General features: G+C 69.4%; 45 protein-coding genes and 1 other annotated feature. Of the genes, 28 read left to right on the plus strand and 17 right to left on the minus strand.

Annotation, left to right across the window (positions count from 1 at the left end):
* The first annotated feature begins 261 nt into the window (after positions 1–261).
* Together fmt and truA are read left to right on the plus strand one after the other, a co-directional pair.
* Positions 262–1179 (plus strand): methionyl-tRNA formyltransferase, encoded by a 918-nt coding sequence (fmt, locus tag ACK4I0_RS10545; protein WP_409610712.1) that lies wholly within the window; start codon positions 262–264, stop codon positions 1177–1179.
* A complete protein-coding gene (truA, locus tag ACK4I0_RS10550; RefSeq protein ID WP_409610714.1) occupies positions 1179–1916 on the plus strand; it encodes a tRNA pseudouridine(38-40) synthase TruA in 738 nt (245 codons plus the stop codon). The genes fmt and truA overlap by 1 nt, the downstream gene beginning before the upstream one ends.
* Here truA and ACK4I0_RS10555 read toward each other — a convergent pair.
* Positions 1913–2050 (minus strand): entericidin A/B family lipoprotein, encoded by a 138-nt coding sequence (locus ACK4I0_RS10555; protein WP_135066388.1) that lies wholly within the window; start codon positions 2048–2050, stop codon positions 1913–1915. The two genes, truA and ACK4I0_RS10555, sit on opposite strands and share 4 nt — an antisense overlap.
* A 71-nt stretch (positions 2051–2121) precedes the next feature.
* On the opposite strand from ACK4I0_RS10555, the gene ACK4I0_RS10560 reads away from it, so the two are divergent.
* Entirely contained in the window at positions 2122–3777 is a 1656-nt protein-coding gene (locus ACK4I0_RS10560) for a thiamine pyrophosphate-binding protein (protein WP_409610716.1), read from the plus strand.
* A gap of 2 nt (positions 3778–3779) precedes the next feature.
* Here the strand turns inward: ACK4I0_RS10560 and ccmB are convergent, their stop codons facing one another.
* Positions 3780–4442 (minus strand): heme exporter protein CcmB, encoded by a 663-nt coding sequence (ccmB, locus tag ACK4I0_RS10565; protein ID WP_409610718.1) that lies wholly within the window; start codon positions 4440–4442, stop codon positions 3780–3782.
* The gene (gene ccmA, locus ACK4I0_RS10570) at positions 4439–5044 is read right to left on the minus strand and encodes a heme ABC exporter ATP-binding protein CcmA (protein ID WP_409610720.1); all 606 of its coding nucleotides are present in this window, start codon (positions 5042–5044) and stop codon (positions 4439–4441) included. The genes ccmB and ccmA overlap by 4 nt, the downstream gene beginning before the upstream one ends.
* 197 nt (positions 5045–5241) lie before the next feature.
* Between ccmA and acnA the strand changes: the two genes are divergently transcribed.
* Both acnA and ACK4I0_RS10580 read left to right on the plus strand, forming a co-directional pair.
* Entirely contained in the window at positions 5242–7959 is a 2718-nt protein-coding gene (gene acnA / locus ACK4I0_RS10575) for an aconitate hydratase AcnA (RefSeq protein ID WP_409610722.1), read from the plus strand.
* A 143-nt stretch (positions 7960–8102) separates the two neighbouring features.
* Positions 8103–8165, plus strand: a sequence feature (sul1 is cis-regulatory element that is thought to sense ions involved in sulfur or methionine metabolism; They are found in Alphaproteobacteria).
* 73 nt (positions 8166–8238) lie between these two features.
* Positions 8239–9717: a SulP family inorganic anion transporter gene (locus ACK4I0_RS10580; RefSeq protein WP_409610790.1), complete on the plus strand. Its 1479-nt coding sequence runs from the start codon at positions 8239–8241 to the stop codon at positions 9715–9717.
* 12 nt (positions 9718–9729) lie between these two features.
* Here the strand turns inward: ACK4I0_RS10580 and ACK4I0_RS10585 are convergent, their stop codons facing one another.
* On the minus strand, positions 9730–10617 hold the full coding sequence (locus ACK4I0_RS10585; RefSeq protein WP_409610724.1) for a hydrogen peroxide-inducible genes activator: 888 nt from the start codon (positions 10615–10617) through the stop codon (positions 9730–9732).
* A 159-nt stretch (positions 10618–10776) separates the two neighbouring features.
* Here ACK4I0_RS10585 and ACK4I0_RS10590 point away from each other — a divergent pair, with 159 nt between their 5' ends.
* On the plus strand, positions 10777–11331 hold the full coding sequence (locus ACK4I0_RS10590) for a peroxiredoxin (protein ID WP_409610792.1): 555 nt from the start codon (positions 10777–10779) through the stop codon (positions 11329–11331).
* 201 nt (positions 11332–11532) lie between these two features.
* The gene (locus ACK4I0_RS10595; RefSeq protein ID WP_409610726.1) at positions 11533–12075 is read left to right on the plus strand and encodes a carboxymuconolactone decarboxylase family protein; all 543 of its coding nucleotides are present in this window, start codon (positions 11533–11535) and stop codon (positions 12073–12075) included.
* On the opposite strand, the gene ACK4I0_RS10600 is transcribed toward ACK4I0_RS10595, so the two are convergent.
* From ACK4I0_RS10600 to ACK4I0_RS10610, 3 genes are read right to left on the minus strand one after another with little or no spacing between them, the layout of a single operon-like run.
* Positions 12062–12601 (minus strand): Smr/MutS family protein, encoded by a 540-nt coding sequence (locus tag ACK4I0_RS10600; protein WP_409610728.1) that lies wholly within the window; start codon positions 12599–12601, stop codon positions 12062–12064. The genes ACK4I0_RS10595 and ACK4I0_RS10600 overlap by 14 nt on opposite strands.
* Positions 12598–12834, minus strand: coding sequence for a helix-turn-helix domain-containing protein (locus tag ACK4I0_RS10605; RefSeq protein WP_409610730.1), 237 nt, complete (start codon positions 12832–12834; stop codon positions 12598–12600). Before ACK4I0_RS10605 ends, ACK4I0_RS10600 begins: the two co-directional genes overlap by 4 nt.
* Before the next feature lie 18 nt (positions 12835–12852).
* A complete protein-coding gene (locus ACK4I0_RS10610) occupies positions 12853–13431 on the minus strand; it encodes a DUF2975 domain-containing protein (RefSeq protein ID WP_245158325.1) in 579 nt (192 codons plus the stop codon).
* 453 nt (positions 13432–13884) lie between these two features.
* Here ACK4I0_RS10610 and rdgB point away from each other — a divergent pair, with 453 nt between their 5' ends.
* Both rdgB and hemW read left to right on the plus strand, forming a co-directional pair.
* Positions 13885–14487 carry an RdgB/HAM1 family non-canonical purine NTP pyrophosphatase gene (gene rdgB / locus ACK4I0_RS10615; protein ID WP_409610732.1) on the plus strand — a complete coding sequence of 201 codons (603 nt, stop codon included), beginning with the start codon at positions 13885–13887 and terminating at the stop codon, positions 14485–14487.
* Complete coding sequence (hemW, locus tag ACK4I0_RS10620) at positions 14480–15640, plus strand: radical SAM family heme chaperone HemW (protein WP_409610734.1); 1161 nt, start codon at positions 14480–14482, stop codon at positions 15638–15640. The genes rdgB and hemW overlap by 8 nt, the downstream gene beginning before the upstream one ends.
* Here hemW and ACK4I0_RS10625 read toward each other — a convergent pair.
* Together ACK4I0_RS10625 and ftsY are read right to left on the minus strand one after the other, a co-directional pair.
* Positions 15637–16266 carry an inner membrane-spanning protein YciB gene (locus tag ACK4I0_RS10625; protein WP_409610736.1) on the minus strand — a complete coding sequence of 210 codons (630 nt, stop codon included), beginning with the start codon at positions 16264–16266 and terminating at the stop codon, positions 15637–15639. The genes hemW and ACK4I0_RS10625 overlap by 4 nt on opposite strands.
* A gap of 1 nt (position 16267) precedes the next feature.
* Positions 16268–17203: a signal recognition particle-docking protein FtsY gene (gene ftsY, locus ACK4I0_RS10630; RefSeq protein WP_409610738.1), complete on the minus strand. Its 936-nt coding sequence runs from the start codon at positions 17201–17203 to the stop codon at positions 16268–16270.
* Positions 17204–17365: 162 nt separating this feature from the next.
* On the opposite strand from ftsY, the gene ACK4I0_RS10635 reads away from it, so the two are divergent.
* The 4 genes from ACK4I0_RS10635 (at position 17366) to ACK4I0_RS10650 (ending at position 20425) form a co-directional block, all read left to right on the plus strand.
* A complete protein-coding gene (locus ACK4I0_RS10635) occupies positions 17366–17626 on the plus strand; it encodes a hypothetical protein (protein WP_409610740.1) in 261 nt (86 codons plus the stop codon).
* Between the two features lie 159 nt (positions 17627–17785).
* Entirely contained in the window at positions 17786–18070 is a 285-nt protein-coding gene (locus tag ACK4I0_RS10640; protein ID WP_409610742.1) for a hypothetical protein, read from the plus strand.
* A gap of 112 nt (positions 18071–18182) precedes the next feature.
* On the plus strand, positions 18183–19958 hold the full coding sequence (gene mnmD, locus ACK4I0_RS10645) for a tRNA (5-methylaminomethyl-2-thiouridine)(34)-methyltransferase MnmD (protein ID WP_409610744.1): 1776 nt from the start codon (positions 18183–18185) through the stop codon (positions 19956–19958).
* A gap of 65 nt (positions 19959–20023) precedes the next feature.
* Positions 20024–20425, plus strand: a complete 402-nt coding sequence (locus ACK4I0_RS10650) for a DUF6491 family protein (RefSeq protein WP_409610746.1) — start codon at positions 20024–20026, stop codon at positions 20423–20425.
* Between the two features lie 11 nt (positions 20426–20436).
* On the opposite strand, the gene ACK4I0_RS10655 is transcribed toward ACK4I0_RS10650, so the two are convergent.
* From ACK4I0_RS10655 to ACK4I0_RS10665, 3 genes are all read right to left on the minus strand, one after another.
* On the minus strand, positions 20437–21246 hold the full coding sequence (locus ACK4I0_RS10655) for a TIGR02186 family protein (RefSeq protein ID WP_409610748.1): 810 nt from the start codon (positions 21244–21246) through the stop codon (positions 20437–20439).
* Entirely contained in the window at positions 21246–22169 is a 924-nt protein-coding gene (locus tag ACK4I0_RS10660) for a sulfite exporter TauE/SafE family protein (protein WP_409610750.1), read from the minus strand. The genes ACK4I0_RS10655 and ACK4I0_RS10660 overlap by 1 nt, the downstream gene beginning before the upstream one ends.
* Positions 22170–22261: 92 nt before the next feature.
* On the minus strand, positions 22262–24952 hold the full coding sequence (locus ACK4I0_RS10665) for a hypothetical protein (RefSeq protein ID WP_409610752.1): 2691 nt from the start codon (positions 24950–24952) through the stop codon (positions 22262–22264).
* Positions 24953–25167: 215 nt separating this feature from the next.
* On the opposite strand from ACK4I0_RS10665, the gene ACK4I0_RS10670 reads away from it, so the two are divergent.
* Positions 25168–25362 (plus strand): hypothetical protein, encoded by a 195-nt coding sequence (locus tag ACK4I0_RS10670; RefSeq protein ID WP_409610754.1) that lies wholly within the window; start codon positions 25168–25170, stop codon positions 25360–25362.
* A 59-nt stretch (positions 25363–25421) separates the two neighbouring features.
* Entirely contained in the window at positions 25422–25925 is a 504-nt protein-coding gene (locus ACK4I0_RS10675; RefSeq protein WP_409610756.1) for a pyridoxamine 5'-phosphate oxidase family protein, read from the plus strand.
* A gap of 64 nt (positions 25926–25989) precedes the next feature.
* Here ACK4I0_RS10675 and argF read toward each other — a convergent pair whose 3' ends face one another.
* The 5 genes from argF to ACK4I0_RS10700 all read right to left on the minus strand — a co-directional run bounded on the left by argF (position 25990) and on the right by ACK4I0_RS10700 (position 31949).
* The gene (gene argF / locus ACK4I0_RS10680; protein WP_409610758.1) at positions 25990–26907 is read right to left on the minus strand and encodes an ornithine carbamoyltransferase; all 918 of its coding nucleotides are present in this window, start codon (positions 26905–26907) and stop codon (positions 25990–25992) included.
* Between the two features lie 11 nt (positions 26908–26918).
* Complete coding sequence (locus tag ACK4I0_RS10685) at positions 26919–28094, minus strand: aspartate aminotransferase family protein (RefSeq protein WP_409610794.1); 1176 nt, start codon at positions 28092–28094, stop codon at positions 26919–26921.
* 134 nt (positions 28095–28228) lie between these two features.
* Positions 28229–30190 carry a M1 family metallopeptidase gene (locus ACK4I0_RS10690; RefSeq protein WP_409610760.1) on the minus strand — a complete coding sequence of 654 codons (1962 nt, stop codon included), beginning with the start codon at positions 30188–30190 and terminating at the stop codon, positions 28229–28231.
* Positions 30191–30257: 67 nt separating this feature from the next.
* Positions 30258–31514 carry a multidrug effflux MFS transporter gene (locus tag ACK4I0_RS10695; RefSeq protein WP_409610762.1) on the minus strand — a complete coding sequence of 419 codons (1257 nt, stop codon included), beginning with the start codon at positions 31512–31514 and terminating at the stop codon, positions 30258–30260.
* 51 nt (positions 31515–31565) lie between these two features.
* The gene (locus tag ACK4I0_RS10700) at positions 31566–31949 is read right to left on the minus strand and encodes a hypothetical protein (protein ID WP_409610764.1); all 384 of its coding nucleotides are present in this window, start codon (positions 31947–31949) and stop codon (positions 31566–31568) included.
* 234 nt (positions 31950–32183) lie between these two features.
* Between ACK4I0_RS10700 and ACK4I0_RS10705 the strand changes: the two genes are divergently transcribed.
* The 13 genes from ACK4I0_RS10705 to ACK4I0_RS10765 form a co-directional block, all read left to right on the plus strand.
* Positions 32184–32543: a hypothetical protein gene (locus tag ACK4I0_RS10705; protein WP_409610766.1), complete on the plus strand. Its 360-nt coding sequence runs from the start codon at positions 32184–32186 to the stop codon at positions 32541–32543.
* On the plus strand, positions 32543–33223 hold the full coding sequence (locus ACK4I0_RS10710) for a response regulator transcription factor (protein WP_409610768.1): 681 nt from the start codon (positions 32543–32545) through the stop codon (positions 33221–33223). Before ACK4I0_RS10705 ends, ACK4I0_RS10710 begins: the two co-directional genes overlap by 1 nt.
* Positions 33220–34656: a sensor histidine kinase gene (locus ACK4I0_RS10715; protein WP_409610770.1), complete on the plus strand. Its 1437-nt coding sequence runs from the start codon at positions 33220–33222 to the stop codon at positions 34654–34656. Before ACK4I0_RS10710 ends, ACK4I0_RS10715 begins: the two co-directional genes overlap by 4 nt.
* A gap of 34 nt (positions 34657–34690) precedes the next feature.
* Positions 34691–36058: a hypothetical protein gene (locus ACK4I0_RS10720; protein ID WP_409610796.1), complete on the plus strand. Its 1368-nt coding sequence runs from the start codon at positions 34691–34693 to the stop codon at positions 36056–36058.
* Positions 36059–36094: 36 nt separating this feature from the next.
* Positions 36095–36907 (plus strand): c-type cytochrome biogenesis protein CcmI, encoded by an 813-nt coding sequence (gene ccmI / locus ACK4I0_RS10725; protein WP_409610772.1) that lies wholly within the window; start codon positions 36095–36097, stop codon positions 36905–36907.
* A 64-nt stretch (positions 36908–36971) separates the two neighbouring features.
* A complete protein-coding gene (gene ccmE, locus ACK4I0_RS10730) occupies positions 36972–37496 on the plus strand; it encodes a cytochrome c maturation protein CcmE (RefSeq protein ID WP_409610774.1) in 525 nt (174 codons plus the stop codon).
* A complete protein-coding gene (locus ACK4I0_RS10735) occupies positions 37493–39466 on the plus strand; it encodes a heme lyase CcmF/NrfE family subunit (protein WP_409610776.1) in 1974 nt (657 codons plus the stop codon). The genes ccmE and ACK4I0_RS10735 overlap by 4 nt, the downstream gene beginning before the upstream one ends.
* A complete protein-coding gene (locus tag ACK4I0_RS10740; RefSeq protein ID WP_409610778.1) occupies positions 39463–39957 on the plus strand; it encodes a cytochrome c-type biogenesis protein CcmH in 495 nt (164 codons plus the stop codon). Before ACK4I0_RS10735 ends, ACK4I0_RS10740 begins: the two co-directional genes overlap by 4 nt.
* Before the next feature lie 85 nt (positions 39958–40042).
* On the plus strand, positions 40043–41623 hold the full coding sequence (locus tag ACK4I0_RS10745) for a Do family serine endopeptidase (RefSeq protein WP_409610780.1): 1581 nt from the start codon (positions 40043–40045) through the stop codon (positions 41621–41623).
* A gap of 82 nt (positions 41624–41705) precedes the next feature.
* Complete coding sequence (locus ACK4I0_RS10750) at positions 41706–42377, plus strand: response regulator transcription factor (RefSeq protein ID WP_409610782.1); 672 nt, start codon at positions 41706–41708, stop codon at positions 42375–42377.
* 9 nt (positions 42378–42386) lie between these two features.
* Positions 42387–43805 carry a sensor histidine kinase gene (locus ACK4I0_RS10755; RefSeq protein ID WP_409610784.1) on the plus strand — a complete coding sequence of 473 codons (1419 nt, stop codon included), beginning with the start codon at positions 42387–42389 and terminating at the stop codon, positions 43803–43805.
* Complete coding sequence (locus ACK4I0_RS10760; protein WP_409610786.1) at positions 43802–46657, plus strand: bifunctional [glutamine synthetase] adenylyltransferase/[glutamine synthetase]-adenylyl-L-tyrosine phosphorylase; 2856 nt, start codon at positions 43802–43804, stop codon at positions 46655–46657. The genes ACK4I0_RS10755 and ACK4I0_RS10760 overlap by 4 nt, the downstream gene beginning before the upstream one ends.
* Before the next feature lie 71 nt (positions 46658–46728).
* Positions 46729–46941, plus strand: a 213-nt coding sequence (locus tag ACK4I0_RS10765) for a hypothetical protein (protein WP_409610788.1), incomplete at its 3' end; no start/stop codon positions are given.

Genomic DNA, 46941 nt, shown 5'->3' on the forward strand with positions numbered 1-46941 from the left:
CGGCGGAGGCGGGGGAGGCGGAGGCGGTGTGACCACGCCACCACCCGAACCTCCTCCGCCGCCGCCGCCGCCGCAGGCGCTGAGGCCAAATCCACCCAGGGCGAACAGCGCCGCCGCCAAGCTGACTGCACGAATTCTCGACGAGACCATGACGCGCTCCTACTCCCGAACGTCAGTCTTTGTATGGGCGTGAGGCCTTGGCAACCCCCTTAACGCCGTCACGCCTTGCTCCAGTCGGTTACGTGGGGCATGGGGGCGCGGATGCGCCTCGCCTTTATGGGAACCCCCGAATTCGCCGTGCCGTCGCTGGCCGAGCTCATCGCCTCTGGCCATGAGGTGGTCGCCGTCTGGTCCCAGCCGCCGCGCCCGAAGGGTCGAGGACAGACGCTGAAGCCCTCGCCGGTCCAGGCTTTCGCCGAGACCATGGGCCTGCCGGTGTTCACGCCCGAATCCATGAAGACGCCCGAGGCGATCGAGGCCTTTCGCGGTCTGGAAGTCGATGCGGCCTGCGTGGTCGCCTATGGCCAGATACTTAAGCGCGAGGTGCTGGAGGCGCCGCGCCTGGGCTGTTTCAATCTGCACGGCTCGCTCTTGCCGCGCTGGCGCGGCGCGGCCCCGATCCAGCGGGCCATCATAGCGGGCGACCGTCAGACAGGCGTGCAGATCATGCGCATGAGCGAGGGGATGGACGAAGGCCCGATCCTGCTCAGCGAAGTTCTAGACATTCGGCCCGACGACACCGCCGCCAGCCTGTCGGATCGCATGGCCGTCACCGGCGCCAGCCTGTGGCCTCGCGCCCTGGCCGCCATCGAACGCGGCGGGGCGACCGAGACCGAACAGGCCGGTGAGCCCACCTACGCCCGCAAGATCACGCCTGCCGAGGCCCGCATCGACTGGAGCCGTTCGGCAGCCCAGATCGACGCCCACGTGCGCGGCCTGTCGCCCTTTCCCGGCGCGTGGTTCGCCGGCCCCGACGGCGCGCGTATCAAGGCGCTTATGTCAGCGGTCGTCTCTGGCGCCGGCGCGCCCGGCCAGGTGCTGAACGGCGACGGCCTGGTCGTCGCCTGCGGCGAGGGCGCGGTCCGTCTGTCGCGCGTTCAGCGTGAAGGCAAGGCGGCCCAGGCCGACGTCGAAATGCTGCGCGGCTATCCGATCGCGCCGGGCGTGGTGATGGGCTGATGCCCCGCTATCGACTGACGATCGAATACGACGGCTCGGGCTACAACGGCTTTCAGGCCCAGGCCGGCCAGCCGACGGTGCAGGGCGCGATCGAGCAGGCGGTGCGGAAGTTCTCGGGCCAGGCGGTGCGGATCGCGGCGGCGGGCCGAACCGACACCGGCGTGCACGCCACCGGCCAGGTCGTCCATGTCGACCTTGAGCGTGACTGGCCGGCGCGCACGGTCATGAATGCGCTGAACGCCCATCTGATCGAAGACGAGGTGTCGGTGCTGGACGCCGCCTTGGTGGATGACGAGTGGCACGCGCGCTTCTCCGCGACCGGCCGGCGCTATCTGTATCGCATCCTGAACCGCCCCGGCCGCCCGGCCCTGGACCATGGCCGGGTCTGGCACGTGAAGAAGCCGCTGGACGCCGAGGCCATGCATCGCGCGGCCCAGGCCCTGGTCGGGCATCACGACTTCACCACCTTTCGCGACGTCAACTGCCAGTCCGCTTCCCCGGTTAAGTCGTTGGACGAGGTGGCGGTAGAGCGCATCGGCGAAGAGGTGCGGCTGCGTTTCGCCGCCCGCTCTTTCCTGCATCGCCAGGTGCGGTCGATGACCGGCTCCCTGGTCGAGGTCGGTCTGGGCCGGTGGGGCGAGGACGCGGTGGCCGAAGCGCTGGCGGCGCGCGACCGTGCGCGATGCGGCCCCGTCGCGCCCTCGACAGGCCTGTATCTGACCGGAGTGGTCTACTAGCGACGCGCGTCGTTGGAGGCACCGGTCACGGCCTGGCCGGCGGCCTGCATATCGCGGCCGACGCCGGCGACGGTGTTGCAGGCGGTCAGCGCCAGCGAGGCGGCGATCAGCGACAGGGCGGCGAGTTTACGCATGGCGGGCTCCGATCAAGCGTTGCAGTGCGCCTTGATAGCCAGCCTCGGCCATCTGGTCTATCTCCAGGTCCATGACCCAGCCCGCCGGAACCGCCGCCCGCCGCCTCGTCGAAACCCTGATCGTCAACGGCATCGACCGCGTTTTCTGCGTGCCGGGCGAGAGCTATCTGGCCGTGCTGGACGCCCTGGCCGACGTGACCTCCGACATCCAGGTCATCGCCTGCCGCCACGAGGCCGGAGCCGCCAACATGGCCGAGGCCTACGGCAAGCTGACCGGAAAGCCCGGCATCTGCATGGTCACGCGAGGACCCGGCGCGACCCACGCCTCGATCGGGGTGCACACGGCGCATCAGGATTCCACGCCGATGATCCTGTTTGTCGGCCAGATCGCCCTGACCGACCGGGGCCGCGGCGCCTTCCAGGAGATCGATTATCGCGAGGTCTTCGGCGGCCTGGCCAAATGGGCGACCGAGTTGGAAAGCCCCAACCGCACGGTCGAGGTCGTGGAACGCGCCATCGCCACCTCGCTGCAAGGCCGGATGGGGCCGGTGGTCATCGCCCTGCCCGAGGACGTGCTGCTGGAGGACGGCGGCCCCGCGCCCGTGCGCGCCGTCACGCCCGCCAAGGCAGCCCTGGACTCCGCCTTCGTCGAACAGCTGCAACAGCGCCTGGCCAAGGCCGAGCGCCCGCTGCTGGTGCTGGGCGGATCGGGCTGGAGCGAAGAGGCGGCGGGCGCGATCGGCGACTGGGCCGAGCGGCTGGGCCTGCCGGTCAGCCTCTCGTTCCGCCGCAAGGACATCCTGTCCAACGACCGCCCCAACTACGTCGGCGACCTGGGGCTGGGCTGCAATCCCAAGCTGATCCAGCGGGCGAAGGACGCGGATCTGATCATCGCCGTCGGCGCGCGCCTGGGGGAGAATCCGACACAGGGCTACACCCTGCTGGACCGGGCCCGCACCGCCGAGGTGCTGGTACATATCCACCCTGGGCCGGAAGAGCTGGGCCGCGTCTGGCCGACCACGATGAGCGCGGCGGCGGACAACAGCCTGGCGGCCCTCGCCCTGACCGCCATCGAGCCGGGCCGGACCTGGCATGACGAGGCCCGGCAGGGCCACGCCGACTGGCGCGCCTTCTCCACGCCCGGCGAGGTCACGGGCGCGGTCAATCTGGGCGTCTGCATGGCGCATCTGGCCGAGGGCCTGCCGGCCGACGCCATCGTCACCAATGGCGCAGGCAACTTCGCCGCCTGGCTGCACCGCTTCTATCGCCACCGCGCGTGCCGGACCCAGCTGGCGCCGACGTCGGGCGCCATGGGCTACGGCTATCCGGCGGCCCTGGCGGCCAAGTCGATCCATCCGGACCGAGACGTGGTCTGCATCGCCGGCGACGGCGACTATCTGATGACGGGCCAGGAAATCGCCACGGCGGTCCAGTACGGGATCAACGCCGTGGTGGTGGTGGTGGACAACGGCACCTACGGCACCATTCGCATGCACCAGGAAGGCCACTTCCCCGGCCGAGTGGTCGCCACCGACCTGAAGAACCCGGACTTCGTCAAATACGCCGAGGCCTTCGGCGCCTTCGGCGTGCGCTGCGACCGCAGCGAGGACTTCCCGGCGGCCCTGAAGGCGGCGCGCGAGGCGGGCCGGCCGGCCCTGGTGCACCTGGTCACATCGGCCGAAGACATCGCGCCGGGCCGCACCCTCACCCAGCTGCGCGGCGGCTGAGTTCAGCCTTGGGCCGAGCGCACGGCGGCGGCGCCCGCCAGCGGCGCCAGGGCGGCGGCGAACAGGGCGTAGGCGGTCAGAAAGGCCAGGGCAGGGGCCGGCGAGAGGCCCTGCGACGCCTGCTCGACCGCACCGGCGCCGAAGATCACCGGCGGAATGAACAGCGGCAGCACGACCACCGCGATCAGCACGCCGCCGCGCTTGGCGCCCAGCGCCAGGGCCGCGCCCAGCGCCCCGGTGAAGGCGAAGCCCAGGCCGCCGATCAGGGCGGCCAGCCCCGTCAGTCCCACCCGTTCGGGCGGCTGGCCCAGGGCCAGGGCGGCGACCGGCGCGGCCAGGGCCAGCGGCAGGCCCGTCGCGCACCATTGGGCCAGGGCCTTGAGCGCCACGACGGCCTCCATGGGCAGGGGGCCGGACGCGATCAGGTCCAGCGCCCCGTCCTCGAAGTCCCGCTCGAACATCCGCTCCAGCGACAAGAGGGACGCCAGCGCCAGGGCCAGCCAGGTCGCGCCCGAAGCCGCCGGGGCCAGCACCTTGGCGTTCGCGCCGGCCGCCAGCGGCAGAATGGCGGTCAGGCAGAGCAGGAAGCCGCACGCCAGCAACGGCCCGCCGCCGCCGCCCCATGCCAGGGAAAGCTCGCGCCGGAACAGGCGCGTCGCGCTCACGACGCCGCTCCCAGTTCGACGGGCCGCGCCGTCACCGGCAGCGGATCATGCACCGCCGCCAGAATGATCCCGCCGCCGGCCAGATGCTCGGCCATTATCTCGCCCACCCGCGTGCGCCAGGCGGCGTCCAGGGGCGCCAGCGGCTCGTCCAGCAGCCACAGGGTTCGCGGCGCGGCGACCAGTCGGCCCATGGCCAGGCGCCGCCTCTGGCCCGCAGACAGCTTGCGTGTCTCCAGATCGAGAAGGGGGCTCAGACCCAGACGTTCGACCGCGCGTTCGATCCCGGTGCCGTCTGCACCCAGATAGCCGGCCTGGAAGTCCAGTTCGTCGCGCGCGGCGCGGCCGCCCTTCAGCCCTTCGAGATGCCCCATCAGATGCAGCCGCCCGCGTCGGGCCTCGGTGGCGTCCATGCCGAAGTCGATCGTCCCGGCGTCGGGCCGGATCAACCCGGCCACGGCGCGCAGCAGACTGGTCTTGCCCGCTCCGTTCGCCCCCGTCAGCGCACCCGCTTCGCCAGGATTCAGCGCAAACGTCAGGCCGTTGAACAGCCGCCGCTCACCGCGCGATAATGCGAGATTCTGGACATTGAGACCTGTCAGCATGACCGATACGTCTTGAGAACCGCTCTCAATATCCATGACGCCGTCGTGGATACATGGACGGGTAAGACAAGCCGGACTATATCCGCCATCGCCGCAGCAGGCTTTCGCCGCGCGCGCCGGGGACCTGTGCGCCCCGTCGTCCAGCGCGCGAAGGCGCAACCGAATTGTCGGGCGGCGATGACCAGAGGAACCCTCCCATGCCGTCAGTCGACAGCCTGTCCACCCGTCGCGATCTCTCCGTCGGGCGCAAGAAATACGCCTATTACAGCCTTCCCGCCGCCGAGGAAGCCGGTCTGACCGGGATTTCCCGCCTGCCGCGCTCCATGAAGGTGCTGCTGGAGAACCTTCTGCGCAACGAGGACGGCGTCTCCGTCAGCGAGGGCGACCTCAAGGCCGTGGCCGCCTGGCTTGAGAACAAGGGCGCCGTCGAGCACGAGATCGCCTTCCGTCCGGCCCGCGTGCTGATGCAGGACTTCACCGGCGTGCCCGCCGTCGTCGACCTGGCCGCCATGCGCGACGCCATGGCCAAGCTGGGCGCCGATCCCAGCAAGATCAATCCGCTGAACCCCGTCGATCTGGTCATCGACCACTCGGTGATGGTCGACAACTTCGGCACGTCCAAGGCCTTTGGCCAGAACGTCGAGCGCGAATACGAGCGCAACATCGAGCGCTACAACTTCCTGCGCTGGGGCTCGTCGGCCTTCAACAACTTCCGCGTGGTGCCCCCCGGCACCGGCATCTGCCACCAGGTAAACCTGGAGAACCTGGCTCAGACCGTCTGGACCCTGACCGAGGGCAAGACCACGGTCGCCTATCCTGACACGGTGGTCGGCACCGACAGTCACACCACCATGATCAACGGCCTGGCCGTCCTGGGCTGGGGCGTCGGCGGCATCGAGGCCGAAGCCGCCATGCTGGGCCAGCCGATCCCGATGCTGATCCCCGAGGTCGTGGGCTTCCGCCTCACCGGCAAGCTGCCCGAGGGCGCGACGGCCACCGACCTGGTGCTGACCGTCACCCAGATGCTTCGCAAGAAGGGCGTGGTCGGCAAGTTCGTCGAATTCTTCGGCGACGCCATCGCCGGCATGACCATCGAGGACCAGGCGACCATCGCCAACATGGCCCCCGAATACGGCGCCACCTGCGGCTTCTTCCCGGTGTCGCGCGCCACGATCGACTATCTGACCGCCACGGGCCGCGACAAGGCGCGCGTCGCCCTGGTCGAAGCCTACGCCAAGGCCCAGGGCCTGTGGATCGACGAAACCTCGGAAGACCCGGTCTTCACCGATGTGCTGGAACTGGACATCTCGACCGTCGTGCCGTCGCTGGCCGGTCCCAAGCGTCCGCAGGACCGCGTCGAGCTGACCAACGCCGCCCCGGCCTTTGAAACGGCGCTGGCCGAAGTCTTCGCCCGCCCCGTCGACGGCGGGCGCGTGGCCGTGGAGGGCCAGAAGTTCGATCTGGGCGATGGCGATGTCGTGATCGCCGCCATCACCTCGTGCACCAACACCTCCAACCCGTCGGTGTTGATCGCCGCCGGTCTGGTGGCGCGCAAGGCTCATGCGCTGGGCATGAAGGCCAAGCCTTGGGTCAAGACCTCGCTGGCGCCCGGCTCGCAGGTCGTCACCGACTATCTGACCGACGCCGGCCTGCAGAAGGATCTGGACGCGCTGGGTTTCAACCTGGTCGGCTACGGCTGCACCACCTGCATCGGCAACTCGGGTCCGCTCGATCCGGCGATCTCCAAGGCGATCAACGACAACGCCCTGGTCGCCACCTCGGTCCTGTCGGGCAACCGCAACTTCGAAGGCCGCGTGAACCCCGACGTCCAGGCCAACTATTTGGCCTCGCCACCGCTGGTCGTGGCCTACGCCCTCGCCGGCTCGATGCGGATCGACATCACCAAGGACCCGATCGGCAAGGACAAGAAGGGCAACGACGTCTTCCTGAAGGACGTGTGGCCGACCAGCCAGGAAATCGCCGACATCCAGAAGAAGTCGGTCACTCCGGCCATGTTCGCCAAGCGCTACAAGGACGTCTTCAAGGGCGACAAGCACTGGCAGGCCATCAAGGTCACCGGCGGCCAGACTTATGAGTGGGACGACAACTCCACCTACGTCCAGAACCCGCCCTACTTCGAGGGCCTGTCGATGGAGCCGACCCCGGTCAGCGACATCGTCGAGGCGCGCATCCTGGGCATCTTCGGCGACTCGATCACCACCGACCACATCTCGCCGGCCGGTTCGATCAAGAAGGCCTCGCCCGCTGGTCAGTACCTGACCAATCATGGCGTCGATGCGCTGGACTTCAACAGCTACGGCGCGCGCCGCGGCAACCACGAAGTCATGATGCGCGGCACCTTCGCCAACATTCGCATCCGCAACAAGATCACGCCGGACATCGAAGGGGGCGTGACCAAGCACTTCCCGTCGCAGGACACGATGTCGATCTACGACGCGGCCATGCGCTACCAGGCCGAGGGGCGTCCGCTGGTCGTCTTCGCCGGCAAGGAATACGGCACCGGCTCGTCGCGCGACTGGGCGGCCAAGGGCACGCGCCTGCTGGGCGTCCGCGCCGTCATCGCCGAAAGCTATGAGCGCATCCACCGCTCCAACCTGGTCGGGATGGGCGTGGTGCCGCTGCAGTTCAAGGCCGACGGCTGGCTGAAGCTGGGCCTGACGGGCGAGGAGATCGTCACCATCCGCGGCCTGTCGGACGTCAACATCGGCAAGCTGAAGCCGCGTCAGGACCTGTGGGTCGAGATGTTCCGCCCCTCGGACGGCAAGATGGCCCGCTTCCCGGTCCGCTGCCGCATCGATAACCAGACCGAGCTGGAATACTTCAAGGCCGGCGGCGTCATGCCCTACGTCCTGCGCAACCTGGCCCGCGGCCCGGAAGCCGAAGCGGCGGAGTAGGCCTCAAGCCGCGCGCGACAGGCCAACTATCCGGCCTCAAGCAGCGCGAAGCGCGGTAGGCCAATCAAATGAAGGGCCGGTGGAGCGATCCGCCGGCCCTTTGTCTTGCCTGACCGCGCCCGCCGTGGCACAGGGCGCGCGAACAAGGATCCGCGCCGGCGACGGTCAGCGGATGGCTATCCCGGCCGCCGATCCGCCGGGAAACCGAACAGACCCATTGCTCGATAGCCGGCGCACCGTCGCCCGGGTCTGATCCGTCCTTTGCGTGACCCCATGTCCATCATCGCCTCCGCGCGCCAGCAATGGCTCGCCAACCCGCGCCGCGACCTGCTGGCCGGGACCGTCGTCGCCCTGGCCCTCATTCCCGAAGCCATCGCCTTTTCCATCATCGCTGGCGTCGATCCCGCCGTCGGCCTCTACGCCAGCTTCGTCATCGCCGTGACCATCGCCTTCGTCGGCGGCCGGCCCGCCATGATCTCGGCGGCGACGGGCGCAATGGCCCTGTTGATGGTCACCCTGGTTCGCGACCATGGCCTTGAGTACCTGTTCGCCGCCTCCATCCTGACCGGCGTATTTCAGATCATCGTCGGACTGTTGAGGCTGGGCCGATACATCAAGTTCGTCAGCCGCAGCGTCATGACGGGCTTCGTCAACTCGCTGGCCATCCTGATCTTCCTGGCCCAGATGCCCGAGCTGATCGGCGCCAACTGGCAGACTTTCGCCCTGGTCGCCGCCGGCCTGGCCATCATCTACGGCCTGCCGCGCCTGACCAGGGCCGTGCCCTCGGCGCTTGTCGCCATCGTGCTGATCAGCGGCTTCGTCATGTGGAGCGGGCTGGATGTGCGCACGGTCGGCGACATGGGCGCCATGCCCTCCACCCTGCCGATGTTCCACATCCCCATGGTGCCCCTGACCTGGGAGACGCTGGCGATCATCGCGCCGGTGGCCGCCACCCTGGCCTTCGTCGGCCTGCTTGAAAGCCTGCTGACCGCCAATCTGCTGGACGACATCACCGACACGCCCTCGGACAAGGATCGCGAGACGCGGGGACAGGGCATCGCCAACATCGCCGCCGGCTTCTTCGGGGGCATGGCGGGCTGCGCCATGATCGGCCAGTCGATCATCAATGTGACGTCCGGCGCGCGCGGGCGGCTGTCGACCTTGTGGGCCGGCCTGTTCCTGCTGTTCCTGATCCTTGTGCTTCAGGACTGGGTGGCGATGATCCCCATGGCCGCCCTGGTCGCCGTGATGATCATGGTCTCCATCGGTACCTTCGACTGGGGCTCGATGATCAAGCTGCGCTCCACGCCGTTCCAGTCGTCCATCGTCATGATCGCCACCACGGCCACGGTCGTCCTGACGCACGACCTGTCCAAGGGCGTGATGCTGGGCGTGGTCCTGTCGGCGATCTTCTTCATGCACAAGGTCGGCAAGACCATCGTCGTCGAAGAGGTCGAGACGCCAGAGGCGGGGCATCTGAGCTATCGGGTGACCGGCAACCTGTTCTTCGCCTCGGCCGATGTCTTCGCCGCCAGCTTCGAGCACCACGGCCATCCGACGCGGGTCGAGATCGACATGAGCAACGCCCACCTGTGGGACCTGACCGGCGTCGCCGCCGTGGACAAGGTGGTGTTCCGCTATCGCCGCCAGGGCGCCGAGGTGAGGGTCACCGGCATGAGCCAGGCCAGCCGCACCCTGGTCGAACGGGTCGGCAAGTTCGAGAAGATGCATCTGCCGGCCGGTTCCGGGGCGCACTAGGCCGGCTTTCGGTCAGTCCAGCGTCAGCGCCTCGGCCAGCAGCCGCGCCTCCTCGGCCCGGCTTGAGCCGGTGCGCCAGGCGACGACGATCTCGCGCTTGGGCGCATCGGCCGAGATGGGGCGCACCACGACGCCCGGATCGTCGGCCAACCCCGCCTTAACCGCCATGCGCGGCAGGAAGCTGACCCCCAGGCCGGAAGACACCATCTGCACCAGGGTGTGCAGGCTGGTCGCGGCGAACACGTCGTCGCCGCGCGGGGCCTCCAGGTCGATGGCGGCCAGGGCCTGATCGCGCAGGCAATGGCCGTCTTCCAGCAGGATCAGGTCGTCGGCCTTCAAGGCTCCCGCCGGCAGGGGGCCGACCCCGGCCAGAGCGTGGCCGCGCGGCGCCGCCGCCAGGATTTCGTCGTCGCCGATGCGCGCGTGCTGGATGCCGGAGGAAGAATAGGGCAGGGCGATCACCGCCGCGTCCAGCTGACCGCCCTTCAAGCCGGCGATGAGGCGCGGCGTCAGGTCCTCGCGGATGAACAGCCGCAGCGCAGGGTGCCTGTCCTTCAGCCCCGGCAGCTTGGCCGGCAGAAGGAAGGGGGCGACCGTCGGGATGATCCCCAGCCGGAACCGACCCGACAGCGGCCGCCCGGCGTTGCGCGCCGCAACCACCAGGTCCTCGGCCTGGGTCAGCACCTGTTCGGCGCGCCGGACCGCCTCGACCCCGACCGCCGTCAGCTGGACGTTGCCTCGTGTCCGCTCGACCACCGGGGCGCCCAGGATGCGCTCCAGCTCCTGCACGCCGGCGCTCAGGGCTGGCTGGCTGACATGGGCGGCCTCGGCGGCGCGGCTGAAGGAGCCATGCTCGGCCAGAAGCTTGAGATACTGGAGTTGGCGCAGGGTCGGCAGCATTCGCAAATCCTATCACCGACCGGTTTTTCGCATAAGCGAAATCTATGTGCGGATGCGAAAGGATCGATTTGACTTGCGCGCCTCCAGCCCCCATCTGACCCCTGTAGCGGCGTCCTCCCCGACGCCGCTGATTCAATTCAAACCATGATGGAGACCGCGATGCTCGGCGTCGGCCAAACCCTGCCTGACTTCAAGATCATCGGCGTGAAGCCCGGCTTCAACGCCCACGAGGAAAACGGCGTGTCGGCCTTCGAGCCGATCACCAAGGACAGCTTTGAAGGCAAGTGGAAGGTCATCTTCTTCTACCCGAAGGACTTCACCTTCGTATGCCCGACTGAAATCGCCGCCTTCGCCAAGCTGGGCAAGGATTTCGAGGACCGCGACACCGTGGTGCTCGGCGGTTCGACCGACAACGAGTTCACCAAGCTGGCCTGGCGTCGTGACCACGCCGACCTGAACAAGCTGCCGATCTGGCAGTTCGCCGACAACGGCGGCAAGCTGGCCCGCGCGCTCGGCGTGATGGACGAAGAAGAAGGCGTCGCCCTTCGCGCCACCTTCGTGGTCGATCCGCACAACGTCATCCAGCACGTCTACGTCACCAACCTGAACGTGGGCCGCGCGCCGGAAGACACCCTGCGCGTCGTCGACGCCCTGCAGACCGACGAGCTGTGCGCCTGCAACCGCCCCCTCGGCGGCGAAACGCTCGCGGCTTAACGATGGCGAGTTGAGACTGCGGAAGGCGGCGGCATTCGTGTCGCCGCCTTTTCGCTGCTCGCTTCATTCTTGTGGCGCTATGCGCGGCTCGCGGAGCCTCGCGGCTTGAGCGCAGGCGCCACGATGTGTTGAACCTCATGCGGCTCAAGCAGCAAGCGACCGCGTCGCGCGCGTAGCCGCTTCCCGAAGGGAACCAGAACCATGTCCATCGACGCCCTGCGCGACCTGATCCCGGCCTATGGCAAGGACATCTCGCTGAACCTGTCCTCGCTCGCCAACGAGACCGTGCTGAACGACCAGCAGAAGTGGGGCTGCTTCCTGGCCTCGGCCCACGCCATCGGCGTCGGTCCCGTGGTCAAGCTGATCGAGGCCCAGGCCGCCTCGGTCCTGTCGCCCGAAGCCCTGAACGCGGCCAAGGCGGCCGCCGCCATCATGGGCATGAACAACATCTACTACCGGTCGCTGCACCTGATGAAGAACCAGGAGTATACGACCCTGCCGGCCCGCCTGCGCATGAATGTGATCGCCAATCCGGGCGTGGAGAAGCTGGACTTCGAACTGTGGTCCACCGCCGTCTCGGCCATCAACGGCTGCGGCGCCTGCCTGGACGCCCACGAGGGCGAGCTGCGCAAGCACGGCGTGCCCAACACCCAGATCCAAGCCGCCCTGCGCATCGGCGCCGTGGTCCACGCCGCCAGCCGCATCGTGGCCTCCGAGCAGGCGATTTCGCTCACCGCTTCTTGAGCGTGACGTAAAGCGCGCCGTCGCCCCCGTGGCGGCGGTGCGCCGGGGCGTGGCCGGACACCACGCCCCTCAGGCTCGGGCCGGTCAGCCAGTCATGGATGGAGGCGCGGATGATCCCCCCGCCCCGCCGTCCCTGGCCGGTGACGACCAGCACGGCGCGCAGGCCCCGCGCCTGGGACGACACCAGAAACGCCTTCAGCTGGTCCTCGGCCTCGAACCGGCCGAAGCCGTGCAGGTCGATCGACGCCTCGATCGGATCGCGCTCGCGCGACAGCCGGCGCTGGCGCCGAGGTTCCAGGGTTTCGGGCGCCGCCGCAGGGCGCGTGGGCAGGACCTTGGCGGGTGTTCGAGCGACCGGCGCCTGCGGCATGGCCGCGGCCTTGGCCCCGGCGCGCGGGATCGGCGCCGGCTCGCCGGGCGTCGCGCCCTGGGTCATCAGCAGCGCCTTGCGCCGCGCGGGCGGGGTGACGGTGGAGGTCACGCGCTTCCACAGCCGCGCGCCGTCGTCTTCGCCCGACCTGCTCATGCCTCTTCGTCGATCATCTCCCCGGCCGGACCGGGGACATGGGCGATCAGGTCACCGGGCTGGCAGTCCAGCTCGCGGCACAGGGCGTCCAGGGTGGTGAAGCGCACGGCGCGCGCCTTGCCCGTCTTCAGGATCGACAGATTGGCCACGGTCACGCCCACGCGGTCGCTGAGCTCGGTCAGCGACATGCGCCGTTCGGCGAGCAGGCGGTCCAGCTGAATGATGATGGCCATATGGGTCGGGCTTTCGGCTCAGATGGTCAGTTCGGATTCGTGACGCAGGCGCGCGCCCTCGCGGAACACCTCGGCCAGCACAAGCACGACCAGGATGGAGAAGATCGGCGTCATCATGTCGCCCAGGCCTTGGCTTTCCAGCATGCCGGGGGCCAGGCGGGTGGACACCACGAATCGCGCGATCCAGACCCCGCCGTTCACCACCGCCAGGATCAGGCCGATCTGGCGGAGACGGCGGACGTTGTCCGGTTGGAAGGGGTCGCCGATCGTCAGGGTGCGGAAGATCTTTCGCAGAGACCTCAGGATCAGAAGGAAGCCGCCGAAATAGGCGGTCACGGCGCCCATGCCGAAAAGGATCAGCGGGCGGGTCAGCGGCAGGCGGCGGCCGTCATCGGCGCCTCCGACCGTCACGGTCAGATTGTCGAGCGGCACGAAGACGGCGGCGATCACACACAACAGAAGGATGAAGGTGGTCAGCGCCAGCAGGCCATAGGCCACGTCCAGCGCGATCTTCAGAAGGCTGGCCACCGATCCCGGACCCAGGGTTCGAAAGCCGGCGACGGGAAGTCCGGGGCGCGCTCCGAGCATCGGCATCATCGGGCGTCGCATCGAAAAGGCAGCTCCGTCAGACCGGGTGAAGCCCAGCGGGGGCCGCGCGGGGTCCGGTCGACCCGCACGCGGCTCTATACATCGCTGTCTTCATAAGTCTCGTCAAAGTCCTCTGATCGTCAGTGGGATCAGAAGGCTTGCAGCAGGATGGCCACGGCCGCGGTCGGCAGGGCGGCCAGCATGACCGTGTGCAGGAAGGCAGCGCCGGCCTTGTCGAGCCATTGCGAGGCGTTCATCGTATGCATTGTGTTTCTCCGTCGTCTGGATGGGGGCGTTTGTTGCCCTGTTTGATTGTGTCGCTGCACGATCGTTTCGCTTTCGCTTCCGATCCCGGTCGGTGCGACCCCCGTCCGTGATCAAAGTAGTAAGCCTCGCCTCGTCGGAAATCACGTTACATATCGTTTAACGATATTAAACTTTGGCAATCCAGGAGCCGCCCTCGTGAATCTCAAGCTTATCAAGGGGATGCGGCTGGTGCTGGCGACCCATAATCCCGGCAAGGTGCCCGAGATCGCCGCCCTGTTGGGCGAAGGTTACGAACTGGTCACGGCCGGCCAGTTGAACCTGCCCGAACCCGAGGAGACCGAGACCACCTTCGTCGGCAACGCCCTGCTGAAGGCGCGCCATGCGGCGGAGGCCTCGGGCGAGGTCGCCATCGCCGACGACTCGGGGATGTCGGTCGCCGCGCTGGATGGCGCGCCCGGCGTCTTCTCGGCGCGCTGGGCCGGACCCGGCAAGGACTTCGGCCTGGCCATGCGCAAGGTCGAAGAGCGGCTCGAGGAGGTCGGATCGACCGATCGGGCGGCCTGGTTCACCTCGGCCCTGGCGGTGGCCTGGCCGGGCGGACCAGCCGTGGTGGTCGAGGGCCGCGTCGACGGCGACCTGGTGTTTCCGCCGCGCGGCGACCGCGGCTTCGGCTACGACCCGATCTTCCGGCCCGAGGGCGGCGATCGGACGTTCGGCGAGATGGACCCGGCGGCCAAGGACGCCATCAGCCACCGCGCCCGCGCCTTCGAGACGCTCAGGGCCTGGCTTATTGACTGACCCTCTCGATCCCGGCAGCGACCTGGCGGTCTATGTCCACTGGCCCTACTGCGCCCGCATCTGCCCCTATTGCGACTTCAACGTGGTGCGCGACCGGGGGCGGATTCAGGAGCAGGCCGGGCTGGCGCGCGCGATCCTGGCGGACATGGAGGCGCAGGCGAAGCAGGTCGGGCCTCGGCGGCTGGCCTCGATCTTCCTGGGCGGCGGCACGCCGTCGCTGATGGCGCCCGAGGCCGTGGCCGAGGTGATCGCGTCGGCGCACCGGCTGTTTCCCACCGACCGCCCTGTCGAGGTGACGCTGGAGGCCAATCCGACGGACGCGGAGGCCGGCCGCTACGCCGCCCTGGCTCAGGCCGGGGTGAACCGCCTGTCGCTGGGGGTGCAGTCGTTCGACGACGAGGCCCTGCGCTTTCTCGGCCGGGATCATTCGGCGGACGAGGCGCGGCGCGCGATCGGGCTGGCGGCCAAGGCCTTTGCGCGCCTGTCGATCGACCTGATCTACGCCCGGCCGGGCCAGACGGTCGCGGACTGGACGGCCGAGCTGGATGCGGCGCTGGACCTGGGTTTCGAGCACGTGTCGCCCTATCAGCTGACCATCGAGGCCGAGACGGCGTTCGGGCGGGCGCTGCGGCGCGGGCGGCTGATCCCGCCGGACGAGGATCGGGCGGCCGAGCTGTACGAGGCGACGCAGGCGCGCCTGCAGGCGGCGGGCTTCGAGGCCTATGAGGTGTCGAACCACGCGCGGGGACCTCAGGCGCGGTCGACGCACAACATCCATGTCTGGCGCGGCGGAGACTATCTGGGCCTGGGGCCCGGCGCGCACGGGCGGCTGACGCTGGAGGGCGTGCGGACCGCGACGTTCGCGCATCGCCGCATCGCCGACTATGTCGCCGGCGTCGAAGCCGGGACGCCCTGGGCCGAGGTCGAGGCGCTGGACGGGCGCGGCGCCGCCGAGGAGGCGCTGTTGCTGGGCCTGCGCACCTTAGAGGGCGCGGCGGGCCGGCATCTGACGACCCTGGGCCTGTCGGCCGAGCGCGGCCCGCTGGCCGATCTGATCGAGGAGGGCTTCGTCACCCTGTCATCCGGCCGCCTGGTCGCCACGGCGCGCGGGCGGCCGCTGCTGGACGCCGTGCTGGGGCGGCTGCTGACCTAAAGACCCGGATCGGGCGGGACGGGGGCGACCTCGTCCTCGTCCTTGATCAGGTGCTTCATGATGAAGAAGACCTGCCAGATGCCAAACGCCGCCGAGGCCATCCACAGGCCGCCGCGGAAGGTCATCCAGGCGTCGTTGGTCATCATGTGGCGCACCACCTCGTTGACCACGGCGACGGCGGCGAAGAACAGTCCGTAGCGCAGGGTCAGGCCGCGCCAGCCTTCGTCGGTGATGCGGATGGCCGAGCCCAGCAGATATTTGAACGGATACTTCCGAAGCGGCAGCGACCCCAGCAGCACGGCGGCCAAGAGCAGGTTCTGCACCGTGATCTTGATCTTCAGCAGCTCCTCGTTCTGGAACACCAGGGTCAGGACGCCGAACAGCAGGGCGAAGCCGCCGGCCAGCAGCGGCAGGGGCGCCAGGCGCTTCTCGACCAGATAGCCGATCAGCAGGGCCACGACCGAGGCGCCGACCAGAACCCAGGTGGCCTGGATCATGGCGACATGGCTTTCCAGCCCCAGCACCATCCGGTTGACCAGATAGGCGGCCAGGAAGGCCATCAGCGCGCCGAAATCGACGGCCTGGCGGATCCACTGGCCCGATTTGGGCGCGGCGTGCTGGGTCATGTCAGTCCTCTAGCCCCACCAGGGAACGGGAAAACGCGCGGGCGTCGAAGGGTTGCAGATCGTCGACGCCTTCGCCCACGCCGATCAGCTTGATCGGGGCGTCCGACGCCTGGGCCACGGGCACCAGAACCCCGCCGCGCGCCGTGCCGTCCAGCTTGGTCATCACCAGGCCCGATACGTAAGCCGTGCGGCCGAAGATCTGCTCCTGGGCCAGGGCGTTGCGGCCCACGGTGGCGTCCAGCACCAAGAGGGTCTCGTGCGGCGCCTCGGGGTCGATCTTCTTGAGCACCCGCACGATCTTGAGCAGTTCGTCCATCAGGGCGGACTTGTTCTGCAGCCGGCCGGCGGTGTCGATCAGCACCACGTCGTGCCCCTCGGCGCGGGCGCGGGTGAAGGCGTCGAACGCCAGGCCGGCCGGATCGGCGCCGTCGCGGCGGCCCTCGAAATCGGCCCCGGCCCGCTCGGACCAGACCTTCAGCTGGTCGCGCGCTGCGGCGCGGAAGGTGTCGCAGGCCACCACCATGACCTTGGCCCCCCTGGCCGTCAGGTCCGAGGCGATCTTGCCCAGGGTCGTGGTCTTGCCCGAGCCGTTGACGCCGACGAACAGCACCACGAAGGGCTTCGGCCCCGACAGCGGATCGAACGTCGCCTGGCGCGGCGTCAGCTCGGCGGCCACGGCCTCGGCCAGCGCCTCCTTCACCTCGCGCTCGTCCGACACCTTGCCGAAGCGCAGCTCGCGGAAGCGTTCGACGATGCGGTCGGTGGCGGCCGGCCCCAGGTCGCTTTCCAGCAGATGCTCCTCCAGCTGCTCCAGGGCCGTCTCGGACAGCGGCTCCTTGACGAAGCTGGCGACGACCTGATCGGTCATCTGTTTGGAGGAGCGGCTGAGGCCCGCGCTGAGGCGCTGGAACCAGCCCTTCTTGGGCGTATCGGTCATGGGATGGCTTTAGACGCGCCGCGTTGCGCCGTCACCCGCATTCAGCGCAGAGGCGCCGGCCCGCTTGCGGGACGCGGGTTGCACTGGGCCTCACGGACGCGTTACCCCTGTCAAGCTGGTCGGGATCGGCCCGACCCTCAGGACCAGACAGGGGTAGTTTTGATGAAGATTCGTACGCTGATCGTCGCCGCCGCCGGCGTCGCCGCCTTCTCGGTCGCCGCCTGCCAGCAGCCGGCCGACACCATTGCCGCCGACACCACGGCCGACGCCGCCGCCGACACCGCCGCCGTCGCGGCCGACCAGGCCGCTGAAGCCGCCGGCTCCGCCGCCGCTTCGGCTGACGCCGCCGCCGCCGAGGCTACCGACGCCGCCGCCGCCGCCGGGACCACGCCCCCGCCCGTGGAGCCGGCTCCCGCGCAATAATCTCGACCTGCGGAAGGGGCTTGATCGAGCCTCTTCCGCCTCCAGATCGCGATCGATCACGAACGCGTGAGATTTCGCTTGCGGTTTCGCTCACGATCCCGTTATCTCTCCTCAGCGGGGGTTCATGACCCCGCCTTTTCCCTTCTGAAGGACAAAACCATGCGCATCACCGCTCTGATCGCCGCCTCGGCCGCTGCTCTGGCCCTGGCCGCTTGCCAACCGGCCGCCGAAGACACCGCCACGGACGCCGCTGCCGACGCTTCGGCCGCTGCCGACACCGCCGCTGACGCCGCCGCCACCGCCGACGCCGCCGCCACCGACGCCGCCGCCGCCGCTGGCGAAGCTTCGGCCGCCGCCGCGACCGCTCCGGCCGCCGACGGCACGATGGCTCCGGCCACCACGGAAGCTCCGGCTGCTGCTCCGGCTCCGGCCGCCGCTCACTAAGACTTCGGTCTTTTGACGGTTCGTCCCGGTTCGCCGGGATGACGGAAAGGGGTCGCCTTCGGGCGGCCCCTTTTTTCGTGCGCGCGGGGCCGGTTCGGCCCTAGAAGCCCCTGTGACCCACGACACCGATCCCCGCCTGGACTGGAGCCTTGAGGGCGAGCCCCGCTCGGGCCGGTTCGGCGATGTGTATTTCTCCAAGGACGACGGCTTGGCGGAGAGCCGGGCGGTCTTCCTGGCCGGTTGCGCACTTCCCGAAGCCTGGGCCGGACGCCGCCGCTTCGTCGTGGGAGAACTGGGCTTCGGCACCGGTCTGAACATCGCGGCCCTGCTGACATTGTGGCGCGACGCCAGACCCGAGGGCGGACGCCTGAACGTCTTCTCGATCGAGGCCTATCCGTTATCGCTGGACGAGGCGCGCCGCGCGCTCGCCGCCTGGCCCGAGATAGCGCCCGCCGCCGATGCCCTGCTGGCGGCCTGGCCGTTCGCCACGCCCGGCTTTCATCGACTGGACCTGCCCGACTTCGACGCTGTCGTCGATCTGTTCGTAGGCGATGTCGAAGACGCCCTTGACCAGTGGACAGGACGGGCCGACGCTTGGTTCCTGGACGGCTTCTCGCCGGCGTTGAACCCGGCGATGTGGTCCGACGCCGTGCTGGACGGGATCAGCGCACGATCCTCGCCTGACGCACGGTTGGCGACCTTCACCGTGGCGGGCCATGTCCGGCGCGGATTGGCGGCTCGGGGGTTCGCGGTCGACAAGCGCCCCGGCCACGGCCGCAAGCGCGAGCGGCTGGAGGCCCGCCGGCGGGACCCCGCAACCGCCCAGACCGACGCGGCGCGAGTTGTCATTCTGGGCGCGGGCGTGGCTGGCGCGGCCCTGGCGAGGGCGCTGAGCGCACAGGGTGCGGCGCCGATCGTCATCGACGCCGATGATGGTTCCCAGGCGTCCGGCTTTCCGCTGGCCCTCGTCACCCCGCGCCTGGACGCGGGCGACGCTGCCATCGCGGGCCTGCACGCCCAGGCTCTGGAACGCGCCGCGACGCTCTATCGCGCCATTCCGCAAGCCGTTGCTGTTGAGGGGGTGCTTCAACTGGAAGGGATGTCGCGCGACGCCCGGCGCTTCGACCGCATAGCGGAGCAGGCCCTGTGGCCGGCTGGCATGATGCGGCGTCTGGATGCGGCGGCGGTTGCGGCGGCTCTTGGCGAAGAGGCCGCGACGGGAGGCCTGGCCATGGACGCGGCCCTGGCCGTCCGCCCCGGCCGTGTGCGCGACGCCTTCCTGGCGGGGACGGATCGGATCACCGCACGGGTCGCGCGAATCGCGCGCGAAGGGGGATGCTGGCGCCTGCTGGACGCCGCAGGCGACACGGTCGCCGAAGCGGAGGTGCTGATCCTGAGCGGAGGATGGAGCGGGGCAGGGCTGTGGCCCTCGGCGCCTGTGACGCCGGTGAGGGGGCAGGCGGACTGGGTCGAGGCGCCGACGACACGCATCGCGGCGGCCTGGGGCGGCTACGCCGTCGCGGACGGCGAAAAGCTGCTGTTCGGCGCGACGCATGACCGAGGAGACGCCGCGAACGACCCAAGGGCCGACGACACGGCGCGCAACCTTGAGGCTCTGCGCTCGCGACTGCCGGCCTTGGCGCGCAAGATCGACAGCGCAGCGACGGTCAGCAGCCGCGCCGCGGTTCGGGCGACCACGCCGGACCGGCTGCCGTTGGCGGGGCAAGTCGATGAGGGCTTGTTTGTTCTGGGCGGACTGGGCTCGCGAGGCTTCTGCGTCGCGCCCCTGTTGGCCGAGCATGTCGCGGCGCTGGTCGCAGGCGCCCCGTCGCCCCTTGCCGCAGAGCATGCCAGGCGGGTGGATCCGTTGCGGTTCGTGAAGAGTTGACGCCTTGCGCCGGGGGCCAAGCTCGGCGACCGTACGCTGGTAAGCCGACCGTTCAGGAGACCGCCATGCGCCGTGACGCCTGCCTATCGCTTGTTTCGCTGTCGCTGATCGGCCTCGCGCTCGCGGGCTGCGCGCCCAGCACGACGGGGGCCGGTCCGCTCGAGACTGCCGAACAGCGCGCCTGCTTCCAGGCCGACCAGGTGCAGAATTTCCGCACCGACGGAACCCAGACACTCTATGTCCGCGCCTTGGACCGACAGGTCTTTGAGTTGAACGCCTCCGGTTTCTGCCGGGGCCTGGACACGGCCCTGAGCATGGCCATACGGGCCCAGAGCGGGGCGGGAAGTCGTGTGTGCGTCGGCGACTGGGCCTTGGTCGGCGCGGGGCCGGAGCCGTGTCGCGCCCGCGTCACGCGCGTTCTGACAACCGAACAGGTCGAAGCCCTGCCGTCGCGTCATCGGCCCTAAGTGATTTCGCCTTAGTCGCGGCGGAAGATCCGGCTGGCGGCCCAGCCGGTGAAGGCGGCCAGCAGCACGCACAGGACGCCGTAGGTCCAGGGCCTGCGGTGTGCGAACTCATAGATGTCGCGCTCCAGCCCGACCTTCTCGACCGTCAGAGTCAGGTTGGAGACCGAGACCGGCGCGCCGTCCTGAAACAGCCAGACCTCGGCATGATAGCGGCCCGTGGGAGCTACTGTCGGCAGCTTGACCTCGGCGCGGAACAGGCCGCGATCGACGAACGACACGCCTTCGGGATCGGTGGCGTAAAGAGCGGCCGCCTCCCTCAGCCGGATCACGGCGCGCCGCCAATCCAGATAATCGTCGCCCAGCCGGCTGACGACCACGTCGCGCACGCCGTAGCGGGTGACGGTGCGGGCCTCTTCTGGCGCGTCGATGCGCAGGTGATCGACCCCCACGCCCAGGCGGCGCAGCTGGCCGAAGTCGGTGATGTCGCTGAGCGGCCGGGTCGAGGCCGTCATGTAGAAGCCGGGCGCGCCCTCGAACAGCACGGGCCGGCTGTTCAGCCAGACGCCCATGTTGCGAGTTTTCTTGACCAGGCGCACCGGCGCGTCGGGCCCCCTGACCACGACGACCACATCGGCAGGCTGGGGGGATGGATTGAACACCGCGCCGTACAACACGATCGAAGCGCCGGTGAAGCTGGAGTCGACCTGGACCCGAGCGTCGGTCAAGGCGGCGGCGACCCGCACCTCCTCCAGCGTCGCCTGAGAGCGTTCCGGAACCGGCGCTTCCGCCACCGGCGGCGGGGGAGGGAGGACCTGGAACATCAGTCCGCAATTCCCGGCGCTAGCAGGAAAATATCGCTGGGCCGCACGAACAGCTCCAGCCCCATCTGGATGCCGACCAGCAGGACAATCAGGCCCAGCACCGCGCGAAGCTCCTCGGCCCGGAAGCGGCCCGAGTATTTGGCCCCCATCTGCGCCCCGACCACGCCGCCCAGCAGCAGGATGGTCGACAGGACGATGTCCACCGTCTGATTGCGCCCGGCCTGCAGAATGGTGGTGATGGCGGTGGTGATGATGATCTGGAACAGGCTGGTGCCGACCACGACGCTGGCCTTCATGCGCAGCACGTAGAGCATGGCCGGCACCAGAATGAAGCCGCCGCCGACGCCCATGATGGCTGACAGGATGCCCGCGAACACGCCCAGGCCGAACGGCGGGATGGCCGAGATGTAGAGGCCCGAGCGGGGGAACTTCATCCTCAGCGGAACGCCGTACAGCCACATGGGCCGGCGACGGTCCTTGCGCGGCGGCGTCTCGCCCCGGATGCGGCGCAGGATCTGGGTCAGGCTCTCGTACAGCATCAGCGAACCGATGGAGCCCAGGAACAGCAGGTAGGACAGCGCCACCACCAGGTCCGCCTGGCCCAGCAGACGCAGATAGCGGAACAGCTCGACCCCGAAGAGCGCGCCCAGAACGCCGCCCAGCGCCATGATCCCGCCGATGCGATAATCGACCATCTTCTGGCTGGTGTAGCGGATCACGCCAGAGGTGGAGGAGGCCACGACGTGGCTGGCTTGGCTGGCGACGGCGACCGTCGGCGGGATGCCCAGGAAGACCAGGATCGGCGCCATCAGGAAGCCGCCGCCGATGCCGAACAGACCGGACACGAATCCGACCACCGCTCCCAGGATCACCAGGGTCGGCCAGTTCACCGAAACCTCGGCGATCGGCAGATAGATGTCCAAAGGGCGCGCCTTCGGCTGGACGGTGAACACGACGCGCCGAACGGCGACTGACTGGTCTTAGCGGCGCCGCGGGGGCTGCGCCAAGGGCAGCGTCAGCCTTTCAGCGGCGCCGCCTGGAATTCGTCGGCGGCGCGGCGCGCGGCCTGGCGCGCCTGCGGCGTTGCGGCGGGCGTCAACCGGTCCAGCGCGGCCTGGGCCTGGTCGTCGCCGCCGCGCGCCGCGATGGCGTACCACTTCAGCGCCTCTCCGGCATTGGCGGCCACGTCCTGGCCGTCCTCGTACATCTTGCCGAGATTATACTGGCTGTCGACGAAGCCCTGTTCGGCCGCCTTCTTGAGCCAGTCGACCGCTTCCTGCCGGTTGGTCGGCCCGCCCATGCCGTCGTACAGATACATGGCGTAGTTATGCATGCCCTTGGCGTCGCCGCCCTCTGCGGCGCGACGGGCCCACAGGCGCGCTTCGGGCTTGTCGATCGGCGCGCCGTTCAGGCCCTCGAGATACAGGTTGGCCAGGTGCATCTGGGCGGTCGGATAGCCCAGGTTGGCGGCCCGCTTCAGGGTTTCCAGCGCCGTGGGGTCGCCCTCGTCCATCAGGCGGGCGGCGCGCGCGTAGAGATTGGCTCCCTCAGCCGGATCCAGAGCGGGCGTCGCCGCCATCGAAGTCGAGGCCAGGGCGGCCATCGGCGCGCCGCCGCCGGGCGCGGGCGCGGTCGCATCCTGCAAGGCGTCGGCCCAGCCGTCTGGGAGGGGCAGGCCGAACTCTCCCGCGACGCGGGCGTAGCCATAGCCGCCCGCCGTGACCGCAACCGCCAGGGTCGAGGCGACCAGGGCCTTGCGTACGGTCGATCCGTCGCGCGCGGCCTGGCGGTCCAGGCGCTGCTGGAGTTGGGATTTGCCGCCGCGCTTCAGGCCGAAACCGCTGCGCGGCTCGGCGTCGGAGGTCGTCATTGCGGCGCGTGCGGCCTGGACGGCGTCCAGAGTCGACGGCGTCTCCTCCTGGCTCGCGGCGCGGCCGGCGGCGGCGGCGGCTCGCAGCGCGTCGCGGTCCACGAACTCGGTCTGGTCGTCGAACGCGGGCTCGACCGTGTCGAAGTCGTCCTCGATCACAAGGTCGGGCGTCGCGGCCGTCTCGGAAGCCACGCCGAACGGCGCAGGCGCAGGCGTGTCATCGGCCTCGTCTTCGGCCTCGCTCTCCTGAACCGCCTCATCCGCCTCGGCCGGCTCCTGCGCGGAGACGAAGACGTCCAGGTCGTCGCCGATCTCCAGGCCGGTGGGGAAGGGCGCGGGCGCCTCGTCGGTCAGCGGATCGCGTGACCAGTCCGTCTGGGCCGCCACGGGCTGGAAGGCGTCTTCGGGGAAGGCGGCGGCGCGCCAGTCGGCGACGGGCGGGGCTGACGCCGGGCGAGCGTTGCGGCGCTCTATGCTGTCGCGCGCCTCGGCCAGAAGCCGTGCAGTGCGCTCTTCGGACTGGCGCATGCGCTCGGCCAGTTCGCCAGAGGTGCGGTCCTGGCGCTGCTCGATCTTCTCAGACCGATCCACCAGCCGGCGGCCGATGTCCTCAAGCGCCTCGGCCGAGCGTCGCTCGGACTGGGCGATCCGCTCGCTGAGCCGGTCGGAGATGCGTGTGATCTCGCCGCCCAGCCGCTCGATGGCCTGGGCATGGCGGTCGTCGCTTGCGGCCAGGCGTTGGTCGAAGACTTGGGTGTGGCGAGCGAAATCGCGGTCGATGCGCGCCGACAGGGCCTGCCCCAGTTCGGCGACGTCAACGCCGCCCGCGGTCTTCTCGACCGAGGCGATCCGGTCATCGAGGTTGCGCGCGATGCGCATGATCTCGCGGCCCATGGCCTCGACGGCGGCGGCCGACCGCTGCTCGGCGGCGCGGGCCTGATCGGCCATGGCCGCCACGGCGCGATCAATGCGGTCTATGCGGGTTTCTGTCTCCGCCGTGTCGAGCCGGCGCAGCATTTCGACGCGGCTGTTCTCGACCTGACGCGACAGGCTTTCCGCCAGCTTCTCGAAGCGGGCGCCGTCGGGTTCGGCGCGGCCCTCGGACAGGCGTACCCGCGCATCGAGGTCGCCAAATGAACGCTCCAGACGCCGCAGCGCCTCGGTCGTGCGGGCCTGGGCGTCGTCCAGCCGCGCGCCGACTTGGGCCAGGATGTCCGCCCCTTGGGCCGCCGGCTGCGTCTTCTCGACCTGGTCGAGCCGCTGACGCAGTTCGGCCACGCCGGAGCGCTGACGCTCTTCGATGTCGTACAGGCGCGAGGCCAGGCCGCCGAGGCCGGTCTCGATCTTGGCGAAGCCTTCAGCCGTCTGGGGGCCTGTCTCCTGTTCGAAGCGGCGCAGGCGACGATGGCCCTCTCGCAGCTCCTGGGCGATGTCGTCGATGCGGCGTCCGGCTTCCTGAGCCTGGGCGTCGCCGCCGTCCAAGCGCCGCACCAGACCGGCGACAGCCTGGTCCACGCCCTGGATCGCGACGGTGGCGCGTCGCTCGGACGCCTCCAGCCGCGCGGCGATCGCCTCGATCGAGGCGCCCAAGCGCTGGACGGTCTCGTCGGAAACGCCATAGGCGTCTTCGAGGCGGCGGCTGCGGCCGCGGCGTTCATTGACCTCGACGTGGGGACGACGCGCCAGCGGCACGACATCCTCGTCGTCGTTGTCCTCCATGATCATGGAATTCAACCACTCGCCCAGCGTCATGCCCGACCGGCGCGCCAGGTCCTTGGCGACTTCGCGCGCCTTCGGGTCTATGCCCTTCACGCTCCACGGCGCGGCTGCGGTCACTGATTCGCCTCCCGACCCATGGCGAGGACGCTAACCGTCCAGATGCGGGGTGTAAACGCGTGGTTAACCCCAATATCTAGCGAGGATACGCCAATCCTGTGGACACCTGTCCCGCCGCCCTTCTGATCGCCTCGACGTGGTTAATGCGGCGTAAAGATTAACCTTGGCGAAAGATTTCCTTGCGCGGTTGGCCGCCTTTGGTGAAAGGGCGCGCCATGTCGATGCCGCTGACGCTGGGCCTTCTGGCCGCCACCCTGATCCTGATGGTGTTCTGCGGCTGGCGGGGGGCCCGGGCGCCCGACATTCTGAAGGGTCCGCGCTTGATGCCCTGGCGCTTCATGATGCTGCTTTTCGCGACCCTGAGCTTCTTCCTGCTGCTGCACGCCGCGCGCTTGTTAGCCGGGGACTGAGCGGAACCCCACGCCCGACAATCGGTTTGATCCGCGACCCCGAACCGCGGAGACGAGCCATGAACGACAAGACCCTGACGCCCCAGGACGCCGAGAAGGAATTCTGGAAGAGCCTGAAGCAATCCAACACCGGCATGCTGGGCCTGGATCGGCCGGGCAACCACAGCCAGCCGATGACCGGTTTCGGCGAGGAAGACACCGGCACCATCTGGTTCTTCACCCGCAACGACACCGATCTGGCGCGCGATATCGCCGGCGGGGCCCAGTCGGGCATGTTCACCTATCAGGCCAAGGATGAAGAGGTTCAGGCCTGCATCCACGGCTCCATGACGCTGGAGCACGACCGCGAGCGCATCGACAAATACTGGAACCCCGTGGTCGCCGCCTGGTACCCCGAAGGCAAGGAAGACCCGGCCCTTACGCTGATCCGTTTCGACGGCGACGACGGCCGCGTGTGGGTGTCTAAGAAGGGCCCCGTCGGTTTCGGCTTTGAAATCCTCAAGGCCAACCTGACCAAGTCCCAGCCCGATGCGGGCGGCGTGTCGGACGTTAACCTGGGCTAGTTTCCAAGCCCATGAATGGAAGGGCGCTACCGCCGGGAGCGCCCTTTTTCATATGCGGCGTGGCTCAGAAGGCCTCGAAGCACCAGGCCAGGACCGCCTTTTGCGCGTGGATGCGGTTTTCGGCCTCGTCCCACACCAGCGAGCGCGGGCCGTCGATGACGGCGTCGGAGACTTCCTCGCCCCGGTGCGCGGGCAGGCAGTGCAGGAAGACGGCGTCCTCGGCCGCCTCGTCCATCAGGGCGTCGTCCACGCCATAGGCCTCGAAGGCGGCAAGGCGGTCTTCGTAGTCCTGGTCGCCCATGGAGACCCAGGTGTCGGTGACCACCACGTCGGCGCCGCGCACGGCCTCTCGCGGGTCGCTGGTCAGGTGGACGTGGTCGCCGCCCTTGGCCAGGTCGCGCAGGTCTGGGTGATACTCGGCCGGGCAGGCCACGTTCAGGGTGAAGCCGAGCTTGGGCGCCGCGTGCATGAAGCTGTGGCACACATTGTTGCCGTCCCCGACCCAGGCGATGGTCTTGCCTTTGACCGGCCCGCGATGCTCTTCGATGGTCAGCAGGTCGGCCAGGATCTGGCACGGGTGGGACCGGTCGGTCAGGGCGTTGACGACCGGCACGCTGGAGACGCGGGCGAAACGCTCGACATCCTCATGGTCGTTGGCGCGGATCATCACCGCATCGACCATGCGCGACAGCACCTTGGCGGTGTCCTCCACCGGCTCGCCGCGCCCCAGCTGCATGTCGGCGGCGTTGGCGATGATGGCCGAGCCGCCCAGCTGGCGGATGGCCGCGTCGAAGCTAAAGCGGGTGCGGGTCGAGTTCTTCTCGAACACCATGGCCAAGACGCGATCGCGCGCGGGCGCGTCGGCGTCGACGCGTCCCTTGGGCCAGCCCTGACGCGACTTCTTGCGGGCGTGGGCGTCGTCCAGGATGGCGCGCAGGTCTTCGGCGCTCAGCCGGTGGATGTCGAGGAAGTGGCGCACCATCGCCGAAGCTCCTAGGCGGTCATCTGGGTGCGCGCGAAGGCGCAGGTCCGTTCGAGCTTCTCGACCGCTTCGCGGGCTTCCTCGAGCGTCAGGTTCAGCGGCGGCAGGATGCGCACGACGTTGTCGCCGCCGCCCGCGACCAGCAGCTGCTGCTCGTCGCGCGCCCAGCCCATGAAGTCGCGGTTGTTCGGCTTCAGCTTGATGCCGATCAGCAGGCCCTTGCCGCGCACATCCTCGATCACGTCGGGATAGCGTTCCATGACGCCGTGCAGCTGCTGCTTCAGGTAGCCCGAGATTTCCTGGACGTTGCCCAGGATCTCGGGCGTGTTGATCGCGCCGAGCGCCGCCTGTCCTACCGCCATGGCCAGCGGATTGCCGCCGAAGGTCGATCCGTGCGCGCCGACGGTCATGCCCGAGGCGGCCTCAGTCGTCGAAAGGCAGGCCCCGATGGGGAAGCCGCCGCCCAGCGCCTTGGCCACCGCCATGATGTCGGGCGCCATGCCGGCCCATTCGTGGGCCCACAGCTTGCCGGTGCGGCCCATGCCGCACTGGACCTCGTCGAAGATGATGAGCACGTCGTGCTGGTCGCACAGCTCGCGCAGCCCGCGCAGGCACTGGTCCGGCAGAACCCGGCAGCCGCCTTCGCCCTGAACCGGCTCGATAATGATGGCGGCGGTCGTCGGCGCGGCGATGGCGGCCTTCAGGGCGTCGTGGTCGCCCCACTTCAGCTGGTGGAAGCCTTCCATCGGCGGGCCGAAGCCGTTGGTGTAGTTCGGATTGGCCGCTGCGTTGATCGCGCCGTAGGTCCGGCCGTGGAACGAGCCGTCGAAGCCGTAGATGTCGATGCGCTCGGGGCTGCCCTTGGCGGAGTGATATTTCCGCGCCGTCTTCAGCGCGCACTCGACGGCTTCCGTGCCCGAGTTAGTGAAGAACACCACGTCCGCGAAGCTGGAGGCGCACAGGGCGTCGGCCAGGGCTTCCTGACCGGGGATTCGGAAGATGTTGGACACGTGCCACAGCTTGTCGGCCTGATCCTTGACCGCCTCGACCAGGGCAGGGTGGGCATGGCCCAGGCCGTTGGTCGAAATGCCGGCGACGCAGTCCAGATATTCGACCCCGTCCGTGGACCACAGTCGGGCGCCGCGCCCGCGTTCGACCGCCAGCGGCGCGCGGTTGTAGACACCCATCAGATGTTCGCTGGACACGGGATCGCACCTCCTGAAAGCGAGACGGCCCCGCCGCGCGAGGCGACGGAGCCGGATAAGGGACTGCGCTCTTGTCGAGCCGGCGGGCGGTCAAGTCAACCGCCCGCGCAAGCGGCTCAGGGGCGGCCGACCACCTGGTCGACCGAGCCCGTGGTGACGGGGTGATACAGCGGCCGCGCCTGCGCGTAGACGCGGCGCGCGATCGGCCGGCCCCAGTCGCCCTCGGCCCACAGGGTGGTTAACAGCGGCAGAACGAACTTGCGACGTCCCTGCTCGGTCAGGAAGCGTTCCGCGGTAGCCACGGCGGGCTGATAGCGATGCGCCAGGGCGATCTGCAGCCAGCCAAAGGTCAGCTCGGCGTTGCCTTCATTGGCCAGGTTCAGGGTGCTTTCCAGGTCGGCCAGCTGGGCCGGACGCAGCCAGTCGGCGCCCGCGCGCAGGGCCTCGGGCCGCCAGTTCAGGAAGCGCTGGCGCTGCTGGGTGTTCCAGCCGGACCACGGTATGGCCGAGGCCGGGCCGCGGTCGCGGAAGAAGGCCAGAGCCGCCGCATCGACGGGCGCAAAGGCGTCCGACACCGGCGCGACCGCATTGGACGGCAGGCCGGGCTGATAGACCCATTCGTCCAGCTTCAGCGCCGTCTCCATCGCCTGATCGCCGCGCACCAGATTGTCGCGGATGTCGGTCAGGAACAGGGCCGAGGTCATGGGCCGATAGGCGTTGCGCTCGAAATAGCCGCGCAGCCAGGCGTCGAACCGCTCGCGGCCGACCACGCCCTCGATGGTGCGCAGGAAGGCGGCGCCCTTGTCATAGGCGATGGCGTTCATGCCGTCATCGGGGTCGCGGCCGTCCAGGTTCAGATGCAGGCGGGTGTCGGCGGCGGGCATGGAGGCCAGCGCGTCCTGCATCTCGCCCCAGCTCAGCACCTGTTCCTGTAGGGCGCGGTCACGGCCGTAGACGGCCTCCATGATCCGGTTCTCGAAATAGGTGGTGAAGCCCTCGTTCAGCCAGAAGTCGGCCCAGACGGCGTTGGTCACCAGGTTGCCGGACCAGGAGTGGGCCAGCTCGTGCGCCACTAGCGACACCAGCGACTGGTCGCCGGCGATGATGGTGGGCGTGGCGAAGGTCAGCTTGGGGTTCTCCATGCCGCCGAACGGGAAGCTCGGCGGCAGGACCAGCAGGTCGTAGCGGCCCCACTGATATGGGCCGTACAGCGCCTCGGCGGCGTCGACCATGCGGGCCGTCGGCTGAAGCTCGCGCGCCGAAGCGGCCAGCTCGCCCGGCTCGGTGAAGACGCCGGTGCGATGGTCGATGGGCGCGAAGGCCAGGTCGCCAATCCCGATCGCCATCAGATAGGGCGGGATCGGATTGTCCATGCGGAAGCGCCAGGCCCGCTTGCCGGGGCCGGCCGCCTCGCCCTGGGGCGTCAGCTGGTCGGCGCTCATGACCACCTTCAGATCGTCGGGCGCGGTGATGCGGGCCGAATAGGTCTGGCGAATGCCGGGGCTGTCCTGGGTCGGCACCCAGGTGCGGGTCAGGATCGCCTGGCCCTGGCTGAACAGATAGGGCTTCTGGCCGCCGGCGGTCTGGGCCGGGGTCAGCCATTGCAGGGCCGCGGCGTCGGGCCGGGTGGCGTAGCGGATGGTGATGCGACGCCGCTCGTTGGGCGCAAAAGCCGGGAAATAGACCGTCATCGGCCGGCCCAGGATGGGATCGTCGTCGCCGACCACGTAGCGCAGCGGCCGGCCGTCAGCGTCGACCACCTCGCCGATGTCCAGGTTGCGGACATCCAGGATGATCTCATTGGCGCCCGGCTCGGCGGTCACGTCCAGGGTGGCGCGCCCGCTCAGGGTCCTGGCCTGGAAGTCCGCGTCCAGATCCAGATCGACATGGACCACGCGCGCGATCTCGGGCCGGGCGTGGGAGTGGACGTCGCGCACATATTCGATCGGCTGGGCGGCGACGGGCGGGATCATGGGCGCGGCCCCGGTCGTGGGCGCACAGGCCGACAGGGCGGCCGCCAGCGTCAGGGCCAGGGCGGAGGCGGCCAGGGTCAGCGGCCGGGCGGGGGGACGGATCATGACGGTCGGTTCCTCTTGAAGCGCTGCGACAACGCCCCGAACCGACCGAAAGATCAACCGTCCGTCGTCACTCCGCCAGGACCGGCGCCACATGACGCGCCTTGAACATCCGGCCCTGTTCGGCGAACAGCACCGCGACCAGGGCCGCCAGACCGCAGCACAGGAAGCCCACCGCCATCGGCGCAGCCGAGCCGTTGAACTGCTGGCCGATGAAAAAGCCGGTCAGCGAGCCGAAGGTGGTCGAGATGAAGCCCTGCGCCGATGAGGCGGTGCCGGCGATATGGCCCATCCGCTCCATCGCCATGGCGCCGAAATTGCCGGCGATGAAGCCGAAGCAGAACATGGTCAAGCCCTGGATGATCGCGAAGCTGACCAAGCTCTCATGGCCGCTCAGCGTCACGGCCGAGTGGACCGCGCCCATGACGATGAAGCCGACCAGAGCCGTGTGCGAGATCAGCCGCGAGCCCAGCCGCTCGACCAGTTTGGCGTTCAGCAGCGACGCGACGGCGATGCCGCCGGCGATGGCGGCGAAGACGCTGGTGAACAGGCCCGGCGCCTCGAACACGTCGTAGAATATCTGCTGGCTGGAGTTGATGAAGCCGAACAGCGCGCCCGTAATCGCGGTCATCGCCAGGGTGTAGCCGATCGAGCGCCGCTCGGTCAGCGCCTCGCGGAAGGCCCCGGCGATGCGCGGGATGCGGATCGGCAGCCGGTCCTGCGGGTGCAGGGTCTCGGGCAGGCGGATCAGGGCCCAGATCATGAAAGCGCCGCCGGCCAGGGCCAGAACGCCGAAGATCCAGCGCCATTCGGCGATGTTCAGAATCGCCTGACCCAGGGTCGGCGCCACGATCGGCACGCCCAGGAAGACCAGGAAGCTCAGCGACATGACCCGCGCCATGGTCCGCCCGCTATAGCGATCGCGCACGATGGAGACGGCCAGAACCCTAAGCGCCGCCGCGCCGATGCCGGTGCCCACGCGCGCCAGGATCAGGGTGGCGAAGGTGGGGGCGAACGCCGCCGCGACGCTGAAGACGACGTAGAGGCTCAGTCCCGCCATCAGGACCGGCTTGCGTCCATAGCGGTCCGCCAGCGGGCCATAAACGATCTGGGTGACGCCAAAGCCCAGCAGATAGGCGGTGATCACCCACTGGCGGCTGTTCTCGTCCGCGACGCCCAGCCCCGCGCCGATATCCGGCAGGGCCGGCAGCATGGCGTCGATCGCCAGGGCGTTCAGCGCCATCATCATGGCGATCAGGGCGACGAATTCAGGAAAGCCCGGCCCCTTAAGGGACCGGGCTTCTGCGGTGACGGCGGGGGAGGTCATGGGCGCCAGATGCGCTCTCATACCGCCATCGGCAACCTCGTCGGCGCGAAATCAGCGCCGGCGGTTGTTCCAATCATTGCGCTCATAGCGGACCTGGGCCGACAGACGGTCGTAGCGGCGATCCAGATCCTGACGCTCCCAGCGGGTCAGACCGCCGCGCATATAGGACCGCTCCAGGCGGACCAAGCTGTTCAGCTCGTTCTTCAGGCGCGACGCCTCGCGATAGCTGATCTGGCGGGTCTGGACGCCGCGGTCGATGCGGTTGTCTAGATTGTACTTGCGCTGGGTGATGGACTGCCAGCCGGGCGCGGGACGCTCATAGGCGGGGCCATGGCGATAGGCCTGGGCCTCGGCCGTGGCCGGCAGAGCGACGGTCGCGGCGGCCAGGGCCATCATGGGGGCGGCGACGGCGGCGGGAATCTTGGCCTTGGTCATCGAACTGATCCTTCTGGACTTGGCCGCAACCCGGGATGGGCTGCGATAGGTCTAGAAAAGCAGGCTGATCCCTAACCCGATCTGAACACTCTGTGTCAGCCGCCGTTCATGATCGTGAGCGACTGACCGGCCTCGCGCACACGCGGGTTCTCTCCTCACGAGAGGATGGTCTAGACTGCAATCTGAGACCGGCGTTCAGCCCGCGTTCAGAGCCCGGAGACTAGACATCGCCCCATGATGAAGTTCCGCGTTTCCCTGATCGCCGCCCTGGCCGCGATGCTGCCCCTGACCGAGGCCCTGGCGCATGACGCCTGGGACCAGTCGCGTGGCCGCGACCGCGACCGTTCCGAACGCTCCCAGGAGCGCGAGTCCTCGGATCGAGGCCGCGATCGGGGACGCGAGTCCTCTTCACGCGAGGCGCCTCGGGCCGATCTGGGCGCCATCGTGCGCGGCGTTTCGGCCGGACGGCCGGGGCGCATGCTGGGCGTCAGTCCGCGCGGCGACGGCTATGTGGTGCGCTGGGAGTATCCCGGCGGCCGCGTCGGGGACATCATGGTGGACGGCCGCACCGGCCGCGTGACGGGAGAGCGCTGATGCGGGTTCTGCTGGTCGAGGATGACGTCGATCTGTCGCGTCAGCTGAAAGGCGCTCTGGCCGACGCCGGCTACGCCGTCGATCACGCCGGCGACGGCGAAGAGGCGCATTTTCTGGGCGACACCGAGCCTTATGACGTCATCGTTCTGGACCTCGGCCTGCCGCGCATCGACGGCGTCTCGGTGCTGGAGCGCTGGCGGCGCGAGGGCAAGACCACGCCAGTGCTGATCCTGACCGCGCGCGGCGCCTGGTCCGACAAGGTGTCGGGCTTCGACGCCGGGGCCGACGACTATCTGACCAAGCCTTTCCATACCGAGGAACTGCTGGCGCGCCTGCGGGCCCTGCTGCGCCGCTCGGCCGGTCACGCCTCGGCGACCCTGTCGTGCGGCGCCCTGCGGCTGGATCCGCGCGCGGCGCGCGCCAGCGTCGACGGCGAGCCCCTGCGCCTGACCAGCCTGGAATACCGACTGCTGCATTATCTGATGATGCATCAGGGCCGGGTCATCAGCCGCACCGAACTGGTCGAGCATCTGTATGATCAGGACTTCGATCGCGATTCCAACACCATCGAGGTCTTCGTCGGTCGCCTGCGCAAGAAGATCGGGTCCGACCGCATCGAGACCGTGCGCGGCCTGGGCTATCGCCTGACGCCCCTGGCCGGGGAATCCGAGGCGGCGTGAGCGATCTAGCGGAGCCGGCCCCGGACGCATCTTCGCGCACGCCGTTTGGCTGGTTCAAGCGGCCGGGCCGATCCCTGACCCGCCGCCTGATCTGGCTGGCCTCGGGTTGGATTGTCCTGGCCCTGGCTATCACGGGCTTCTTTCTGACCTCGCTGTTTCAGGAATCGGCGCTGCGTCGTCTGGGCGCGATGCTTTCGCAGACCATCGATGAACTGGTGGTGGCCACGACGGCGACGCCTCAGGGCGTTACCGTGGCCGAAATCCGCGATTCCCAGACCCTGCGCGTCTTTTCAGGAAAATACTGGGCCGTGGCTGAGCCGGCTGCGGAGGGACGGCTGCGCATGGTCGCCCGCTCAACCTCGCTGTGGGATTCGGATTTGTCGGTGCCCGATGACCTGCCGCCCCGACTAAACCAGGCCTTTGGCCAGACGATCAGCTACAACGCCGTCGGACCGGCCGGCGAGCCGCTGCGCGTTGCGGCGTCGATGAAGCAACTGCCGGGGCGCAACGCGCCGGTGGTCTTCCTTGCGGGCATAGACCGTTCGGCGGTGGACGCCGACACGCGCCAGTTCGCCACCGTCACCTGGGTCACGCTTCTGATCCTGGGGCTGGGTCTGGTGCTGGCGGTCTTCATCCAGGTGAAGGTGGGCCTGCGGCCCCTCTATGATCTGCGCAACGAGATCGCCGCCGTGCGCAAGGGCAAGGCCGCCCGCATCGCCAGAGCCTATCCGTTGGAGATCGAGCCGCTGGCGCAGCAGGTCAACCGCCTGCTCGACCACAATCAGGAGACGGTGGAGCGCCAGCGGACCCACGTCGGCAACCTGGCCCATGCGCTGAAGACGCCCATCGCCGTCATGCTGGCCGAGGCCGGGACCAGTCCCGGAATGCTGCCCGACATGGTGCGGCGTCAGACCAAGGTCATGCAGGATCAGGTCGATCACCACCTGCGTCGTGCCCGCGCCGCCGCCCGCGCCGCCCACGGCCTAGGCGAGAGTACGCCGGTGCCCGAGGTGCTGGACGAGATGGCCGTGATGCTGGAGCGCGTCTTCGCCTCCAAGGGCGTAGAGATCGACTGGCGCGCGCCCGACGACCTGACCTTCCTGGGCGAGCGGCAGGATCTGCAGGAGATACTCGGCAATCTGATGGAGAACGCGGGCAAGTGGTCCAAGCGCCGCGTGCGGGTCTCGGCGGGCCCCAGCGGCCTAGGCCAGATGGTGGTGGTGGTCGAAGACGACGGTCCGGGGCTGCCCGCCGATCGCCGCGAAGAGGTGCTGAAGCGTGGCGCGCGGCTGGACGAGGACGCGCCTGGTTCGGGGCTGGGCCTATCGATTGTGGACGACCTTACCCGCGCATACGGCGGCCGGGTGACCCTGGCCGACAGCGACATGGGCGGTCTGAAGGTCGTTCTGGAGCTGCCGGCGGCCGGCGACTGACCCGACGTTAACGCTTGTCCGCCACGATGGGCGCGTGTCCCAGCCTGCCCGATCATCGCGCCTGTCCGCCGACCACCGCGTCGCGCTGGAAAGCCTGCTGACCGCCACGCCCGACGCCGTTCTGGGCGCCATCGGCGAGATGTCGCGCGCCCTGCCGGGCGCTCGGGCGGCGGATCTGGAGCATCTGGTCGAGGCCGAGGCCCTGAACCGCACGCGCCGGGCTCGCGCCTTCGGTCCGCTGACCGCCCTGTTCGTAGAGCGGGGCGACGGCGTCGAAGCCCTGACCTTTCCCACGCACGTGCTGAGCCGCCTGTGGGCCGAGGCTCTGACGAGAGAACCGGATCTGGCGCCGGCGCTGGACGCCGACGGGCCGCGCGCCGACATCGTCGCCGACCGCCTGTGCGCCCGCGCCGCCGCCGTGGCGCGTGACGGGGCCGAGCGGATATGGCCGGACGACGGCTCGGCGGATCGGCCGGCGCAACTGGAGGCTCTGGCCACCGCCTTTGATCTTTCCGCTCTCGCGCGGCGGCTAGGCCGCTCCCTGCCGGCGTGGTCCGGCCGTCCCACCGAGGCCCAGGCCGTCGAGCTGAGGGCCGCTCTGCGTGAGGCGGGCGATATCCATCCCGACGGGCCGGAGCGTCTGCTGGACATTCTGTTCGCTCAAATGGGTGACGCGTGGCTGATCCTGAAGGTGGTGGTTGAGGCCTCTCCCGTCGGCGGCGGCGAGGCCCTGCTGCGCCAGTCCGATCTGGCCGTCTTCGTCGAACGGTTGCTGGCCCAGCTTGAGCGGCGTCTGGACCGGGTCGGTCTGGCCGTCCCCGCAGCTCTGGATCCGGCGGTGTTCCAGGACGATCTGGCCTGGTGCGCCTCGGTGCTGAGCGAGTTCGACGCCGCTCTGGACCTGCACCCAAAATCGCCTTGGGGCGCACGAGTGCGCGACGCCCGGTCGCGTGCCGGGGCGCGTCTGACGCGTACGATGCGCGCCTTGGACAAGACGCTGTCCAAGGCCTTCCCCCTGCGGCGCGTAGCTGTCGTCGGCATGATGAGCCGCGATACGCCGCGTCTGGACGTTGACCTCAAGGCTCCCGAGATCGCCGCCGCCGAGGCGGGTGCAAGACATGTCGCCGCCCTGCGTGGGCCCGCCGCCCTGCTTGGGTGCGAGGCCGAGCGAGTCCGGGTCGTGCAGGCCGCGGTCGATCGGCTGTTCAACCAGGGCGACCAGGCGATCGACGCCATCAATGACGGCGACCTGGAGATCGACGCCGCTCCCGGCGATCCGCGCCAGCGGGCCGCGCACGCCCGTACGGTGGTGTCGCGCATGGCGGACCTTCTCGAAACGCTGGACGCGGCCGACGCCGCGCGCACGCTGCGGCGACGGATCGCCTCGTCTGCGCGGCGCTGACTCGCCGCAGCCATAGAGTTGGTCTAGAGGCGGGCCATGCTGACCTTCTGGATCCTGGCCGGTCTGGCCGCCGCCCTGGCGGGACTGCTGGTGCTGAGCGGCGCGCGCCGCGGCGTGGATGTTGACGCATCCGTTGGCGAAACGGTCGAGATCGACGCCCTGGAGCGGCTGCGCGATCAGGGTCAGATCAGCGCCGCCGACTTCGCCGCCGCGCGCGCCGAGGCCGCCCGGCGCCTGCTGAACCGCGAACGTGGTGAAATCCGCCTCGTGGTCGGCCCGCGTGACCGCTACTGGATACTGGGCGGCCTGGCCCTGACTGCGGTGATCGCTGTCGGCCTTTACGTCCTGACCGGATCGCCGGGCCGGGCCGATGAACCTTACGAGCGGCGTCTGGACGAATGGGCGCAAACGCCCGGCGAGCTGGGTCCGGCCCAGCTGGCCGCCGTCGTAGGCCGCGTGGTGCGCGAACGGCCCGACGATGCGCAGGCCCTGGCCATGCTGGGCGCCGCCCGTTTCGAAGCCGGCGATTCCTTCGGCGCTGTCTCGGCCTTCCGCAGGCTGGTCGAACTCAATCCGGACGACGCTCAGGCCTGGGCGCGTCTAGGCGAGAGTCTGGTGCGGGCCAATGACGGGACTATCGGCGCCGACGCCGAGGCCGCTTTCCGCCGCGCGCTGGACATCGACCCGGATCAGTTGGGGGCCCGCTTCTTCGTCGGCGAGGCGGCGCTGCTGCGCGGAGACGCCGCCGTGACGCGCGAAATGTGGACCCCGCTGATCGCCGCGCTCGACCCGGCCGACCCGCGTCGCCAGGACCTGGAGCGCCGCCTGCCTGAGGAAGGCGCATCGTGACGCGTTGGCTAGATACGGCTGGCGGCCTATATCGGCGGCGTTCGCCTCCCTTCGGTTCCTGCTCATGAGCTGGCTTCCCCGTTCGCCCAAGGCGCGTCGCCGCCTGTGGATCGTCGCCGCCGTCGCCCCCGTGCTGGCGCTGGCGGTCGGCCTGTCGCTGTGGGCCATGCAGGACAGCGTGACCTTCTTCTATTCTCCGTCCGAGGCCACGTCCGAAGCCGCGCCCGAGGGCCGCGTCATCCGGCTGGGCGGTCTGGTCGAGGCTGGAAGCGTCGAACAGGGAACCGACGGCTCGGTCGCCTTCGTCGTCACCGACAACGCGGCGGTGACGCGCGTGGTCTTCCACGGCGATCTGCCCGACCTGTTCCGCGAGGGCCAGGGCATCGTCGCCCAGGGCGCCTTCCAGGCTGACCGCACCTTCCGCGCCAGCCAGGTCCTGGCCAAGCACGACGAGACCTACATGCCGCGCGAAGTCGCCGACCGCCTGAAGGAAAAGGGCGAGTGGCGGCCGGAAGACGGATCGCCCGTCAGCGCGAGCCAACTGCGCTCAAGCAGCCCGCAGGGCGGTAGCGCCACGAAAACACTATGATAGCCGAACTTGGGGCCTTCGCCCTGGCGCTGGCGCTGGTGCTGGCCGCGCTGCAGACGGGTCTGTCGACGGCCGGCCGACTGAGGCTCAGCCCCGTGCTGGCCGGGGCAGGGCAGGGGGCGGGCGTGGCCTCGGCCTGGGCGATTGTCCTGGCTTTCGCCGCCCTGATCTTCGCCTTCGTGGTCTCGGATTTCTCGGTCTCGAACGTGGCGGCCAACAGCCACACGGACAAGCCGATGCTCTACAAGGTGGCCGGCGCCTGGGGCAGCCATGAAGGCTCGCTGCTGCTGTGGTGCCTGGTCATGGCGGTGTTCGGCGCCGTGCTGGCGCGCGCCCGCGACCTGCCGTTCGGCCTCAAGACCTCGGCCGTCGCCGTCCAGGGCGCGCTGACCACCCTGTTCCTGGCCTTTGCGGCCTTCACCTCCAGCCCCTTCACCCGCCTGGATCCCACGCCGATCCAGGGCGCGTCGCTGAACCCGCTGCTGCAGGACCCCGCGCTGGCGGTGCATCCGCCGCTGCTTTACCTCGGCTACGTCGGCTTCTCGGTCTGTTTCTCCCTGGCGGTCGCCGCCCTGATCGAGGGGCGCGTCGACGCCGCCTGGGGCCGCTGGGTGCGCCCGTGGGCGCTGGCCTCCTGGGCGTTCCTGACCGTCGGCATCACGCTCGGCTCCTTCTGGGCCTACTATGAGCTGGGCTGGGGCGGCTGGTGGTTCTGGGACCCGGTGGAGAACGCCTCCTTCCTGCCCTGGCTGGCGGGCGCGGCGTTGCTCCATTCGGCGGTTGTGACTGAGCGGCGCGGGGCTCTTCAGGGCTGGACCGTCTTCCTGGCGCTGCTGGCCTTCACCTTCTCGATGCTGGGGGCCTTCTTGGTGCGGTCGGGCGTTCTGACCAGCGTCCACGCCTTTGCGGTCGATCCTCAGCGCGGCCTGATGCTGCTGGCCATCCTGGGCGTCGCCTCCGGGCTGGCGTTCGCCCTGTTCGCCTGGCGCGTGCCCCGGCTCAAGGACGGCGGCGCCTTCGCCCCGGTCAGCCGCGAGGCCGCCCTGGTGCTGAACAACCTGTTCCTGACCGTGGCTGCGGCCACCGTGCTGCTCGGCACGCTGTATCCGCTGATCCTTGAGGCGGCGACGGGTCAGACGATCTCGGTCGGCCCGCCCTTCTTCGCCCTGACCTTCACGCCCCTGATGATGGTCGCCTTCATCATCTTGCCGGCGGGTCCGCTGATGTCGTGGAAGCGCGCGGACCTGAAGGGCGTGGTTCAGCGCCTGACCTGGGCGGCGGTTCTGGCGGTGATTGCCGGTCTGGCGGCCTGGTTCGCCTTTGAGCCGAAGAAGGCGCTTGCGGCCGTGGGCATCGGCATCGGGGCCTGGCTGATCGTCGGCGCCCTGGCGGAACTGGCCGAGCGCATCCGTCTGTTCCGCGCGCCGGCGGGCGAAAGCCTGCGTCGCGCCGGCGGTCTGCCCCTGGGCGCCTGGGGCATGGCCCTGGCCCACGCGGGCGTCGGCGTCTTCGTCCTGGGGGCCGTGGTCGAAACCAGCTTCAAGGTCGAGGCCGCCGCGCCGCTGTCGATCGGCCAGAGCGTCTCGGCCGGTGCCTGGTCTGCGCGCCTGGACGACGTGCAGATGATCGAGGGCCCCAACTATATCGCGGAACAGGGCCGGCTGACGGTCGGTCCGCGCTCGGGCTCGGGCCCGGACCGCGTGCTGACCGCCGAGCGCCGCTTCTTCCCCGCTGGCGGCCAGACCACCACCGAGGTCGGGCTCGATTTCCGCGGTCTGGACGACCTGTATGTCGTGATGGGCGAGCGGCGGGCCGGGCAGGACGGCGGCCAGGCCTGGACGGTCCGGCTCTACTACAATCCGTGGGCGCGGCTGATCTTCCTGGGGCCGGCGCTGATGGCCCTGGGCGGCGCCCTGTCGCTGTTCGACAGGCGGCTGCGCGTCGCCGTGGGTAAGAGGTCCAAGGCGTGAGGCGGGCCCTGCTGATCGCTCTGGCCTCCGTCGGCCTGATGGCCGCCGAGCCCGCACCGGCGCCCGACCAGCCTCTGCCCGACGCCGGTCAGGAGGCCCGCGCCCGCGCCCTGTTCGCCGATGTGCGCTGCGTGGTGTGCCAGCACGAGTCCATCGCCGATTCGCCCGCCGGCATGGCCGCCGACATGCGCCGTCTGGTGCGCGAGGAGGTCGCCGCCGGCCGCACCGACGAACAGGTCCGCCGCGGCCTGGTCGACCGCTACGGTGACTACATCCTGTTCCAGCCGCCCTTCCGCCTGGGCACGCTGATGCTGTGGCTGGGGCCGTTCGCCCTGATCCTGGGGGCAGGTGCGGCGTTGCTGCTGCGTTCGCGCCGGCGTCGGCCTGACCCCGACCCCCTGTCTTCCGAGGAAGAGGCGGCCCTTGTTCGCCTGACCGAAAACAAGCTTCGCCGCGATCCTGACGCAACCTCGCCCCACGACGGACGCTGAGGCGGAACAACGATCCGCAGGCCGGCGGTTGGCCAAGGCGGCCGTCGATCTATATCCAAGGGCGACACGGTCCGTTCAGGATCGAATGAAGAGGATCTCAGGGACGACGATGCTGAAGCGCAAGGAGTTCATTCTGGGGGCCGCCGCCGGCCTGGCCCTCGCCGCGGGCGCCACCGCCGGGGGCGCCATCACCTGGCCGGGAGCGCACGCCGAGCCGGTGGCCGGCGCCTCGGGCCGCCTGACGGCCTCGCCCGCCCCCGCCGCCGCCTTCGCCCCGCCCCAGGGCGCGCCGCTCAGCTTCGCCGACATCTTCCAGCAGGTCTCGCCGGCGGTTGTGCAGATCGACGTCACCACGCGCGTCAGGCGCCCGACGCAGGGCTTCATCACCATTCCCGGCCTCGGCCGCGTTCCCGTTCCCGGAAGCGGCGCTCAGGATCCTGAGGCCGAAGCCCCCACCGCCATGGGCGCAGGTTCCGGCTTCTTCATTTCGGCGGACGGCTACATCGTCACCAACAATCACGTCGTGGCGGACGCGACCGAGATCAAGGTGCGTCTGGCTGACCAGCGCGAACTGACCGCGCGTGTCGTCGGCGCGGACCCGGCCACAGACCTGGCCGTGCTCAAGGTCGATGGGGCGGATTTCCCTTTCGTGTCGTTCGAAGACCGCGCGCAACCCCGCGTGGGTGACTGGGTCATCGCCATCGGCAATCCGCTCGGCCTCGGCGGGACGGCGACAGCCGGCATCGTCTCGGCCCTGTCGCGCCAGAATATCGATCCCAGCACTTCGGGATACGTTGACTTCATCCAGATCGACGCAGCCATCAATCGCGGAAACTCCGGCGGCCCGACGTTTGACATCTACGGGCGTGTGATCGGCGTGAACTCCGCAATCTATTCGCAGACGGGGGGCTCCATCGGCATCGGCTTCGCCATTCCTGCGGCGGTCGCCAAGCCTATCACGGACCAACTGATCGAGAACGGCCGCATCGAACGAGGCTATGTCGGCCTTACGCTGCGAACGCTCGCGCCAGAGGATTGGGCGGCGTACGGACAGTCGCGCGACTTCAAGGGCGCATTTGTCGAACTCGTCACCGAAGGTGGTCCCGCAGCGCGTGGCGGGGCCCGCGTGGGCGACATCATCACGGCGGTGAACGGCGAAGCCGTCGCCAACAGCACCGAGGCGACCCGCCTCGTCGGCGCGGTTCGTCCCGGCTCGACCATCCGTCTGGACATCATCCGCGACGGTCGTCGCCAGACCATCAATGTGCGGGCGGGCACGCGTCCGTCGGAGGCCGAGCTTCGCGCCGGTCTGGGCGGCGAAGACCCGACTGGCGAGCCGGGAGAAGCCCCCGCCGCCACGGGCGAGCTCGTCGAGGGCGCTCGCGTCACGGCCGTGACCCCGGCGCTGCGCCGCCGCTACAATCTGGCTGACGGCGTCACGGGGATCATCGTGACGGAGGTCGAGCGCAACACTGCGGCCGGCCGTCTGGGCCTGCAGGCCGGAGACGTCATCACGCGCGCCGACACCCGCGAGGTCCAGACCGTGGCCGACTTCCAGGCGGCGGTCGCGGCGGTGAAGCAGGCGGGCCGCCCGGGCGTGCTGATCTTCGTGCGGCGCGGGACGAATCCCCCGGCTTCGGCTGTGCTGCGCTTCGCCGAGGAGTGACCTTGGTCTGACAAAGCCTTAACTCACGTCTTCGCCGTCGATGCGCTAGCATCGGCGGCGAATCTCTGTCGGGAGCCCGTCTATGCGTATTCTGGTGGTCGAGGACGATGCGGAAGCGGCCGCCGCCATGGTGCGCGGCCTCAGCGAGGCGGGCCATGACGTGACCCACGCCGTGGACGGCGCCTTCGGCCTGCTGGAGGCGCAGAAGGGCGGCTATGACGTCTATGTGGTCGACCGCATGATGCCGCGCCTGGACGGGGTCGGCATGGTCGAGACCGTGCGACAAGGCGGCGATCAGACGCCGGTGCTGTTCCTGTCGGCGCTGGGCGAGGTCGAGGATCGGGTCACGGGCCTGAAGGCCGGCGCCGACGACTATCTGGTCAAACCCTACGCCTTCGCCGAGCTGATCGCGCGGGTCGAGGCGCTGGCCCGCCGACGCGAGACCGGCGGCGTCCAGACCGTGCTCAAGGTCGGCGACCTGGAGATGAACCTTATCGGCCGCACAGTGCATCGCGCCGGCCAGGAAATTGACCTGCAGCCGCGCGAGTTCCAGCTGCTGGAGTTCCTGATGCGCCACGCCGGCCAGTCGGTGACGCGCACCATGCTGCTGGAGAAGGTTTGGGAATACCATTTCGACCCCCAGACCAACGTCATCGACGTGCACATCAGCCGCCTGCGCTCCAAGATCGACAAGGGTTTCGACAAGGCCATGCTGCAGACCGTGCGCGGCGCGGGGTACCGGCTGGAGGGATAAGGCCCCGCCATGCGCCTGCCGTCTCTTCTTCGCCGCACGCCATTCCGGCTGACGCTGCTGTTCCTGGCGCTGTTCGTGACGGCGGCGGGCTCGATCCTGGCTTATGTCTATCTGGCCTCGGCCGGAGAGGCGCGGGCGCGGGCGGAAGCGGGGGTGCGCAGCGAGGTCGGGGTGCTGGCCTCCATCTATCGCGAGCGCGGCGTCGATGCCCTGAACCAGGCCCTGGTGGAGCGCATCCTGCGTGGCGGAGACTACGTCTATCTGCTGAGCGGGACAGACGGCGTGCGGGTGACCGGCAGTCTGGAGACCGTTCCGGAACGCTCCGACCCGGCAAGCCAGTGGACCACCTTCCGTCTGACCGACACCGACCCCACCGGCCGCGTGCGCCAGCGCCAGGCGCTCGGCGTCGAGATGGCGCTGTCGGGCGGCGAGCGGCTGTTCGTCGGTCAGGACATGGGCGACACCGAAGAGTATCTGGCGCGCCTGACCCAGGCGCTGTGGATCGCTTTGGCCCTCGTCATACTGCTGGGCATGGCCGGCGGGCTGTTCATCAGCCGCCGGGTCGAGACCGCGATGGGTCGGCTGAACCGTGTCGTCTCGGCGGTGCAGAACGGCGACCTCAAGGCGCGGGCCGAGGTGCGCGGCTCGGGCGACGAACTGGATGAGTTGGGGCAGGGGCTGAACCTGATGCTGGACCGGCTGGAGGCCTCCATGGCCTCGATCCGGCACGCCGGCGACGCCATCGCCCATGACCTGCGCTCGCCCCTGACGCGCATGCGCGCCAAGCTTGAGGTCGCCCTGATCGACGCCGAGGCCGGGCGTATCGACGGGCCCGACGCCCTGCAGGTGGCGCTGGACGAGGCCGACCAGCTGCTCAAGACCTTCAACGCCGTCCTGGCCATCGCCCGGCTGCAGGCCAGCAAGGGACGCACCCCGGATCCGGTCGTGTTCGACGCCGCTGACCTGGCCGCCGACATGGCCGAGCTTTACGAACCCGCCGCCGAGGACAAGGATCTGGAGTTCGCCGCCGAGATCGAGCGCGGCCTGACCATCGAGGCCAACCGCCCCTTCCTGGCCCAGGCCCTGGCCAACATCATCGACAACGCCATCAAATACACCCCGGCCGGCGGCGCCGTGACCCTGCGCGCCCGCAGACGGTCGTCGGGCGAGATCGAGTTCTCGGTCACCGACACCGGGCCGGGCGTGCCCGACGCCGACCGCGAGCGGGTGACCCAGCGGTTCGTGCGCCTGGACAACAGCCGCACCGAGCCCGGTTCGGGCCTGGGCCTGTCGCTGGTCATGGCGGTGATGGAGGCGCATTCGGGACGCATTCAGCTGGATGAAGGGCCCGGCGCCTATGGCGGGCGCGGACCGGGTCTGCGCGTCGCCCTGGTCCTGCCCCCGGCGACAGCAAAGGCCGCGGAATGAGCCTTATCGATCGCCTGCGCCCGTGCGGCCCGGTGGTCGATCCCGCCGCCGCCGAGCGACTGCGTGAGCGGCTGGACGAGGCGGCGGTCGAAGGCGGCTGGGCGGACCAGTGGCGCGCCGCCTGGCCGGCGCTGTCGCCCATAGCGTCGGCGTCTCCGTATCTCGCGGGTCTGATGCGGCGTGCGCCCGATATGCTGCTCGCCGTTTTGAGCAGCGATCCCGAGGCGCGGCTCGCCGACCTTCTGGATCGCACCCGGGCGCTGGACGGTCCGCCCGAAGCGCTGCGGTCGCCGCTGCGCAAGCTCAAGGCCGAGCTGCATCTGCTCACCGCCCTGTGCGACCTGGGCGGCGTCTGGGGGCTGGAGGCGGTCACCGGCGCGCTCAGCGCCTTCGCCGACGAAAGCGTGCGCCGCGCCTTGGCCAGCGCCACGCATGAGGCGCGCGAGCGGGGACGGCTGACCTCCGCGGCGGATGACCCGCGCGGCCCCGCGCCCGGCCTGTTCGCCGTCGCCATGGGCAAGCACGGCGCGGGAGAGCTGAACTATTCCTCGGACATCGACATCAGCCTGTTTCACCAGCCCGATGTCCTGGCCGGCGTGTTGGCGGGTCCCGAACCCCAGGCCTTCGTCAACCGCGTGGCCCAGGGCCTGGCGACCCTGCTCAGCGAGCGCACCGGGGACGGATATGTCTTCCGCGTCGATCTGCGGCTGCGGCCTGATCCCTCATCCACCCCGCCGGTCGTCGCCGCCCCGGCGGCGCTGGCCTATTATGAATCCGTCGGCCAGAATTGGGAGCGGGCGGCCTTCATCAAGGCGCGCGCCGTGGCCGGCGACCTGAACGAGGCGGGCGAGTTCCTGAAGGCCCTGACGCCCTTCGTCTGGCGTCGCAGCCTCGACTATCCAGCGATCCTCGACATCCAATCGATCAAGAAACAGATTCACGTCCACAAGACCGGCGAGGGGCTTGCAGCCGCCGGCGCCAATCTGAAGCTGGGCCGGGGCGGCATCCGCGAAATCGAATTCTACGCTCAGACACAGCAGCTGATCCTGGGCGGACGCGACCCGTCGCTGAGAAGTCCGCGCACGCTGGACGCGCTGAACGCCCTGGCCGAGTCTGGTCATGTGCCCGCCGGCGTGGCGCGAGAGTTGGCCGACGCCTATGGCGAACTGCGCGCGCTGGAACATCGCGTCCAGATGCTCGAGGACGAACAGACCCACGTCCTGCCCGCCGACCCGTCGCGCCGCGCAGCGGTGGCCGCCTTGGCCGGAGAGGGTGATCTGGCCCTTTTCGACTCCTGCGTCGAAGGTCTGCTGGCGGGTGTGAACCACCGCTACGGGGAGTTGTTCGAGGGCGGCGAGGATCTGTCGTCTCCCTATGGCAGCCTCGTTTTCACAGGTGTCGAGAATGATCCGGGGACCTTGGAGACGCTGCAGCGCATGGGCTTCTCGGAGCCGGCGTCGGTCGCCTCGACGATCCGCGAGTGGCACCACGGCCGCATCTCGGCGACCCGTTCGGCCAAGGGGCGCGAGCTCTTCACCCGCCTGGCGCCGCGCCTGCTGACGGCCATGGCCGAGACGGGGGCGCCGGACGCCGCCTTCCGTCGTTTCGCGGTCTTCTTCTCGGGCCTTTCGGCGGGGGTGCAGGTCCAGGCCCTGTTCCTCAACCAGCCGCGGCTGTTCGAGATGGTGGTGGGCATGATGGCCTATGCCCCGAGATTGGCCCGAATGCTGGGTCGCCAGCCCGCCGCGCTGGACAGCGTGCTGGACGCCCGCTTCCTGGCCGATCTGGACGAGGATTCCGGGGTCATCGCCGAAATGCTGAGCGAGGCGGCGGCCCAGGACTTCGAAGGCGCAATGAACGTGGTGCGTCGTCTCTATCGCGAACAGACCTTTCGGATCGGGCTTCAGACCGTCACCGGCCGCGCCGGCGGCGAGGCGGCGGGGCGGGCCTATACGGTCCTGGCCGACGCGGCCATGCGCGCCCTTGCTCCGGCCGCCCTGGCCGAGGCCGAGCGAATGGGCGGCGCGTTTCCCGGCGCCGTGGCGGTGGTGGCGCTGGGCAAGGCCGGATCGCGCGAAATGACGGCGTCGTCGGACCTGGACCTGATGACCGTCTATGACGCCGCGCCCGACGCCTCTTCCGAAGGGCGCGGCTGGGGCGCGGAGACCTTCTACGGCCGGTTCACCCAGCGGCTGATCGCGGCTTTGTCGGCCCAGACGGCCGAGGGCGGGCTGTACGAGGTCGACATGCGGCTGCGGCCCTCGGGCTCCAAGGGTCCGGTGGCCGTGCGGCTGTCGGCCTTGTCCGACTACTACGCCAGCGAGGCCGACAGCTGGGAGTTCCTGGCCCTGACCCGCGCGCGTGTGGTCTGGGCCAGCGACGCGGCCTTCGGCGAGCGGGTAAGCCAGGCCATCGAAGCCGCGCTCAGACAGCCGCGCGACGATGCAGCCTTGCGGCATGATGTGCGAGCCATGCGGGCCCTGATGGACCGCGAGCGGCCGCCGCACGGCTTCTGGGATCTGAAACTCTCGGCGGGCGGGCAGGTGGACGCCGAGTTCGTCGCCCAATACCGCCAGCTTCAGGCGGCGGCCCAGGGGCGGGCACTGACCGTGTCTACCCTGCAGTCCCTGTCCAACGACGAGGTGCTCGAACAGGCCTGGCGGCTGCAGCAGCGGCTGTCCCAGCTGCTGGCCTGCGCCTTTGACGAACGGCCCAATCCGGATGCGGAGCCCGAAGGCTTTCGCCGGCGTCTGGCGGAGACGGCCGGTGCGCCGAACTTCCGCGCGCTGAAGGATGAACTGACCGTTCTGCGCCGCGCCGCCCGGGCCGCCTTCGAGAACGCTCTGACCTGAGCGACGGACTCCGAAGGGCGGCGCGTGTGAACCGTGACAGGGACGCGACAAATCCTCACGGAGATCGAGACATGAGCCGTACATTCGTACTCGGCGGCGCCGCCGCCCTGATGCTGACCGGCCTCGCCGGCGCCGCACACGCCCAGACACAAACCCCGAGCCCGCGCGCCGCCGAGCGCGCGCAACCCGTCGCCCAGGCCGACTTCGTCCAGCGCCGTGTCGAACGGCTGCAGGCTCTGGACGCCAATAACGACGGCGTGGTCACGGCCGAGGAACGCCGCGCC

This window comes from Brevundimonas sp. (assembly GCF_046295775.1).
In the GTDB taxonomy this organism is placed as follows: Bacteria; Pseudomonadota; Alphaproteobacteria; order Caulobacterales; family Caulobacteraceae; genus Brevundimonas.

Bases quoted from the DNA above. Each gene is read 5' to 3' on its own strand.
- fmt (WP_409610712.1), top strand. From the start codon at position 262: ATGCGCCTCGCCTTTATGGGAACCCCCGAATTCGCCGTGCCGTCGCTG.
- truA (WP_409610714.1), top strand. From the start codon at position 1,179: ATGCCCCGCTATCGACTGACGATCGAATACGACGGCTCGGGCTACAAC.
- ACK4I0_RS10555 (WP_135066388.1), bottom strand. From the start codon at position 2,050: ATGCGTAAACTCGCCGCCCTGTCGCTGATCGCCGCCTCGCTGGCGCTG.
- ACK4I0_RS10560 (WP_409610716.1), top strand. From the start codon at position 2,122: ATGACCCAGCCCGCCGGAACCGCCGCCCGCCGCCTCGTCGAAACCCTG.
- ccmA (WP_409610720.1), bottom strand. From the start codon at position 5,044: ATGCTGACAGGTCTCAATGTCCAGAATCTCGCATTATCGCGCGGTGAG.
- acnA (WP_409610722.1), top strand. From the start codon at position 5,242: ATGCCGTCAGTCGACAGCCTGTCCACCCGTCGCGATCTCTCCGTCGGG.
- ACK4I0_RS10585 (WP_409610724.1), bottom strand. From the start codon at position 10,617: ATGCTGCCGACCCTGCGCCAACTCCAGTATCTCAAGCTTCTGGCCGAG.
- ACK4I0_RS10590 (WP_409610792.1), top strand. From the start codon at position 10,777: ATGCTCGGCGTCGGCCAAACCCTGCCTGACTTCAAGATCATCGGCGTG.
- ACK4I0_RS10595 (WP_409610726.1), top strand. From the start codon at position 11,533: ATGTCCATCGACGCCCTGCGCGACCTGATCCCGGCCTATGGCAAGGAC.
- ACK4I0_RS10600 (WP_409610728.1), bottom strand. From the start codon at position 12,601: ATGAGCAGGTCGGGCGAAGACGACGGCGCGCGGCTGTGGAAGCGCGTG.
- ACK4I0_RS10605 (WP_409610730.1), bottom strand. From the start codon at position 12,834: ATGGCCATCATCATTCAGCTGGACCGCCTGCTCGCCGAACGGCGCATG.
- ACK4I0_RS10610 (WP_245158325.1), bottom strand. From the start codon at position 13,431: ATGATGCCGATGCTCGGAGCGCGCCCCGGACTTCCCGTCGCCGGCTTT.
- ACK4I0_RS10625 (WP_409610736.1), bottom strand. From the start codon at position 16,266: ATGACCCAGCACGCCGCGCCCAAATCGGGCCAGTGGATCCGCCAGGCC.
- ftsY (WP_409610738.1), bottom strand. From the start codon at position 17,203: ATGACCGATACGCCCAAGAAGGGCTGGTTCCAGCGCCTCAGCGCGGGC.
- ACK4I0_RS10635 (WP_409610740.1), top strand. From the start codon at position 17,366: ATGAAGATTCGTACGCTGATCGTCGCCGCCGCCGGCGTCGCCGCCTTC.
- ACK4I0_RS10640 (WP_409610742.1), top strand. From the start codon at position 17,786: ATGCGCATCACCGCTCTGATCGCCGCCTCGGCCGCTGCTCTGGCCCTG.
- ACK4I0_RS10650 (WP_409610746.1), top strand. From the start codon at position 20,024: ATGCGCCGTGACGCCTGCCTATCGCTTGTTTCGCTGTCGCTGATCGGC.
- ACK4I0_RS10655 (WP_409610748.1), bottom strand. From the start codon at position 21,246: ATGTTCCAGGTCCTCCCTCCCCCGCCGCCGGTGGCGGAAGCGCCGGTT.
- ACK4I0_RS10670 (WP_409610754.1), top strand. From the start codon at position 25,168: ATGTCGATGCCGCTGACGCTGGGCCTTCTGGCCGCCACCCTGATCCTG.
- ACK4I0_RS10675 (WP_409610756.1), top strand. From the start codon at position 25,422: ATGAACGACAAGACCCTGACGCCCCAGGACGCCGAGAAGGAATTCTGG.
- argF (WP_409610758.1), bottom strand. From the start codon at position 26,907: ATGGTGCGCCACTTCCTCGACATCCACCGGCTGAGCGCCGAAGACCTG.
- ACK4I0_RS10685 (WP_409610794.1), bottom strand. From the start codon at position 28,094: ATGGGTGTCTACAACCGCGCGCCGCTGGCGGTCGAACGCGGGCGCGGC.
- ACK4I0_RS10690 (WP_409610760.1), bottom strand. From the start codon at position 30,190: ATGATCCGTCCCCCCGCCCGGCCGCTGACCCTGGCCGCCTCCGCCCTG.
- ACK4I0_RS10695 (WP_409610762.1), bottom strand. From the start codon at position 31,514: ATGACCTCCCCCGCCGTCACCGCAGAAGCCCGGTCCCTTAAGGGGCCG.
- ACK4I0_RS10700 (WP_409610764.1), bottom strand. From the start codon at position 31,949: ATGACCAAGGCCAAGATTCCCGCCGCCGTCGCCGCCCCCATGATGGCC.
- ACK4I0_RS10705 (WP_409610766.1), top strand. From the start codon at position 32,184: ATGATGAAGTTCCGCGTTTCCCTGATCGCCGCCCTGGCCGCGATGCTG.
- ACK4I0_RS10710 (WP_409610768.1), top strand. From the start codon at position 32,543: ATGCGGGTTCTGCTGGTCGAGGATGACGTCGATCTGTCGCGTCAGCTG.
- ccmI (WP_409610772.1), top strand. From the start codon at position 36,095: ATGCTGACCTTCTGGATCCTGGCCGGTCTGGCCGCCGCCCTGGCGGGA.
- ccmE (WP_409610774.1), top strand. From the start codon at position 36,972: ATGAGCTGGCTTCCCCGTTCGCCCAAGGCGCGTCGCCGCCTGTGGATC.
- ACK4I0_RS10735 (WP_409610776.1), top strand. From the start codon at position 37,493: ATGATAGCCGAACTTGGGGCCTTCGCCCTGGCGCTGGCGCTGGTGCTG.
- ACK4I0_RS10745 (WP_409610780.1), top strand. From the start codon at position 40,043: ATGAAGAGGATCTCAGGGACGACGATGCTGAAGCGCAAGGAGTTCATT.
- ACK4I0_RS10750 (WP_409610782.1), top strand. From the start codon at position 41,706: ATGCGTATTCTGGTGGTCGAGGACGATGCGGAAGCGGCCGCCGCCATG.
- ACK4I0_RS10755 (WP_409610784.1), top strand. From the start codon at position 42,387: ATGCGCCTGCCGTCTCTTCTTCGCCGCACGCCATTCCGGCTGACGCTG.
- ACK4I0_RS10760 (WP_409610786.1), top strand. From the start codon at position 43,802: ATGAGCCTTATCGATCGCCTGCGCCCGTGCGGCCCGGTGGTCGATCCC.